The 57,344-nt window shown below is 71.4% G+C and carries 56 protein-coding genes (1 of these 56 running past the window's edge); 31 read left to right on the top strand and 25 right to left on the bottom strand.

Annotation, left to right across the window (positions count from 1 at the left end; genetic code table 11):
- Nucleotides 1–104: 104 nt before the first annotated feature.
- The gene (locus CUC05_RS04550) at nt 105–2,345 is read right to left on the bottom strand and encodes a WD40/YVTN/BNR-like repeat-containing protein (protein ID WP_205712125.1); all 2,241 of its coding nucleotides are present in this window, start codon (nt 2,343–2,345) and stop codon (nt 105–107) included.
- A gap of 119 nt (nt 2,346–2,464) precedes the next feature.
- A complete protein-coding gene (locus CUC05_RS04545; protein WP_108664879.1) occupies nt 2,465–2,947 on the bottom strand; it encodes a hypothetical protein in 483 nt (160 codons plus the stop codon).
- A 299-nt stretch (nt 2,948–3,246) separates the two neighbouring features.
- Here CUC05_RS04545 and CUC05_RS04540 point away from each other — a divergent pair, with 299 nt between their 5' ends.
- Both CUC05_RS04540 and CUC05_RS04535 read left to right on the top strand, forming a co-directional pair.
- The gene (locus CUC05_RS04540) at nt 3,247–5,067 is read left to right on the top strand and encodes a cation:proton antiporter (protein WP_108664878.1); all 1,821 of its coding nucleotides are present in this window, start codon (nt 3,247–3,249) and stop codon (nt 5,065–5,067) included.
- Nucleotides 5,068–5,171: 104 nt separating this feature from the next.
- Nucleotides 5,172–7,307, top strand: coding sequence for a molybdopterin oxidoreductase family protein (locus CUC05_RS04535; protein WP_170127915.1), 2,136 nt, complete (start codon nt 5,172–5,174; stop codon nt 7,305–7,307).
- Here CUC05_RS04535 and CUC05_RS04530 read toward each other — a convergent pair.
- Complete coding sequence (locus CUC05_RS04530) at nt 7,283–8,383, bottom strand: uroporphyrinogen-III synthase (RefSeq protein ID WP_170127914.1); 1,101 nt, start codon at nt 8,381–8,383, stop codon at nt 7,283–7,285. The genes CUC05_RS04535 and CUC05_RS04530 overlap by 25 nt on opposite strands.
- A gap of 241 nt (nt 8,384–8,624) precedes the next feature.
- Between CUC05_RS04530 and nirB the strand changes: the two genes are divergently transcribed.
- From nirB to CUC05_RS04515, 3 genes are all read left to right on the top strand, one after another.
- Nucleotides 8,625–11,261: a nitrite reductase large subunit NirB gene (gene nirB, locus CUC05_RS04525; RefSeq protein ID WP_108664875.1), complete on the top strand. Its 2,637-nt coding sequence runs from the start codon at nt 8,625–8,627 to the stop codon at nt 11,259–11,261.
- On the top strand, nt 11,258–11,644 hold the full coding sequence (nirD, locus tag CUC05_RS04520) for a nitrite reductase small subunit NirD (RefSeq protein WP_108664874.1): 387 nt from the start codon (nt 11,258–11,260) through the stop codon (nt 11,642–11,644). Before nirB ends, nirD begins: the two co-directional genes overlap by 4 nt.
- A gap of 62 nt (nt 11,645–11,706) precedes the next feature.
- Nucleotides 11,707–13,227 carry a NarK family nitrate/nitrite MFS transporter gene (locus CUC05_RS04515; RefSeq protein ID WP_108664873.1) on the top strand — a complete coding sequence of 507 codons (1,521 nt, stop codon included), beginning with the start codon at nt 11,707–11,709 and terminating at the stop codon, nt 13,225–13,227.
- A gap of 36 nt (nt 13,228–13,263) precedes the next feature.
- Here CUC05_RS04515 and CUC05_RS04510 read toward each other — a convergent pair whose 3' ends face one another.
- Nucleotides 13,264–14,538, bottom strand: a complete 1,275-nt coding sequence (locus tag CUC05_RS04510) for an NADH:flavin oxidoreductase/NADH oxidase family protein (protein WP_108664872.1) — start codon at nt 14,536–14,538, stop codon at nt 13,264–13,266.
- 131 nt (nt 14,539–14,669) lie between these two features.
- Between CUC05_RS04510 and CUC05_RS04505 the strand changes: the two genes are divergently transcribed.
- From CUC05_RS04505 to CUC05_RS04440, 14 genes are all read left to right on the top strand, one after another.
- Nucleotides 14,670–16,526, top strand: a complete 1,857-nt coding sequence (locus CUC05_RS04505; RefSeq protein ID WP_170127913.1) for an ATP-binding protein — start codon at nt 14,670–14,672, stop codon at nt 16,524–16,526.
- Complete coding sequence (locus tag CUC05_RS04500) at nt 16,523–17,074, top strand: heme NO-binding domain-containing protein (RefSeq protein ID WP_108664870.1); 552 nt, start codon at nt 16,523–16,525, stop codon at nt 17,072–17,074. Before CUC05_RS04505 ends, CUC05_RS04500 begins: the two co-directional genes overlap by 4 nt.
- Nucleotides 17,071–18,258 carry a sensor histidine kinase gene (locus CUC05_RS04495; RefSeq protein WP_108664869.1) on the top strand — a complete coding sequence of 396 codons (1,188 nt, stop codon included), beginning with the start codon at nt 17,071–17,073 and terminating at the stop codon, nt 18,256–18,258. Before CUC05_RS04500 ends, CUC05_RS04495 begins: the two co-directional genes overlap by 4 nt.
- A 126-nt stretch (nt 18,259–18,384) precedes the next feature.
- Nucleotides 18,385–21,564 carry a hypothetical protein gene (locus CUC05_RS04490; RefSeq protein WP_157965203.1) on the top strand — a complete coding sequence of 1,060 codons (3,180 nt, stop codon included), beginning with the start codon at nt 18,385–18,387 and terminating at the stop codon, nt 21,562–21,564.
- Nucleotides 21,561–22,766, top strand: a complete 1,206-nt coding sequence (locus CUC05_RS04485) for a hypothetical protein (RefSeq protein WP_108664867.1) — start codon at nt 21,561–21,563, stop codon at nt 22,764–22,766. The genes CUC05_RS04490 and CUC05_RS04485 overlap by 4 nt, the downstream gene beginning before the upstream one ends.
- Nucleotides 22,763–23,356 carry a hypothetical protein gene (locus tag CUC05_RS04480; RefSeq protein WP_108664866.1) on the top strand — a complete coding sequence of 198 codons (594 nt, stop codon included), beginning with the start codon at nt 22,763–22,765 and terminating at the stop codon, nt 23,354–23,356. Before CUC05_RS04485 ends, CUC05_RS04480 begins: the two co-directional genes overlap by 4 nt.
- A gap of 10 nt (nt 23,357–23,366) precedes the next feature.
- Entirely contained in the window at nt 23,367–24,083 is a 717-nt protein-coding gene (locus CUC05_RS04475; protein ID WP_205712124.1) for a response regulator transcription factor, read from the top strand.
- A 117-nt stretch (nt 24,084–24,200) separates the two neighbouring features.
- Entirely contained in the window at nt 24,201–24,500 is a 300-nt protein-coding gene (locus tag CUC05_RS04470; RefSeq protein ID WP_108664865.1) for an STAS domain-containing protein, read from the top strand.
- Complete coding sequence (locus tag CUC05_RS04465) at nt 24,497–24,802, top strand: STAS domain-containing protein (protein ID WP_108664864.1); 306 nt, start codon at nt 24,497–24,499, stop codon at nt 24,800–24,802. Before CUC05_RS04470 ends, CUC05_RS04465 begins: the two co-directional genes overlap by 4 nt.
- Complete coding sequence (locus CUC05_RS04460; protein WP_108664863.1) at nt 24,799–26,055, top strand: MATE family efflux transporter; 1,257 nt, start codon at nt 24,799–24,801, stop codon at nt 26,053–26,055. Before CUC05_RS04465 ends, CUC05_RS04460 begins: the two co-directional genes overlap by 4 nt.
- A complete protein-coding gene (locus CUC05_RS04455; protein ID WP_108664862.1) occupies nt 26,052–26,825 on the top strand; it encodes a dolichyl-phosphate beta-glucosyltransferase in 774 nt (257 codons plus the stop codon). Before CUC05_RS04460 ends, CUC05_RS04455 begins: the two co-directional genes overlap by 4 nt.
- The gene (locus tag CUC05_RS04450) at nt 26,818–28,002 is read left to right on the top strand and encodes a glycosyltransferase (protein ID WP_108664861.1); all 1,185 of its coding nucleotides are present in this window, start codon (nt 26,818–26,820) and stop codon (nt 28,000–28,002) included. Before CUC05_RS04455 ends, CUC05_RS04450 begins: the two co-directional genes overlap by 8 nt.
- A 21-nt stretch (nt 28,003–28,023) precedes the next feature.
- On the top strand, nt 28,024–28,320 hold the full coding sequence (locus CUC05_RS26015) for a GNAT family N-acetyltransferase (protein ID WP_338066367.1): 297 nt from the start codon (nt 28,024–28,026) through the stop codon (nt 28,318–28,320).
- Nucleotides 28,317–28,523: a dodecin gene (locus CUC05_RS04440; RefSeq protein WP_108664859.1), complete on the top strand. Its 207-nt coding sequence runs from the start codon at nt 28,317–28,319 to the stop codon at nt 28,521–28,523. Before CUC05_RS26015 ends, CUC05_RS04440 begins: the two co-directional genes overlap by 4 nt.
- Before the next feature lie 21 nt (nt 28,524–28,544).
- On the opposite strand, the gene CUC05_RS04435 is transcribed toward CUC05_RS04440, so the two are convergent.
- From CUC05_RS04435 to CUC05_RS04400, 8 genes are all read right to left on the bottom strand, one after another.
- Nucleotides 28,545–28,973, bottom strand: coding sequence for a metal-sulfur cluster assembly factor (locus CUC05_RS04435; RefSeq protein ID WP_108664858.1), 429 nt, complete (start codon nt 28,971–28,973; stop codon nt 28,545–28,547).
- Between the two features lie 26 nt (nt 28,974–28,999).
- Complete coding sequence (gene sufU, locus CUC05_RS04430) at nt 29,000–29,476, bottom strand: Fe-S cluster assembly sulfur transfer protein SufU (RefSeq protein WP_108664857.1); 477 nt, start codon at nt 29,474–29,476, stop codon at nt 29,000–29,002.
- Nucleotides 29,477–29,488: 12 nt separating this feature from the next.
- A complete protein-coding gene (locus tag CUC05_RS04425) occupies nt 29,489–30,721 on the bottom strand; it encodes an aminotransferase class V-fold PLP-dependent enzyme (RefSeq protein WP_108664856.1) in 1,233 nt (410 codons plus the stop codon).
- A 101-nt stretch (nt 30,722–30,822) separates the two neighbouring features.
- Nucleotides 30,823–31,560 (bottom strand): Fe-S cluster assembly ATPase SufC, encoded by a 738-nt coding sequence (sufC, locus tag CUC05_RS04420; protein ID WP_108664855.1) that lies wholly within the window; start codon nt 31,558–31,560, stop codon nt 30,823–30,825.
- Between the two features lie 19 nt (nt 31,561–31,579).
- A complete protein-coding gene (locus CUC05_RS04415) occupies nt 31,580–31,924 on the bottom strand; it encodes a Rieske (2Fe-2S) protein (protein WP_108664854.1) in 345 nt (114 codons plus the stop codon).
- Nucleotides 31,924–33,297, bottom strand: a complete 1,374-nt coding sequence (gene sufD / locus CUC05_RS04410) for a Fe-S cluster assembly protein SufD (protein ID WP_108664853.1) — start codon at nt 33,295–33,297, stop codon at nt 31,924–31,926. The genes CUC05_RS04415 and sufD overlap by 1 nt, the downstream gene beginning before the upstream one ends.
- A gap of 56 nt (nt 33,298–33,353) precedes the next feature.
- On the bottom strand, nt 33,354–34,787 hold the full coding sequence (gene sufB / locus CUC05_RS04405; RefSeq protein WP_108664852.1) for a Fe-S cluster assembly protein SufB: 1,434 nt from the start codon (nt 34,785–34,787) through the stop codon (nt 33,354–33,356).
- Between the two features lie 4 nt (nt 34,788–34,791).
- Nucleotides 34,792–35,514: a helix-turn-helix transcriptional regulator gene (locus CUC05_RS04400; protein ID WP_108664851.1), complete on the bottom strand. Its 723-nt coding sequence runs from the start codon at nt 35,512–35,514 to the stop codon at nt 34,792–34,794.
- A 132-nt stretch (nt 35,515–35,646) separates the two neighbouring features.
- On the opposite strand from CUC05_RS04400, the gene CUC05_RS04395 reads away from it, so the two are divergent.
- From CUC05_RS04395 to CUC05_RS04380, 4 genes are read left to right on the top strand one after another with little or no spacing between them, the layout of a single operon-like run.
- Nucleotides 35,647–36,732, top strand: coding sequence for an ABC transporter ATP-binding protein (locus tag CUC05_RS04395; RefSeq protein ID WP_108664850.1), 1,086 nt, complete (start codon nt 35,647–35,649; stop codon nt 36,730–36,732).
- An 11-nt stretch (nt 36,733–36,743) separates the two neighbouring features.
- Entirely contained in the window at nt 36,744–37,415 is a 672-nt protein-coding gene (locus CUC05_RS04390; protein ID WP_108664849.1) for an ABC transporter permease, read from the top strand.
- Entirely contained in the window at nt 37,412–38,194 is a 783-nt protein-coding gene (locus CUC05_RS04385) for an ABC transporter permease (protein ID WP_108664848.1), read from the top strand. Before CUC05_RS04390 ends, CUC05_RS04385 begins: the two co-directional genes overlap by 4 nt.
- Nucleotides 38,195–38,220: 26 nt before the next feature.
- A complete protein-coding gene (locus CUC05_RS04380) occupies nt 38,221–39,207 on the top strand; it encodes an ABC transporter substrate-binding protein (protein ID WP_108664847.1) in 987 nt (328 codons plus the stop codon).
- A gap of 37 nt (nt 39,208–39,244) precedes the next feature.
- Here CUC05_RS04380 and CUC05_RS04375 read toward each other — a convergent pair whose 3' ends face one another.
- Nucleotides 39,245–39,730 carry a response regulator transcription factor gene (locus CUC05_RS04375; protein WP_108664846.1) on the bottom strand — a complete coding sequence of 162 codons (486 nt, stop codon included), beginning with the start codon at nt 39,728–39,730 and terminating at the stop codon, nt 39,245–39,247.
- 26 nt (nt 39,731–39,756) lie between these two features.
- Nucleotides 39,757–40,122: a S1 RNA-binding domain-containing protein gene (locus CUC05_RS04370; RefSeq protein WP_157965202.1), complete on the bottom strand. Its 366-nt coding sequence runs from the start codon at nt 40,120–40,122 to the stop codon at nt 39,757–39,759.
- A 131-nt stretch (nt 40,123–40,253) separates the two neighbouring features.
- Between CUC05_RS04370 and CUC05_RS04365 the strand changes: the two genes are divergently transcribed.
- Nucleotides 40,254–41,237, top strand: coding sequence for an NAD(P)H-quinone oxidoreductase (locus CUC05_RS04365; RefSeq protein WP_108664844.1), 984 nt, complete (start codon nt 40,254–40,256; stop codon nt 41,235–41,237).
- Nucleotides 41,238–41,331: 94 nt separating this feature from the next.
- On the opposite strand, the gene infA is transcribed toward CUC05_RS04365, so the two are convergent.
- Both infA and CUC05_RS04355 read right to left on the bottom strand, forming a co-directional pair.
- On the bottom strand, nt 41,332–41,592 hold the full coding sequence (gene infA / locus CUC05_RS25495) for a translation initiation factor IF-1 (RefSeq protein ID WP_276308882.1): 261 nt from the start codon (nt 41,590–41,592) through the stop codon (nt 41,332–41,334).
- Between the two features lie 169 nt (nt 41,593–41,761).
- On the bottom strand, nt 41,762–42,493 hold the full coding sequence (locus tag CUC05_RS04355; protein ID WP_108664842.1) for an adenosylcobinamide-GDP ribazoletransferase: 732 nt from the start codon (nt 42,491–42,493) through the stop codon (nt 41,762–41,764).
- A 44-nt stretch (nt 42,494–42,537) separates the two neighbouring features.
- Between CUC05_RS04355 and cobS the strand changes: the two genes are divergently transcribed.
- Complete coding sequence (cobS, locus tag CUC05_RS04350; protein ID WP_205712123.1) at nt 42,538–43,290, top strand: adenosylcobinamide-GDP ribazoletransferase; 753 nt, start codon at nt 42,538–42,540, stop codon at nt 43,288–43,290.
- A 65-nt stretch (nt 43,291–43,355) separates the two neighbouring features.
- Here the strand turns inward: cobS and CUC05_RS04345 are convergent, their stop codons facing one another.
- On the bottom strand, nt 43,356–44,243 hold the full coding sequence (locus CUC05_RS04345; protein ID WP_205712122.1) for an SDR family oxidoreductase: 888 nt from the start codon (nt 44,241–44,243) through the stop codon (nt 43,356–43,358).
- Between the two features lie 155 nt (nt 44,244–44,398).
- On the opposite strand from CUC05_RS04345, the gene CUC05_RS04340 reads away from it, so the two are divergent.
- The 4 genes from CUC05_RS04340 (at nt 44,399) to CUC05_RS04325 (ending at nt 49,454) form a co-directional block, all read left to right on the top strand.
- The gene (locus tag CUC05_RS04340) at nt 44,399–45,238 is read left to right on the top strand and encodes a sugar transferase (protein WP_108664841.1); all 840 of its coding nucleotides are present in this window, start codon (nt 44,399–44,401) and stop codon (nt 45,236–45,238) included.
- A 606-nt stretch (nt 45,239–45,844) separates the two neighbouring features.
- A complete protein-coding gene (locus tag CUC05_RS04335; protein WP_108664840.1) occupies nt 45,845–47,668 on the top strand; it encodes an acyl-CoA dehydrogenase in 1,824 nt (607 codons plus the stop codon).
- 104 nt (nt 47,669–47,772) lie between these two features.
- The gene (locus CUC05_RS04330; RefSeq protein WP_108664839.1) at nt 47,773–48,411 is read left to right on the top strand and encodes a hypothetical protein; all 639 of its coding nucleotides are present in this window, start codon (nt 47,773–47,775) and stop codon (nt 48,409–48,411) included.
- A 53-nt stretch (nt 48,412–48,464) separates the two neighbouring features.
- A complete protein-coding gene (locus CUC05_RS04325) occupies nt 48,465–49,454 on the top strand; it encodes an L-threonylcarbamoyladenylate synthase (protein WP_108664999.1) in 990 nt (329 codons plus the stop codon).
- Here CUC05_RS04325 and mscL read toward each other — a convergent pair.
- Complete coding sequence (mscL, locus tag CUC05_RS04320) at nt 49,451–49,834, bottom strand: large conductance mechanosensitive channel protein MscL (RefSeq protein ID WP_108664838.1); 384 nt, start codon at nt 49,832–49,834, stop codon at nt 49,451–49,453. The genes CUC05_RS04325 and mscL overlap by 4 nt on opposite strands.
- 117 nt (nt 49,835–49,951) lie before the next feature.
- Between mscL and CUC05_RS04315 the strand changes: the two genes are divergently transcribed.
- Nucleotides 49,952–50,377: a hypothetical protein gene (locus CUC05_RS04315; RefSeq protein ID WP_157965200.1), complete on the top strand. Its 426-nt coding sequence runs from the start codon at nt 49,952–49,954 to the stop codon at nt 50,375–50,377.
- A gap of 39 nt (nt 50,378–50,416) precedes the next feature.
- Here CUC05_RS04315 and CUC05_RS04310 read toward each other — a convergent pair whose 3' ends face one another.
- The 4 genes from CUC05_RS04310 to recD2 all read right to left on the bottom strand — a co-directional run bounded on the left by CUC05_RS04310 (nt 50,417) and on the right by recD2 (nt 54,191).
- Entirely contained in the window at nt 50,417–50,617 is a 201-nt protein-coding gene (locus CUC05_RS04310) for a hypothetical protein (protein WP_108664836.1), read from the bottom strand.
- Nucleotides 50,618–50,685: 68 nt separating this feature from the next.
- Nucleotides 50,686–51,390, bottom strand: a complete 705-nt coding sequence (locus CUC05_RS04305) for a dienelactone hydrolase family protein (protein WP_108664835.1) — start codon at nt 51,388–51,390, stop codon at nt 50,686–50,688.
- A 93-nt stretch (nt 51,391–51,483) separates the two neighbouring features.
- Complete coding sequence (locus CUC05_RS04300; RefSeq protein ID WP_108664834.1) at nt 51,484–51,948, bottom strand: hypothetical protein; 465 nt, start codon at nt 51,946–51,948, stop codon at nt 51,484–51,486.
- 2 nt (nt 51,949–51,950) lie between these two features.
- Nucleotides 51,951–54,191 (bottom strand): SF1B family DNA helicase RecD2, encoded by a 2,241-nt coding sequence (gene recD2, locus CUC05_RS04295; protein WP_108664833.1) that lies wholly within the window; start codon nt 54,189–54,191, stop codon nt 51,951–51,953.
- Nucleotides 54,192–54,270: 79 nt separating this feature from the next.
- On the opposite strand from recD2, the gene CUC05_RS04290 reads away from it, so the two are divergent.
- Nucleotides 54,271–55,068, top strand: a complete 798-nt coding sequence (locus tag CUC05_RS04290; protein ID WP_157965199.1) for a hypothetical protein — start codon at nt 54,271–54,273, stop codon at nt 55,066–55,068.
- 42 nt (nt 55,069–55,110) lie between these two features.
- On the opposite strand, the gene CUC05_RS04285 is transcribed toward CUC05_RS04290, so the two are convergent.
- The 3 genes in view from CUC05_RS04285 to CUC05_RS04275 are tightly spaced (at most 40 nt apart) and all read right to left on the bottom strand, a layout consistent with a single transcriptional unit that may run on beyond the window.
- Nucleotides 55,111–55,317, bottom strand: a complete 207-nt coding sequence (locus CUC05_RS04285; protein WP_108664831.1) for an RNA-binding S4 domain-containing protein — start codon at nt 55,315–55,317, stop codon at nt 55,111–55,113.
- Between the two features lie 40 nt (nt 55,318–55,357).
- Nucleotides 55,358–56,638, bottom strand: a complete 1,281-nt coding sequence (locus tag CUC05_RS04280) for a DUF2254 domain-containing protein (protein ID WP_108664830.1) — start codon at nt 56,636–56,638, stop codon at nt 55,358–55,360.
- A gap of 4 nt (nt 56,639–56,642) precedes the next feature.
- Nucleotides 56,643–57,344 carry the final stretch of a VWA domain-containing protein gene (locus CUC05_RS04275; RefSeq protein ID WP_108664829.1) on the bottom strand. It continues 1,263 nt past the right edge of the window, so the window shows 702 of its 1,965 coding nt (coding positions 1,264–1,965); its start codon lies beyond the right edge, outside the window; its stop codon occupies nt 56,643–56,645.

Genomic DNA, 57,344 nt, shown 5'->3' with positions numbered 1-57,344 from the left:
CCTCGGGGCCAGGCGTGTGGGGAACGCCTGGCCCTCGTGGCGGCCGTCGGTCGATGGCTATTCGCTGGCCGGGCGTCGCCCCGTCCTCAACAGCAGCCTCCCTCCTACCCGCTGGACCGGCAGGAGTGCAGCGCGTTGAAGCCGGTGCCGGGGTCCCCGAGCGGCAGCCTGGTCCGCACACCGGGACAGGTCGGAATCGGCGCGGTGTAGATGCCACGTCCGAACGTCGCGGCGGTCAGACCACGGGTGGGCTCGTGGTAGCGAAGGTAGGTGACGGGGGCGCGGGGAAGGTCGTCGCCGACGGGGGTCCAGCGACCGCCGTTCCAGGTGGACAGGAAGACGCCGACGTCGCTGCCGACGATCAGCAGGCCATCGGATGTGGCGATGACGGAGTTCACCGGCGCGTCGGGCAGGTCGCCCGTGACGTCGTGCCAGGTCAGGCCGCCGTCGGTGGTGCGCATGACGTGCGGACGATCGCTGCCGGACCGGAAGCCGGAGAAGGTCGCGTAGGCGATGTCGGCGGAGTCGGGGTGGACCGCAACGCGCGTCACCCAGGTCCCGGGCAGCTGCTCCCTGCTCACCTCCGACCAGCTGGCGCCGCCGTCGTGGGTCGTCCACAGCAGTCCGTCGTCGGTCCCGACGTAGATGACGTCGCCGTCCGTCGGTGCCGCGGCCACCGTCGTGATCGTGCCCCACGGGTAGGACGGGTCACGTCCCGGCACGCCGGTGGACAGGTCGGGGCTGATCGGCGCCCAGGTGATGCCGTTGTCGAGCGAACGGTTCAGGATGTTGCCGCCGTAGTAGACGACGTCGCTGTCGCTGGGGTCCCACACGACCGGCGCGAACCAGTTGCGACGATCCGATGTCGGGCGGATGCTGCTGCGCGGGGACATCCCGCCGTTCGTCGAGCGGTAGCACGAGCCGTACTGGCTGCAGCCGATCACGATATCGGGGTTCTCGGGGTCGATGGTGACCTGCAGGCCATCACCGCAGCCGATCGACTCCCAGCCGCCTGCCTCGCCGTACCACGATCGGTTGCACCCGTTGTCCTGCGCGCCGCCGGTCAGTCGATCTGGTGCCAGCTCACCGACGTCGACGGAGTAGAACTGGGTGTACGGCTGGTGGGTCGCCTGGACCCACGTGCGGGTGACCCCGTTGAGGTCGGAGCGGTACATCCCTCCGTCGTTGCCCAGGTACACGCGCCCGGGGACGGCGGGATCCCATGCCATCTTGTGCTGGTCGGCGTGCACGCCCGAGGAGGTGCTCCACGTCAGGCCGCCGTCCACGGAGTTCACCAGGCTGACACCGGCGACGAACACGTTGTCGGCGTCGGCCGGGTCGACGAAGATCTTGCCGAACCACCAGCTGAACGAGGACTGGGAGTTGCGCAGGGTGTTCGATGTGGGCATCTGCACCCAGGTGTCCCCCCCGTCGTCCGAGCGGTAGAAGGCCCGGAATGGACCGATGGCCGTGCCGACGTAGGCGTACAGGCGATCCCCGTCGGTGGGTGCCACCGCGAGGCCCCACCGCCCCTGGTCGGCATCGCTGGGCAGGCCGTTGGTCATGCGCTCCCAGGTGGTGCCGCCGTCCACGGAGCGCCACAGGCTGGACCCGGCGCCCCCGTAGGTGCGCAGGTCCGGTTCCCGTCGGTGCTCCCACATCGCGGCGTAGACGCGCTGGGGGTCCGTGGGGTCGATGACGACCTCTGTGGCACCGGTCAGGTCGTTGGGTGGGGGCAGCAATTGGTCCCAGGTGTCACCGCCGTCGGTCGTGCGGTACACGCCGCGTTCGCCGCCGGGCAGGAAGAGGTTGCCGGACACCGCCGCGAAGATCCGGGAGTCGTCGCTGGGATCCACCGCCAGGCGGCCGATCGAGCCGCTGTCGCTGAGGCCCACGTGCTCCCAGGTCGCCCCTCGGTCGGGGGATCGGTAGATGCCATCGCCCTGGAAGGTGATGGAGCCGCCCCCGGGGTTGGTCTCGCCGGTTCCTGCCAAGAGCACACCGTCACCGGTCATCGCGATGGCGCCCATCGACTGGCCCCAGTCGTCGGGCCACACGGACTCATACGTCATGCCGGCGTCGCTGCTGCGCCACACGCCACCGGTGGCGGCCGCCACGAACAGCTGGTCCGGGACCCCGGTGTCGACCGCGATGTCGGTGATGCGACCACCGATGTTGGTCGGGCCACGGGTCTCCCATGACGTGCCCACGATCGCCGGCGCCCGGCGCCGACCCTCGTCCCGCGACCGATCAGCGGCCGCCCGTGCCCGGCCGTAGTCGGCCGGGGAGAAGGTGGAGTCACCGCTGAGGCGCTGGGCGGTCAGCCACTCGTCAGGCACCTCCATGGGCCCGGTCGGTGAGGCGATCGCTGCGGGCGATCCCTGGTCGATTGTCAGCAGTGAAATGATCAGGGCCGCTACGGCCACGATCACGGCGGCCATGCGCAGGCGGCCAGGAGCTGTATTCATCGGCGTGTATCTCCCATTTCTTCGGCGGGGCTTGCGGGGGATCGGGTCTGGTCAGCCGCCACGTGCAGCTCGGGCAGGGTCGTGTGGTCGGAGTCGGGACCGATCACGGCGGTGAGCCCTGATCCCTGCGCGCACAGCGCCACCGCCCGCAGGTACATCCGGTGGTCCCCGACGCGCACCAGGACCTCGGACTCGAAGGTCTCGTCCTCCGCGCTGAGCACCTCGACGTCGTCGCGGCCGTGGTACTCGTTGCGAACGTCGACGGGTGTCCTGGAGACCTCTGCGGACACCGTCACCACTGGACCGCCTCGGGTGACCTCGGTGACGCGACTGCCTTCGGGCAGGACGAGGCCAACGACGCCAGAGGGTGCGGGGAGGGGCTCGGCGACCTCGTCGCAGGCCGGCAGTGCGGCCAGGGCTGCAGCAGCCGGGTCAGTGACGCCGCCACCGCATCCCGCAGCGAGGATGACGAAGAGCAACCCCGCACCCAGCCGACGGAGCGTCCGGCGAGACGGTCCAACGGGCAGAGGCTGCACCCTGCTGAGCGCGACAGGAGCAGTCCTGAAGGCGTCTGGCGAACGTGGCACTGTTCCCTGCTTATTGACCCCGAAGGACTAGTCCCGGGACACTAGAACGTCGGTACAGCTGAGCACAAGGGGTACCGGTTGCCGGGCAGGGTTGGCGAGGAGCACGCCGGCTCGTGGGCGTTCCCACCCCTCATCCGGATCTACCGGATTTCGGGTACGGGATCGCGTCGGAGTACCCGCAGGCTCGACATGTGCACCTCGACCTCGTGAACCTGCTGGCCGTGATCGCTGCGGCGTGGACGGCCGGGCGGTTGTGCACGCGGATCGGATACCCAGCCATCCTGGGCGAGCTCCTCGTCGGCATCCTGCTCGGCCCCGCCGCCCTCGGCCTGCTCGCCGGGGACGACGCGCTGATGGTCCTGGCCGAGCTCGGCGTCCTGCTGATGATGACCCTGATCGGCATGGAGATCGACCTCGGCGACCTTCGTCGTGCGTCCTGGCCGGGCCTGCTGGCCGCCATCGGCGGGTTCGTCACCCCGTTCGTCCTCGGCTACCTGGCGGTCATCGCGTTCGGTGGGGACCCGGTCGCCGGCATCTTCGTCGGCCTCGCCGTCGGCGTGACCTCGTTGGCCACCAAGTCACGGATCCTGTCCGACCTCGGGTTGCTGGACACCCGGATGGCGCACGTGATGATGGCCGGGGCCCTGCTCAGCGACACCGCGACCCTGCTGGTCTTCGCCGGGGTGATCGGGTTCGTCGAGGTCGGATCGGTCGACGCCGCGGGCATCGGACGGGTGGGCCTGGAGGCCATCGTCTTCTTCGCCGTCGCCGGCCTGCTCGGTTGGAAGGTCTTCCCGATCATCGGGCGGCTGGTCGGACGGTCCGCCGAGCGCGGTCGCACCGCGACGTTCCTGGTGATCGTCGTCCTCGCCCTGGGGTTCGCCGAGCTCGCCGAGCTGGCCGGGCTGCACGCGATCCTCGGCTCGTTCGTCGCCGGGCTCTTCATCCGCAAGGACACGTTCCACCCGAGGGTCGTGCGCCAGACAGAAGGGGTCCTGCACGACGTCTCGATCGGGTTCCTCGCGCCCATCTTCTTCGTGACCGCCGGCTTCGAGGTGTCCTTCGACGTCTTCCGCACCGACCTGGCGCTCCTGCTGACCATCGTCGGGGTGGCGTTCGCCGGCAAGATCCTCGGCACCGCGCTGTTCTACCTCCCGAGCGGCCGCGGCTGGCGCGAGGGGTTGACGGTCGGCATGGCCATGAACGGCCGGGGCGCGGTGGAGATCGTCGTCGCGGGCATCGGGCTGGAGGCCGGCATCATCACCACCGAGATCTTCTCGATCCTGGTCTTCATGGCGATCTTCACGACCGCCACCGTGCCGCTGCTGCTCAAGTGGGGCGTCGACTGGCTGGCCCGTCGTGGCGAGCTCGAGCGCAGCGGCCAGTCGCGGAAGGGCACGATCCTCGTCGGGGCGGGACCGGTGGCGCGGGCGCTCGCCGCAGAGATGCCGGGGCCGGTGTGCCTCATCGACGTCAACCGCGACCACTGCGACGCGGCCGAGGCCGAGGGGCTCCGGGCGGTCTGCGGGGATGCCCTGGACGAGGACGTCCTGCGACAGGCGGGTGCCGGTGGCGCCCGGACGCTGATCGCGATGACCGCCAACGCCGAGGTCAACGTGCTCGCCGTCCAGCTGGGCCACGAGCTGTTCGCCGTCCCGGAGCTGTCGGTCCTCCTCGGCCGCAGCGCCAGCGACGCCGTCGGGCAGATCCTGTCGATGGTCGGTGCCCGCCCCATGGATCGGACGGCCGCCGAGATCGCGGCGTGGGACCAGCACCTGCGGGAGGGCGTGACGGTTGCCGATGACCTCGAGGTGGCTGCCGGCGACTCGGGCCTGCCGGCGCTGCAGTCCTCCGAGGACGTGCTCCCGCTCGTCGTGACGAGCGAGGACGAGACCCGCCTGTTCCAGGCGGTGGACGACCTGCATCCCGGGGACCGCGTGGCGGTGCTCCGGCGTACCGTCGTCGACGGTGGGGCGTCCACGTCCCCACGGTCCTCGCGCGCCACCACCTGAGCGGGCCGGACGACCCCCTGACCGCGTCGGGCGCGACGACCATGCAACACGTCCGTCACGAGGGCGCCGCGGTGCGGTGATCCCCGAGGCGTGTGATGGCAGGCATGACCATCACCGTGGAGACGCACTGCCCGTACTGCGCCCTCGACTGCGGGCTGAAGCTGCAGGTCGACCGGGGCCGCGTGACGGGGTCGACGAAGTGGAAGGGCTCGCCGCTGTCGAAGGGTGGCCTGTGCACCAAGGGCATCACGGCGTGGCAACAGGTCCACCACGAGGACCGTATCCGCACCCCGCTGGTGCGCTGGGACGGGCGGCTGCGGCCGGCCACGTGGGACGAGGCCCTCGACGCCGCAGCCAACGGGTTCCTGAAGCTGCGCGACCGGTACGGACCCGAGGTGAACGCGGTCCTCGGCGGCGGGTCGCTGACCAACGAGAAGGCCTACCTGCTGGGCAAGCTCGCCCGGTTGGGCCTGCGAACCCCCCACATCGACCCCAACGGTCGGCTGTGCATGACGTCGGCCGGCGCCGCGGCGATGCAGGCCTTCGGCGTCGACCGGGCCATGACCCCGCTGGAGCACCTGCCGAACGCCGACGTGGTCGTGGTCGTCGGCGCCAACCTCCCCGACGCCTTCCCGCTGATCATGCCGCTGGTCACCAGGGCCCGGCGCCGGGGCACCCGGTTCGTCGTCGTCGACCCGCGCGGCTCGAAGCTGGTCAAGGACGACGACATCCACCTTGCGGTTCGTCCCGGCACCGACACGGCCCTGGCCGCCGGGCTGCTTCGCGAGATCGCCGTCCGCGGGGGCGTCGACTGGCGGTTCGTCGCCGAACGCACCACCGGCGCCGACGCCGCGATCGCGGCCACCGAGGGATGGGACCTCGAGCGCACCTCCCTCACCGCCGGGGTCGGCATCACCGACATCGCCCGTGCGGCCAGCTGGATCGCCGGGGCACGCAACGGGATGATCCTGCACGCCCGGGGGGTCGAGCAGCAGGTCAACGGCGTCGAGGGCGTCCTGTCGTGGATCAACATCGCGCTGGCGCGCGGCTGGGCCGGTCGCAAGGGATGCGGTGTCATGCCCATGACCGGCCAGCGCAACGGCCAGGGCGGCCGGGAGCACGGCCAGCGCTGCGACCAGCTGCCCGGCTATCGCTCGATCGACGACCCCGCGCACCGTGCGGTCGTCGCCCAGCGCTGGGGGGTCGCGCCGGAGGACCTGCCGGGACGTGGCCGCACCTACGTCGAGCTGCTCCACGACGCCGAACGGGGCGCCATCAAGGGCATGCTGGTGATGTCGGCCAACCCCGCGGTGTCGGGGCCGAAGGGCGCACGCATCCGCCGCTGCCTGGAGGCGGTCGAGCACATGGTCGTCGTCGACCCGTTCATGTCCGAGACCGCCCGCTACGCCTCGGTCGTCCTGCCCGGCAGCACCTTCGCGGAGGAGGACGGCACCATCACGACCACCGAGGGACGGGTCGTTCGGGTCGACCAGGCCGTCCCGCCGATCGCCGTGCGTGGCGACCTCGATGTCATCCGTGGCCTGGCCCATCGCCTGGGCGTGCGCGACAAGTTCGACTTCCACACCGGCCGAGAGGTGTTCGAGGAGCTCAAGGCCCTGTCGGCGGGTGGGATCGCCGACTACTCCGGCATGGACTGGGACCGGCTTCGCGACACCGGCGGCACCTTCTGGCCAGCGACCCCCGACAACCCCGACGGCACCGAGGTCCTCCACACCGAACGCTTCGGCCACCCCGACGGGCGGGCACGGATGGTTCCCGTCGTGCCGTCGGGGCCGTCCACCCCTCCCGACGACGAGCACCCGCTCGTGCTGACGACCGGCCGCCACCGCGACCACTACCTGTCGGGCAACCAGACCCGTCGCATCCCCGCCCAGGCCGACCGGGCCCCTGCTCCACTTCTGGAGGTCCACCCACGGACCGCCGCGGTCATGCGCTTGGTCGAGGGACAGCCCGTCGAGGTCACCTCACACCAGGCCACCGTCACGTTCGACTGGACGCCCAACGACCGGCTGCGCCGCGACACGGTGTTCGTCGCCTGGCACTGGGAGGGTGTCAACGACCTCACCGACGACGCCCTGGACCCGATCTCGCGCATCGCCGCGGTCAAGCACACGCCCGTCGCCATCCGGCCCGCACCCACCACGGTGACCCCGACCTCGCCGACGACCACCGCCTGGACGTCGGCGCAGGGTGCTCAGCCGGCGCTGACCAGGCGATAGCCGACGCCACGCACGGTCTGGATCCCCACCGACGTGCCGTCGAGCTTGCGGCGCAGCCGTGCGACCTGGTGCTTGACGGTGGCCGGGTCGTCGGGGGCCTCGTGGCCCCATCCCGACACGAGCAGCTCCTCGGTGCGGCACACCCCGCCCGATCGGCGTGACAGCGTGGCCAGCACCAGGTACTCCCGCTTGCCGAGGGAGATCACGATGTCGTCGACCCGAGCTGCCGACGCCGACGGGTCCAGGGTGACGTGTGCCGACCGTTCGTGGGGCTGTCGGGCGATCCAGGACTCCACCTCCCGGACGAGGTCCATCGACCGGTACCGCGTCGGCTGCATCCGCACGAGCAACCCGAGGTCCTCGCACGTGCCGGCCGTCACCGGGCCGACCGCCGCGATGGCGGTCCGCGTGGTCACGACCGACCGCAGTCGGGCCGCGCAGTCGCCCCCGAAGGACTCCGCGACGTCGACGAGGTTGCGAACCGCGCCGGGCGAGGTGAAGGCGATCACGTCGACTTCGCCTGCCAGCAACCGCTCGACCAGGTCGCGGGCACGGTCCATGTCGGTCGGTGGGCCGGTGCGGTACGGCAGCACCGACACGACGTCCATCCCCTTGCCGGCCAGGACGTCGTAGGCCCGGGGGTGCCCGCCGTGCAGCTGCACGGCCACCCCGTCACCGGCGAGGGCGTGCTGGGCCAGCCACCCGGCGACCGTCGCGTCGGTCTCGCGCGGCGCGGTCCAGACCGGCTTGACGCCGGCCCCGGCAAGGCCTCCGGCGGCCTTCGCCCCTCGTGCAAGGCATCGGGTGCGCTGCAGCAGCGCCACGAGCTCGTCGTGGTGGCCGGCGCGTGCGGCGGACTCCAACCAGAACCGCATGCCGACACCCGTGGTCGCCACGATCCACTGGGGCTGCAGGTCGAGGATCAGCTGGGTGTCGACGGCGATCTCGTCGTCGGCGGCCGGATGGTCGCCCGACAGCATCGGCGCGTGCACGACGGTGGCGCCGCGACGGGTGAAGGCGTCTGCCAGCTCCTGGCCTCGACGGGTTCCCGTCACGGCAACAACGATGGATTCCACGAGATGGCCTCCTCGGCGGATGGGCGCCCGGTGTGTCGACGACCTCGATCGGGTCGACCGCTTCATCCTGATCTGCCGCTGTTGGCTCGTGGTCACGCCGGTGTTTCGTCGGCGTGTCGCTCCGGTCGCGAGCCAGCCGTCCCGCCACAACGATCTCGTCGGTGGTGCGCGACGCCCGCGAAACCTGCGGGACACACGGGGCCGGGGACGCCCGAAACACCGCTCCCCCACCGTGCACCCCATGCAGCACACCGACACCGTGACACCTCCCGCACCGGCTCGAGCCGGGCGGCGTTCCGTCGTGGTCGCCGGCAACGGCATGGTCGGCGAGCGGTTCCTCGCCGAGCTCGCCCGCACCGGTCTGCTCGACCACATCGACCTCGCCGTCATCGGCGAGGAGCACCTGCCCGCCTACGACCGCGTGCACCTGTCGGCGTACGTCGAGGGAGCGACCGCCGACGAGCTCTCGATGGCTGACCCGGCGATCCGCGCACGTCCCAACGTCACCGAGCTCCTGGGACGCAGGGTCGACGCCATCGACCGCGACGCCCGCACCGTCACCCTCGACGACGGCCGCTCGCTCGGCTACGACGACCTCGTCCTCGCCACCGGGTCCCGCCCGTTCGTGCCGCCCATCCCCGGCCACGACCTGCCCGGCTGCCACGTCTACCGGACCATCGCCGACCTCGACGGCATCACCGCCGACGCGACGCACGCCTCCAGGGGGGTCGTCATCGGCGGCGGCCTGCTCGGCCTGGAAGCCGCCAACGCCCTGCGCCTGCTCGGCCTGGAGGTCACGGTGATCGAGTTCGCGCCCCGGCTGATGCCCCGACAGCTGGACCAGCCGGCCTCCGACGCCCTGCGGGCCCGGGTCGAGGCGCTGGGGCTGACCGTGCGCACCGACACGGCGACCGCGGCGTTCCGCCCCGGCGACGACGGGCGTGTCGCGCGGCTGGAGTTCACCGACGGCAGCGTGCTCGACACCGACATGGTCGTCTTCTCCGCCGGCATCCGGGCCCGCGACGAGCTGGCCCGCGCCGCCGGGCTGGACGTCGGCGAACGCGGCGGCGTCGCCGTCGGTCCGACCCTGACCTCCTCCGACCCCCACGTGCACGCCATCGGCGAGTGCGCGTCGGTCGACGGGGTCGTCCACGGCCTGGTCGGCCCGGGCTACACCATGGCCAGGGTCCTCGCGGAACGACTGGGAGGTGGTGACGTCACGTTCCGTGGCGCCGACCCGTCCACGCAGCTCAAGCTGCTCGGGGTCGACGTCGCCAGCTTCGGCGACGCGATGGCCGACACCGACGGCGCGCGCGTCGTGGTGTGGGACGACCCCGTCGGTCACGTCCACCGCAAGCTGGTGGTCTCCGCCGACGGGACGACCCTGCTGGGCGGCATCCTCGTCGGCGACGCGTCGGGCTACGACCGCCTGCTGCGGCTGACCCTGTCGGGGCGCCCCGTCGATGTCCCCCTCGCAGTCCTGGCTGCCCCGACGATGGAGGACGCCGGCACCACCGCCGGTGAGCTCCACGACGACGACCTGGTGTGCACCTGCAACACCGTCACCAAGGGGCAGCTCTGCACGGCCATCCGGGGCGACGGTGACCGGCCGGGCCTGCACACGATGCCCGAGCTCGCGGCCGCCACCAACGCCGGCACCGGCTGCGGCAGCTGCACCGCCCTGTGCAAGCGCATCCTCGACACCGAGATGGCGGCGGCGGGCCTGGAGGTCGACACCGCCCTGTGTGCGCACTTCCCCCAGACACGCCAGGAGCTCTACGAGATCGTCCGGGTCGCTGGCTTCCGCACCTTCGCGGAGGTGCTGGCCCACTCCGGGACCGGCACCGGGTGTGCGACCTGCAAGCCGACGATCGCCTCGATCCTTGCCACGATCACCAACGAGTACGTCCTCGACCCCTCGCACGCCCCGCTGCAGGACACCAACGACCGGTTCCTCGCCAACATCCAGAAGGACGGCACCTACTCAGTCATCCCCCGGGTACCCGGCGGCGAGATCACCCCCGACAAGCTGATGGTCATCGCCGGGGTCGCCAAGGAGTTCGACCTGTACACCAAGATCACCGGTGGCCAGCGGATCGACCTGCTCGGCGCACGCCTGGAGCAGCTTCCCTCCATCTGGCGACGGCTCGTCGACGCCGGCTTCGAGTCCGGCCATGCCTACGGCAAGGCCCTGCGAACGGTGAAGTCCTGCGTCGGCCGGACGTGGTGCCGCTACGGGGTGCAGGACTCCACGACCCTCGCCATCGAGCTGGAGGAGCGGTACCGGGGACTGCGGTCGCCCCACAAGATCAAGATGGCGGTCTCCGGCTGCTCACGAGAGTGCGCCGAGGCCCGGGGCAAGGACGTCGGGGTCATCGCCACCGAGAACGGCTGGAACCTCTACGTCTGCGGCAACGGCGGCATGACGCCGCAGCACGCCGTGCTGCTGGCCACCGACCTGTCGACGGCGGACCTGGTCCGCACCATCGACCGCTTCCTCGCCTACTACGTCCGCACCGCCGACCGGCTGGAACGGACCGCCACGTGGCTCAACCGCATCGACGGCGGCATCGCGCACGTTCGGGCGGTCGTGGTCGACGACTCCCTCGGGCTGGCCGAGGAGCTGGAGTCGCACATGGCCCATCACGTCGCCACCTACGCCTGCGAGTGGAAGGCCACGCTCGAGGATCCGGCGCGGCTGGCGATGTTCGCCAGCTACGTCGACGGCGACGGCCCCGACACCGACCTGGCCTGGGTCCGCGAACGCGACCAACGACGACCGGCCACCGCCGAGGAGCGACGGCTGCTGCCCGTCGTGGACCTCGTCGGCGCGCAGGCCGTCGCCCACCGCACCCTCGACGAAGGAGCGATCCGATGAGTCCAGACCTGCTCGTCCCGGACCGACCGGCCCTCGACACGGTGGCCCGGGGGTGGGCCGAGGTGTGCCCCCTCGACCGGATCATCCCCGACACTGGCGTGGCCGTGCGCATCGACGGCCACCCCGTGGCGGTGTTCCGGCTCCGCGATCGCGACGGCGTGGACCGGGTGCTGGCCGTCGACCACGTCGATCCCTTCACCGACGTCGCCGTCCTGGCCCGCGGCATCGTCGGCGACGTCGAGGGTGAGCCGATCGTCGCCTCGCCCCTGCACAAGCAGCGGTTCTCCCTGCTCGACGGACGGTGCCTGGACGACCCCGACGTCGCGCTGACCACGTACGTGACCCGGATCGTCGACGGCGTCGTGCTGGTCGCTCGTCCCTGACTCCTTCGTCCGCCCCTCCCCTCACCCCGTATCCCCTTCATCCACACGAGGAGTAGCTCGCCATGCCCCAACATCCCGCTTCATCGGTACCGACCCGTGCTCGTCTGGCGGCCCTGCTGTCGTTCAGCGGTCGCTACCGGGTCCTCCACCTCACCTGGTTCGCGTTCTTCCTGTCCTTCGTCGTCTGGTTCAACTTCGCGCCGTTCTCCGCCACGATCGGCGAGGAGCTGGGCCTGTCCCGTGAACAGCTGATCACCATCGGCCTGTGCAACGTGGCGCTCACCGTCCCCGCTCGCGTGCTGATCGGCATGGCGCTGGACCGGTGGGGGCCCCGCCGGGTGTACGCCTCGATCCTCGTGTACGCCGCGTTCCCCTGCACCCTGTTCGCGATGGCGACGTCGTTCCCGATGCTCGTCGCCAGCCGGCTGGCCCTGTCGATCGTCGGCGCCGGGTTCGTCGTCGGGATCCGCATGGTCAGCGAGTGGTTCCCCCCACGGGAGATGGGGACCGCCGAGGGGGTGTACGGCGGATGGGGGAACTTCGGGTCGGCCGCCGCAGCGCTGGTGCTGCCGACCGTCGCTGTCGCCGCGGCTGGCCTTGGCGGTTGGCGACTCGCCGTCGGCACCACCGGCGTGCTCGCAGGCCTCTACGGCCTGTACTACCTGGCCGCGGTGACCGACACGCCCGACGGGGTGGCGTTCGCCCGGCCACGCCGACAGGGCGCGCTGGAGGTCACGAGCCGCGCCGCCGTGTTCGGCCTGCTTGCCCTCAACGTCCCGCTGGTGGGCATCCTCGGCCTCGTCGCCTGGCGGCTGATGCGCGTCGGGTTCCTGTCGACACCGGCCTTCGCCGTCGTCCTCGTCGTGCTGGCCGTGGCGCTGGCTGCCCAGTCCCGCAGCATCGTCGAGGTCAACGCGCCAGCGCTCGCCGGGGAGTACGACCCCGCCGACCGCTACCCCTTCCGGTCGGTGGCGGTGCTGTCGCTGGCGTACGCCGTGACGTTCGGGTCGGAGCTGGCCGTCGTGTCGATGCTGCCGACCTTCTTCGGCGACACCTTCGGGCTGTCGGCGGTGGCGGCGGGAGCGACCGCATCGGCGTTCGCGTTCATGAATTTGGCGGCCCGGCCCATCGGGGGGCTGCTCAGCGACGTGATGGGCAGCCGGACGCGGACCCTCCGGGTGATCCTCCTGGGCCTGTCGGCCGGCTACACCCTGATGGCGCTGGTCGGTGCCGCCTGGCCCGTCGCCGCCGCGGTCGCCGCCGCGATGTTCTGCAGCTTCTTCGTCCAGGCAGGTGAGGGGGCCACGTACGCGATCGTGCCGCTCGTCAAGAAGCGGGTCTCGGGGCAGATCTCCGGCATCGTCGGGGCCTACGGCAACGTCGGGGCGTTGGTGTTCCTCACCCTGCTGCTGTTCGCCGGCCCGACGGTGTTCTTCCTCACCATCGGGGCGTCGGCCGTCGTCGCGGCGGCAGCCGGCCGCTTCCTGGTCGAGCCGACCGGCAGCTTCGACGACGTGCACGCCGACGTCGTGACCGCACGGGTGGACGTGACGGACGGCACGCCGGCCCCTGCCGTGGCCTGACGCCCGGGCGTGCGACCGAATCGGCTGGCCCGTTGGTCAGGCGGTCCGGGCCAGCCGTCGACGGCGGGGACCCTCGGTCAGGCCACGCACGATCTCGCCGACCACGTAGCGGCCGGCGGCGAGCACGTGGTTGAGGGAGGGGTCGACGTCCTCGCCGTCCCCCATGCGGCCGATCTGCGCCTCGTACCACTCCGACTCGCCAGCGGCGGTGATCAGGGGCGGCGGGCTGTAGGACGGCAGCTCGATCCCGTCGGCCGCGCCGTCCAGCAGCTTCGTCGGCAGCTCCGGGTCGACGGCCAGCGGACGACCCAGCCCGACGGCGTCCACCGCACCGGACTCGACGAGTGACTCCATGGCCTCCCGTGTCCGCAGGCCGCCGGTCAGCAACAGCGGCATGTCCCCGGCGACAGTCCTGGCACGGCGGGCGAACCCGGCGAAGTAGGCCTCCTTGAACGCGCGGGTGCCCTCCTCCGCCTGCTCGACACGGGACTCCTGCACCCCCGACATGTCCGCCAGCCCGAACATCTCCGGTGACTCGTAGGTCCCGCCGGAGATCTCCAGCAGGTCGACGTCCTCCGCGGCGAGCAGGCTGACCACCTCGGCGGCGTCGTCCTCGCTGAACCCGCCGTGGCGGAAGTCGGAGCTGTTGAGCTTCACCCCGACGGAGAACCCGTCACCGGCCGCCTCGTGGCACGCCCGGACCACCTCGAGCAGCAGCTTCGCCCGGCCCGCCAGGTCGCCTCCCCACTCGTCGGTGCGGCGGTTGGTGTGGGGCGACAGGAACTGCGCCAGAAGGTAGCCGTGCGCCGCGTGGACCTGCACGCCATCCATCCCGGCCTCGCGACACCGCCGCGCGGACGCCGCGAACGCCGCAACGACCTCGCCGATCTCGGCCGCGGTCAGCGCCCGTGGCCTGGCGAAGGAGCCGAGCAGCGCCACTGCCTCGACCTCGCTGGGCGCGACCGGCCGGGTGGTGATGTACCGCGTGCACTGACGGCCGGGGTGCCCGAGCTGGGCAACGAGCGGCACGTCGCCGGTGGCCGCGACGACCCGTCGCAGGGCGTCGACGTCGAGGTGGGCGTCGGCGACGATGTTGCGGCTGCGTTCCAGATAGCGCCGGTCGACCATGAGGTTGCCGGTGACCAGCATGCCGGCGCCGCCCTCGGCCCAGCGCCGGTAGACCCGCTCGTGGCGCACCGTCGGCTGGTTCCGCCGGTCGGCGAGGTTCTCCGTCATCGGGGCCTTGACGATGCGGTTCGGCAGGGTCAGGCCGCTGGGCAGCACGAGCGGCTTGGCGAGGACGGAGGACACGGTGGACAACCTTCCGGGGAGTGACGACTGAGCAAGTTAACAGTGTTCACCTAACCTGTCGACCGCCGGTCGGCCGATCGTTCGCCCAACGTCCCCCCGTCCAACCGAGTCCACGAGGTAGACCAGCACTCGTGGATCTCGACCCGCTCGTCATCGTTGGTGCCGCTCCGGTGCCCTGGTGCCTCGTCGACGCCGACGGCCGGATCCTGCGCGCCAACGGCGCCATGGAGCACCTGTGCGACTGTCCTGCCGAGCAGCTCGAGGGACGACCCGTCGGCGAGCTGGTCCCCGAGGTCGACCAGCGGCGGCTGGACGAGCCGGGTCCCGGACCCGAACCATGGGTGGTCACCGGACGGCTGCTGGTCGGAGGTCGACGGCCCCACGTGACGGTCACCGGTGCGCCGGTCCCCACCGACGACGACCAGCGGGTGACGATCCTCGTCCTCGCGGACGTCAGCGATCTGGTCCGGGCGACCACCGAGGTCGACCAGCTGCGACGGGCTGCGCTCGACCTTGCCGACCAGCGGATCGCGATGGTGGCCACCATCGCCCACGAGCTGCGTTCCCCGCTGCACGCCATCACGGGCTGGACCGAGATGCTGGCCGGCACCAGCCTGGACCCCGACCAGCGCGACCTGCTCGACAGCCTCGACACCGCCGTGCATCGCCTGCGTCAGACCGTCGACGAGTTCCTCGAGATCTCCCGGCTGGATGCCGGTGAAGTGCCGCTCCGGCCGACCGTCCTCGCCATCAGGGAGCTCGTGGACGGGATCGTGGCGCGTCACCGACAGCGTGCGGCCGAGCGCGGGACCGACCTGCTGGTCCACGTCGATGAGTCCGTCCCGGCGACGGTCCACGTGGACGGCTACCGGCTGGACCAGATCCTGACCAACCTGGTGGCCAACGCCGTCACCCATGGGGCCGGTGGCCCTGTGGAGATCAGCGTCGACGCGGTGGAGGCCACCGTGCGCGTGGTCGTCCGCGATCATGGCAAGGGCGTGCCGGAGGCGTACCGCGACCGGGTCTTCGAGCCCTTCGTCAGGGCACCCGGGGCAGCTGCGGGGGGCACCGGGTTGGGGCTGCCCCTGGTGCGATCGTTGGCGGCGCGGCTGGGCGGCGACATCCGCCTGGAGTCCCCGACGAACGGCGGGGCACGCTTCGTGCTGACCCTCCCGCTGCTGTCGACGACATCGGCGACCGAGGTGGTGGACCAACCGTCCCGGCCCGGCACGGAGCCGACCACGTCCGCCACCGTCCTCGTGGTGGAGGACAACGAGATGATCCAGCTGCTGTCGGCGCAGCAGCTGCGCAGCCTCGGCCACTCCCCCGTCGTGGTCGGCACCGGAGCCGAGGCGCTGCACGCGCTGGTGGACCGGCGCCTCGAGGTCGACCTCGTGCTGATGGACTGGCAGCTGCCGGACCTCCCGGGCACGGAGGTGTGCCGCCGGTTCCGGGAGGCCGAACGACAGCAGGGGCGAGCGCGGACCCCGGTCGTCGCGTTGACGGCCAACGTCATGCCGGACACGCGTGCCGCCTGCCTGGCCGCCGGCATGGACGACTTCCTCCCCAAGCCGGTATCGGCGGCGGCCCTCGGCACGACGGTCGGCCGCTGGACCGCCGACGGTGCGGGCCCGGCGGACGTGCTGCCCGACGTCGACGTGTCCCGACTGTTCGCCCTCGGGGCCGGCAGCGCGGCCGTCGACGAGGTCATCCGCACCGCACGGGGCCAGCTCGCGCTCCTGGGCGACGACCTCCACTTGCTGGGCGCCGCCGGGACCGACCCCGCGCGCCTGCTGCACGGACACCGCATCGCCTGCGAGATGCTCGGCCTGGCCCGCCTGGCCGACACCCTGCGCGCCATCATCGACGGGGGGGCTCGCGACGAGGGTCTGCATCGGCGGGCGACGGCCGACATCGACCGGGCCACGCAACGCATCGACAGCCTCGTGCAGACCACCACCCGTTCGACATCCGGGAGCATCCCATGAAGGGCATCATCTTCAACATCGCCGAGCGGGTCGTCACCGACCGCTGGGGCGCCGAGACATGGGACCTCCTGCTGGATCGCGCCGGCCTGGTCGGCGCCTACTCCGCCCTGGGCACCTACCCCGACGAGCAGCTCGTGGCGATCGTGGAGGCCGCCGCCGACGCCCTCGAGGTCTCGGTCGCCGACGTGCTGCGGGTCGTCGGCAGGGACGGGTTCGTCCACCTGGCGGGGCGGTACCCCGACATCACCGCCCGGTTCACCTCGGCACGCGAGGTCCTGCTCGACCTCGACGGCGTCATCCACCCACAGGTCAAGGCGCTGAACCCCGAGGCGATCGTGCCCGAGTTCGAGGCGGCGCGGGACGGTGACACCGTCGTCCTGCGGTACACCTCGCGCCGCGGGCTGTGCCATCTCGCCGAGGGGCTGGCCGCCGGTGCCGCCGACACCCACGGGGAGACCGTCACCATCACCCAGCCGTCGTGCCGGCTGGTCGGGGACGATGCGTGCATCCTGCACATCACGTTCATCACCCCGGACGGCGACGGATGACCGACGCCGAGACCTACCGGCGGCGCTGGGAACGCGAACGCCTCGCTCGCGAGGAAGCCGAGACCATCGCCGAACGGGCGCTGGCCGACCTCTACGACGCGAACCAAGCGCTCGACGCACGTGTTCGGGAGCAGACCCGCGACCTGACCCGGGCACTCGAGGAGGCACGCCGCGCCGGTGCGGCGCGCGACGAGTTCCTGCACCAGCTCGCCCACCGCACCGGCAGCCCGATGCACATCGTGCAGGGCTTCGTCGAGCTGGTCGCCGCCGAGGTCGGGCCGGGCCGGCTGGCCTCGGCAGCGGCCGCGGCCGTGTCGGCCACCCGGCGCCTCGGCCGTGGGTTCGAGGGGATGCTGGAGCTGTCGCAGGTCGTCGCCGGCGGGTTCGACCCGCAGCCGTCCACGTTCCGCGCGACGGACTGGACCGGCAATGTCCTGCGGCGCTGGCTGCCCGAGGTGGCCGCGGCCGGACGCACCATGGCCGTGGACCCGGGCGCGGACCCGACGGGGACGATCGAGGTGGACGTCCACCGGCTCGACCAGATCATCGACCCCCTGGTCGACAACGCCATCCACCACGGTCGCGGGAGGATCACCGTCGGCGTGCGCGTGGACGACGACCGGTTGCACATCAGCGTCGCCGACGAGGGCGAGGGTCCCACCGCGGACGTCGCGGACCGGATGTTCGTGCCGTTCTGGTCCTCCACCGACGACGGCTTCGGCGTCGGGCTCAGCCTCGCGCTGGTGATCGCCGAGGGCCTCGGCGGCCACCTGCACCTCGATCCAGCCACCACCCACACCTGCCTGCACGCGGTCCTCCCCATCCATCGCCCGGCGCCGTCCGATCCGGGGCGGCTCGCCTCGGTGGACATGGACGTGCTGCACACCCTGGTGCGCGAGCTGCCGGTGGAGGGACTGGCCCGACGCCTGGTCGAGGCATGGGTCGGGGGGATCGAGGAACGTCGCGCGTCCCTGACGTCGGGTGAGCCAACGGCGATCACCAGCGCCGCCCACGCGCTGATCTCCGGCGCACGACAGCTCGGCCTCCGGGACCTCGCCGACGTGGCGGCCGAGGTCGAGCACGGCGCCGTCGATCGCATCCCCCTCCTGCTGGCCGCGCTCGACCATGCGCCCACGTCGCTCGAGGCCGCGCTGGCGGAGCTGGAGACGGCACCGCCGGGCTGAGGCACGGGGGCCGAGGCGTTACCACGACCGGGCCCGCAGGCGCCGCGAGGAAACCTTGAGGTTCGCGCCAGCGAACGGTGAGCTGCGGGCCGGCCGCACCTGAGGGTGGACGGACACGCTGCGGTCGTGCCCTCCCCCCTGCTGCGTCCCCTCGTGTCCCGACCCCTGCTCCTCGTCGCGCTCGTGCTGACGATCCTGGTGCACGGGGCGCTGCTGATCAGCGGGTCGTGGGACGGCACCTACGACGCCCACGTCCACCTGTTCTTCGCCGACCACTACGGGCGGGACTGGTTCTCCACGTGGGACACCCGCTGGTACACGGGATTCCCCGTGACGAGCTACCCCCCCGGCGCCCACATGCTGCTGGCGGTCGCGAGCCGGGCCCTTCCGGTCGCCCTGGCCTATCCGCTGGTGCAGGTCGCCGTGCTGGTGCTGCTCGTGCTCGGGGTGTACCGCTTCGCCCGGCTGTGGGTCGACGACCGCACGGCCCAGGTGGCAGCGTTGCTCGCCGCGCTGTCGACGTCGCTCGGTGAGGTCGTCCACGTCTTCGGCCAGCTGCCCACGACCGTCGGGTTGGCGTTCACGCTGCACGCCCTCCCGTTCGCCCATCGCTGGGTGCGGCACGGGGACCGTCGGGCGATGCTGCTGGCCCTGTCGTGTGCGGCAGCTGCCACCGCCGGCCACCACGTCACCACCCTGTTCGGCGCGGTGTTCTTCGTCGGGCCGGTCCTGCTGGTCGGGGTCGTCGAGGCGATGCGCACACCGCTCCCCGACGAGGCCGCGGGCCACCACGGTCGCATCACCCGCCGTACCGTCTGGCCGGCCGTCGCGCGCCGACTGCGTCGCACGCTGCCTGCCCTGTCTCGAGCGGTCGGCTACGGCGTGGCCCTCGGTACGGTGCTGGTCGTCGTCGTCCTGCCCTACTGGCTGTGGAGCTCCAGCGACCCGATCGTGCAGGTCCCGATCCCCCACGCGTCGCGCGAGAACTTCCTGCTCGACCGCGAGGCAGGCACGGTGTTCTGGCTGGTCCCGTGGATGCCGCTGGTGCTGACCCTGCCTGCCGCGCTGTGGCGGGGCGCGAGGTCCGGGGCCTGGCCGCTGGCTGCGTCCGTGGCGCTGCTGACCGTCCTCGGCCTCGGCGGGACCACCCCTGTCGCACGGGCCCTCCTGGGCGGGGCGTTCGACATCCTCACCTTCGACCGCTTCACGATCTGGGCGACCGTCGCCGTGCTGCCCCTGTCGGCAGGCGTCGTGGTCCGCCTGATCGCCCGCCGTCGCACGATGCTCGTGGCGGGGCTGACGGTGACCGCCATCGCCGCGCTGCTGTTCACGGTCACCCTGACCACGTTCCGGCCGTTCCAGCCCGACCCGATCGACCCCGACCCGATCGTTGAGTTCCTGGCCAAGGACGACCACGACGACTGGCGCTACCTCGCGCTGGGGTTCGGTGACCGGATGGCGCAGCTGAGCGCCCGCACCACCGCCACCACCGTCGACGGCAACTACCACTCCGCCCGACGGCTGCCGGCGCTGACCACCCGTGCGGTCGAGCGGCTCGAGGGCGCGAAGTTCCGGGGGGTTCCCGGGCTCGGCAGCCTGCAGCAGTTCCTCGTCACCCCCGAGCCGACCCACCTCAAGTACGTGCTGTCCGCCGACCGCTTCTACGACCCCCTCCTGCACTTCACCGGCTGGCAGCCCATCGGCGTGCTCGAGAACGGCGTCGAGGTGTGGGAACGCCCCGACGTGCCACCCCTGCCGGAGGTCCTGCCCGTGCGAGAGCTGCCTGCCTGGCAGCGCCTGCACTGGGGCGTCGTGCCACCCGCGGCCATCGTGCTGGCGCTGCTGGTCCTGCCCTGGGGTGCCATCGCACGACCGTGCCCGTCCCGCCGACCCGGCCGCACCATGGCGGTGGTGGACCGGGTGCTGCGGCGAGCGGCCGCGCGTGCGACCCCGGACGGGGCGGGCAACGACTGGCACCTGCGCCTGCCCACGTGGCGTCGTCCCGGCTGGACCACCACCCGTGGAGCGGTTCGGACAACGCGCATCGTCGCGGTGGTGTCGGTGGCGGCCGGGCTGCTCGTCGGGACGGTCCATGTCACCGCGCCCACGACGGTCACGCCGGCCACCCGCGCGACGGACTACGTCCTGGCCCTGGACGAACGTCGAGCGGAGGAGGCCCGCGCCATGATCCATCCCTCGGTCCGCCCGGACGTCGACACCTACCGGCTGATCCGCTCCGTCGACGGGGGCGGCCTGCTGGCTTCCTACAGCCGGATCGACGCCGTGCACCACGACGGGACCGTGGTCAGCGGGGACCGCGCGACGGTCACCCTCGAGCTGCGCTTGGTCACCGCCCTCGTCGTCCGCGTCGAACACGTCGACGTCGAGCTGCGCCACGACGACGACTCGTGGTGGGTCCTGCCCGCGGATCGGGACGCCTCGACCGCGGCCGAGCAGCTGACCGTGGCCCCGTCCGCCAGCTGGCTGCAGGTCGGGCGCGCGGCGATCACCACCCGGCGAACCTCCAACGCCGACGTGCTGGACCGTCCCGAGCTGACGGTCCCGTCGGTTCGGCTGCTGCACGTCGAGGACCGGTGGGTGCTGGTCGGTGAGGTCGCCAACGTCGACGTCGACCCGGCATCGGTCGTGCTGACCGCGCAGCTGACGGCAGAGGACGGCGCGCTGCTCGTGGAGTGGAACGGCGGCCAGGCGTCGCCCCGGACCCTGCTGCCGGGCGAGTCCGCCCCGTTCCGCATCGACGTGGAGGGTGTGGCCGGTCGGGCCGCCGCCGAGGCGCTCACCGCGCCCGACTTCGACCCCGAGGGATGGACCCCACCGAGCCTGGACGCGTCGGAGGTGGTCGTCGGTGCCGACCTGTACGCCCGCGCGGTCGTGACCACCCGGGGCCTGGATCGGGTCCTGTCCCCGGTCGGCATCACCGCCGAGGTCGGCCCCGATGGCAGGGTCGTGGTCGCAGGGCTGGTCCACAACATCGGCCAGCAGGAGGCCGCGGTGCCCCAGGTCCTCGTGGCCGCCCTCGACGATGACGGTGGCGTGCTGTGGACGGAGATGGCCTACCTCGAGCAGGCCGTGCGCCCCCAGCTCGACCAGCCGTTCGAGATCGTGCTGCCCGACCTGTCCGGGGCCGAGGTGCTCCCGACGCCCCGTCGCTTCGGCAACGGGTTGCCCGCCGACGTCGACGCGTCGATGCCCGCCGGGCTGCTCCGGGACGCAGCCGTACCCGTTGCCGGTGCCGGCCCGGTGGCAGCCGTCGCCGTGGTCGCCCGGGCGATGGTGCGGTCGTGAGCCGCCTGCGGACCACGCGACGCCGGACCGTCGCGATCGCCCTCGCGTTGGCCATCGGCGTCCCCGTCCTCCTGGGTGCCGCGGACCGCCTGCGTGGGCCCGGGGATGCGCCGGTCGACGCCGTCGTCCGCACGGCCACGGTGCAGCTGGTGCTGCCCGCGACGCTGGTCGCAGGGGACACCCACGACGTGGCCGTGACCGCCGACGTGGAGGGTGAGGTACCCATGGTGGTCGCCACCTCCGCCGGGTCCTCGCTGGTCCTCGTCGACGTGGACGCCGGACACGGGACCCTGCGGCTGGGCCCACCGCTGACCGAGGCGGCCGGCACCCTGACCGTCGACGTCCTCGGCGACCGTCCCCTCCGTCGACGCACCGAGGTCGTTCCCGGTCCCCCCGTCGGCCTCGTCGAACCGTTGGTCGGCCCTCGCTCCATCGTCGTCGAGCAGCAGCGCACGATGGTCGTCGCGGTGCCGCTGGACCGGTACGGCAACGCCGTCCCGGCCGACACACCGGTCGCCATCGCCGTCGAACGACCGGATGGTCGCGTCCAGCGCTGGACCGAGCCGACCGACGGCATGCTCGCCTGGTCGTGGGTGCCGGCGGGGACCGTGGCCGGCAGCGCACGGATCTCCGTCGCCGCCGAGGAGGCCACCGGTCCCGACGTGCGGTACCGGGAGGTCCCCGACGTCCCCGTCGAGGTCGTGGTGTCCGCGGACCGGTCGACCGCACAGGTCGACGGCACCAGGACGGTGGTCGTCGAGACGGGGCTGCTGGAGGACCGGCACGGCAACGTGCTGACCGACGGCGTGTCCGCACGGGTCACCGTCGACAGCGCGACAGGGAGGTCGGTCCTGGACGCCGCGGTCGTCGGGGGGCGTGTCCGCCTGCCCATCCCCGTCGAGGGGGTCGGTGCGCTGTCCGTCGTGGTCAGCGTGCAGGGCGTGGACTCCGCACCGCTGGCGCTGGACGCCACGGACGCCGCGGTCCGGTTGCCGGTGGTCCGCACCGACGACACCGTCGTCGTGGGCCCGGTCCTGGATGCCCTTGGAGCCCGCCTGCCCGACGGGACCGACGTCGTCGTCGAGCTGGACACCGGTGCATCGATCGATGCGCAGCTGATCGGCGGGGTCGCCATCGTTGCCCTGCCTGCCGGTGCCGACGGCGTGGCCGTGACCGTCTCGGGGACGACGGTGACACCGTGACGTCCGCCCGGACCGCCAAGCGCCTGATCGGGGTGGTCGTCATCGCCGTCCTGCTGGCGGGGACCGTCGCCGGGGTGCGACGGCTCGGCGAGGTGTGGCGGACGACCCTGACCGGGTCGACCCCCGCCGACGTGTTCACGCCCACCGACCTGGTCCCCGTCAACGGGTCCGAGGACCCCTCCTGGCGTGCCGACGGCATGCTCGGACGACCCCTCGACCCCGCGACCCGCGCGGCGATCGGCACCGCATGGGTCGAGTCGTGGATCCGCCTCGACGCCGCCATGCGCACCACCGACACCGCCGACCTGCGTACCTCCTGGTCGGGATCCGCGCTGGACCAGGTCACCGGGATGGTCGACGACGTCCCCAGCGGGATGTCGGTCACCGGCCACGACCTCGAGGTCGTGGTCCTCTCCGCCGACGGCAGCGTCGCCGAGGTCGTCGCCCACGACCTCCGGGTGCGCAGGTGGCACACCGTCGACGGCCAGCACCACGAGGTCGCCTCGGTGGAGGGCTGGCGAGCCGTCATGCGCCTGCTCGACGGACGCTGGCGGGTGGACGTCATCCGCAGGGACGCCGTCACCCCCTAGGATCATCGACGTGGCAGGCAGCACCATCGTCGTCATCGAGGACGCGCCCGAGATGCGCATCCTCGTCACCGAGACCCTGAAGGCCGACGGGTTCGACGTCGTGGCGTGTCCAGACGCGACCAGCGGCCTGGAGGCGGTCGCCATCCACGATCCCGCCGTGGTCGTGCTCGACCTGGTCCTGCCCGACATGGACGGCCTCGAGGTCTGCCGACGGATCCGTGACACCCGCGACAACGTGTTCGTGCTGATGCTGACGGGCAAGTCCGACGACGTCGATGCGGTGATCGGCCTGTCGGTGGGCGCCGACGACTACATGGCCAAGCCGTTCTCCCCCCGCCTGCTGGTGGCCCGGATCAGGGCCCTCCTGCGCCGGGGAGACCGGGGCGCCACCCCCGAACCGGCCGGCGACGACGTGCGAACCCTCGGGCGGCTCGTCATCGACGACGCCGCCCGCGAGGTCCGGCTCGACGGGACCCTCGTCGACCTGACCCGCATCGAGTACGACCTGCTCAAGGTCCTGTCGTCCCGTCCCCGCCAGGTGTTCACCCGCGCCACGCTGCTGGAGCGGGTGTGGGGGTCGGAGTGGGCGGCCGACCAGCACCTGCTCGACGTCCACGTCTCCAAGCTGCGACGCAAGCTCGGCGACAGCCCACAGGTGCGGGGCATGATCCACACCGTCCGAGGCGTGGGCTATCGCTTCGACGTCCCGGCCGACGACAGGTCCTGAACGGGGCGGTTGAGGGGGTCCGCGGGACCTCTTGAGGAAGCCGTGAGGTAGCCCCCAGCCAGGGGTGACGAAGCCCCTCCACAGTCATGTCAACACCATGACTACGGAGGTCACCCGATGAACACCACCACCCACACCCGGCTGCGCCTGAGCGGTCGCCTCGACATCCACCGCCTCGGCGACGTGCGCCGGCAGCTTCGCGATGCGACGGGTGACGTCGCGCTGGACCTGACCGACACCGTCTTCATCGACACGGCTGTCCTGTCCGCCATCGACGGCGATGCGGCCACCCGTCGGCGGCAGGGCCACGCGTCCACCATCGTCGACGGTCGCGGCACCGCATCGGTCATCCTCGACCTGGCCCGCCGCGCCGGTGTCATCACCGGTTCCTTCGCCACCGTCGGGGTGGCCGCATGAGCGCCTCGGTCCTGGTCGCGGCCACCGTGGACCTGCACGGTCGACCCGACGCCGTGGACACCCTCTGGCTGCGCAACGTCCTCGGGATCCGCATCGCCCGTGGCGACGCGGTCACCGTGGACGTGTCCGATGTCGTCGAGATGGACCTCGCGCTGCTGTCGGCCCTCGTCGTCAGCGCCGCCCGCGCCCGTCGCAGCGGGGTCGAGTTCCGCGTCCGTGGACCGTTCTCCCCCGCCGTCCAGCAGCTGCTCGACGACACCCGCATGGGCCCGGTCCTCGGCATCGACGGGAACGTCCGGTGACCACCCTGGCCGTCCGGCAGCGGCCGGATGCGCGTGCCGCGCGGGTCCGGCCCGAGATCGTGCTGCTCGCAAGCGGCGCCCTCGTGCACCTCGGCAACCTCGGCGGCGCCATCGTCAACGGGCGGCTGCTCGGTCCCGCCGCCTTCGCCGACCTGGGCGTCGTCACGGCGCTGCTGCTGCTGGTCGTGATGGCCATCGACGGCCTGCAGCTGACCGCGGCGTCGGTCGTGGCCGACGCCCCCCACCGGGCCGAGCAGGTGGGTGCGGAGCTGCGGCGCGTCGTCCTGCCCGTCGGCGGCGCGGCGGGGCTCCTGCTCGTCCTGACGGCTCCCCTCCTCGCCCGCACGTTCCGGATGGCCTCGCCCGCCCCGCTGGTCGCCTTCGCCGTGGTGCTGCCGCTGGGACTGCTGCTGGGCGTCCGTCGTGGCGTGGCGCAGGGCCGCCTCGGCTTCGTCGAGCTGGCGTCGTCCAACCTGCTGGAGATGGCGGTCAGGCTGGGCGCCGCCGTCGTGCTCGTCGTCGTCGGCACGGGGGTGGTGGGTGCCACGATCGCCATCCCGCTCGGCATGGCCGCCGCGCTCCTCCCCCTGTCCGGCCGTCGGGGGCCGCGACCCACGCCCGCGGAAGCCGGTGCACCCGCGCGTCCCCTGGGTCCGACCGCGACCGCAGCGGGGATGGCCCTGCTGGCGCAGGTCGTCGTGACCCAGGCCGACACCCTCGCCGTTCGGACCGTCCTGGAGCCCACGGAGGCCGGCCTGTACGTCGCGGTCGCCATGATCGGCCGGGCGGCGTTCTTCGCCTGCACGACGGTGATGGAGGTGGCGCTGCCCCACCTCGCCGGCGCGGGACGCCTCGGCTGGCGACGCACCGCTGGCCTGACCGTCGCCGCCACCGCGGGCCTCGGGATGCTCGCCGTCGCCGTCAGCGCCGCCGCCCCACGGCTGCTGCTGGGCCTGCCGTTCGGATCGGCCTATGCGTCCGCCGAACCGCTGCTGTGGCGCTACGCCGCCGCCAGCAGCCTCTGCGCCATCGGCTGGGTCGCCGTCACCACCCGCGTCGCCCGCGGCATGGCCCACCCGGCCACCGTCATGGCCATCGCCGCGGTCGTGCAGACCGTTGCCGTCCTCGTGGCTGCCCGCTCGGGGCTGGCCGCGGCCGTCGACGTCCAGGTCGTGGTGATGGCCGCATTCGCCTCCGTCGAGCTGTTCCGCCTCTTCCGTCCGTCAGCAACACCCCAGGAGATCACCGCATGACCCCTGTCCTGTCCACGTTCGAGCGCTGGGCCGTCGAGGCCGTCACGCGCCCGTCCCTCACCGTCGTCATCCCGGCCTACAACGAGTTCGGCAGGATCGTGCCCACGATCGCCACGGTCGCCGCCCACATCTCCTCCTCCTACGGCACCGACTGGGAGCTGATCGTCGCCGACGACGGCTCGACCGACGGCACCGCAGAGGTCGTGCACCGCCTCGGCCTGGTCAACGTGCGGGTGCTGTCCAGCGACGTCAACGTCGGGAAGGGCGACGCGGTCCGGCGAGGCCTCCGCGCGGCCCGCGGGCTGCACGTGCTGTTCGCCGACGCCGACCAGTCCACCCCGGTCGAGCAGTTCGGCACGCTGCTGTGCCGCACGCTGGAGGGTGCCGACATCGTCATCGCCCCGCGGGCGGTCGACGGCGCGACCGCCGAGGGACGCACGCTGGTCCGTCGGCTCGTCAGCGGCATCGGCCGTGCCGTCGTCCGGCGGGGCCTGGGGCTCCGCTTCGCCGATACCCAGTGCGGGTTCAAGCTGTACACCGCCCGCGCGGCCCGGTTGGTCGCCGAGCAGCAGGTCGAGACGGGCTTCGCCTTCGACCTCGAGCAGCTGTTCCTGGCCGAACGGCTGGGGCTCGTCGTCGAGGAGGTGGGGGTCGAGTGGATCGACGCGCCAGGATCGAAGGTCCGGGCCGGCCGCGAGACGTTGCGGTTCCTGGCCGCCATCCTTCGCATCCGCGTGCGTGCCCTCGTGGGGGTGTACCGCCGTGGCTGAGACCCGACGCATCGGGGTGGTCACCACCCACCCGCCGGGGACGGGGACCCTCAACGAGTACGGCCTGCACCTGGTCGCGGCGCTGGCCGCCGCCGACGACGTCGAGGAGGTCGTGGTGTTCGTCGACGACCTGCCGGAAGGTGCCGTCGCCCCGACGATCGACGGCGTGCGGTTCGTGGCGTCGTGGCGGTTCAACGACGTCCGGTCGCTGCCGAGGCTGGTGAGGGCGATCCGGCGCGAGCGACTCGACAGCGTCCTGTGGAGCCTGCAGTTCGCGAGCTTCGGCGACCGACGCATCCCGGCGGCCCTGGGCCTGCTGGCCCCATTCGCCAGCCGGCTCGTCGGCGCACGCAACATCGTGCTGATGCACCACCTGATGGAGACCGTCGACCTTGGCGGGGCCGGGTTCGACACCCATCCCGTGGTCGAGCGGATCACCCGTGCCGTCGGCTGGGTCGTGACCCGGCTACTGCTGGCGGGCGGACGGGTCGTGGTCACCATGCCCCAGTACCTGCGGATCCTTCGTCGCCGCTACCGCGCCCGCAACATCGCCGTGGTGCCCCACGGCACGTTCGACGTCCCGGCGTGTGACGCATCGAGCCCCGCCGGGCCGCTGCAGCTGCTGGCGTTCGGGAAGTTCGGCACCTACAAGCGGGTCGAGCCCCTCCTCGACGCCGCACGACGGCTGCGAGCCGAGGACGGGCTGGACGTCCGGGTCGTCGTCGCCGGTACCGACAGTCCGAACGCCGCCGGCTACCTGGCACGGATGGCCGAGCGGTACCCGGAGGCGACCTTCACCGGCTACGTCGCCGAGGAGGACGTCGCCGACGTCTTCCGCTCCGCCGCCGTCGCGGTCTTCCCCTACACCCACACCACCGGCAGCTCCGGTGTCGTCCACCAGGCCGGCAGCTACGCCCGTCCGCTGGTGATGCCCGACATCGGCGACTTCCGCCGGCTGGTGGAGGCCGAGGGCTACCGCGGCGAGTGGTTCGACCCGACCGATCCGACCACCCTCGACGACGCCCTTCGCCGCCTGCTGGTCGACCCCGAGCGGCGGCGAGCGCAGGGCGAGCACAACCACGCGGTGGCGGCGGGACTGCCGATGGCCGACATCGCCGAGTGGTACCTGGCACACGACACCACGGGTGCCGTTCCACGGGCTGGATTGCGCCGGTGATCCAACGTCCCCTGCGTCCCAGTGACGTCGCGGCGGCCCTCGTGGTTCGCAACGCCGTCGAGGAGGCCGACGCCCTCCCCCTCCGTACCCCCATCGACGAGCTCGAGGAGGAGGGGCCGGGGGATCGCCAAGGCCATGATCGACCGGACGCTCACCGCGTCGGCGGCGCGGGGCCTGTCACACACCACCCTCGGGGTCGACACGGCCGACCCGACCGGAGCCCACGCGCTGTACACCGGGCTCGGCTTCGTACGGACCGCACGCAACGTCGGCTGGGCCAAGCCCGTGGATGCCGATCGTGGTAGGACGGATCCATGACCGACAACACCTACAAGATCACCGAGCTGGTCGGCACCTCCACGGAGAGCGTGTCGACCGCGATCAGCAACGGCGTGGCCAAGGCCAAGGAGTCCGTCCGGAACCTCGACTGGTTCGAGGTCACCGAGATCCGGGGCCACATCGACGAGGGCGACGTCGCCCACTACCAGGTGACCATGAAGATCGGCTTCCGGCTCGAGTAGCCAGGAGCCGACAGCAACTGGCTAGACGTTGAACCCCATGGCGCGAAGCTCTTCCTTCGCGTCGGGGTCGATCATGTCCGTGGTCCACGGCGGGGAGAACACGAACTCCACCTCGGCGTCGTCGATGCCCGGCAGCCGGGTCAGGACGAGCGTGGCCTGCTGGTGGATCAGCTCCGTCAGCGGGCACCCCATCGAGGTCAGGGTCATCCGCATGTGGGCGGTGTTGTCGTTGACGACGATCTCGTAGACCAGGCCGAGGTCGACGACGTTCAGGCCGATCTCGGGGTCGAGCACGGCCTTCATGGCCTCGCGGCAGGCGGCCGGGGTGGCGACGCCGTTCTCGTCGACCTCGGCGTCGGAGAACGGGTTCTCGCTGCCGTCCTGGCGCGCCTCGAAGGCCTCGTCGGTGTCCTCGGTGGGCCAGCCGGTGATGGGGTCAGTCGTTGACATGTGATCAGTCCTACTGCGCTCGCGCGCTACTCGTGTTCGACGCGGTGTTCGCTCTGGCCACGCTGGTGGGTCTCGATGGCGTCCTTGAGGGCCATCCACCCCAGCAGGGCGCACTTGACGCGGACGGGGAACTTGGCGACACCCTGGAAGGCGACACCGTCCAACAGGTCGTCCTCCCGCTTCATTCCCTCGCCGTGCATCATCAACCGGAAGACCTCGGCGAGGTCCAGGGCGTCACCGAGCTCGCGACCGGTGACGGCCTCGGTCATGGCCGAGGCGCTGGACATCGAGATGGAGCAGCCGTCCCCGTCGTAGGCGACGGCCTCGACGGTGTCCGCGCCGTTCTCGCCCGGGCCGACCCGCAGGCGCAGGTCCATCTCGTCGCCGCAGAGCGGGTTGGAGTGGTGGACGAGCACGTCGTGCGGCTCGAGCTCGGGAGCCCGGTTCCTCGGCTTCTTGTAGTGCTCGAGGATGATTTCCTTGTAGAGGTCTTCGAGTGACATGTGGGGGCCTGCCTAGCTGAAGAAGTCCTGCGCCGCGCGGATGGCGTCGCAGAGCACGGCGATCTCGTCGGTCGTGTTGTACAGGTAGAACGACGCCCGGGTGGTGGAGTTGGACCCCAGCGCACGGATGAGCGGCTTGGCGCAGTGGTGGCCGGTGCGCACGGCCACGCCCTCGCGGTCCAGGATCGTGCCGATGTCGTGGGGGTGCAGCCCGTCGACGGTGAAGCTGAGCGCCGCACCGCGGACCTTGGGGTCCGACGGACCGTGCACGGTGACACCCTCGACGTCGGCGAGGGCGGGAAGCGCCTGCTCGAGGATCGCGATCTCGTGCGCCCGGACGGCGTCCATGCCCAGCGCGGTCAGGTAGTCCACGCCGGCGCCGAGGCCAACGGCCTGCTCGATCATCGGCGTACCGGCCTCGAACCGGAACGGGATCTCGTTGAACGTCGCCTCGTAGAGCTGGACGTCGAGGATCATGTCACCACCACCGAGGAAGGGCGGCATGGTCTCCATGACCTCCGGCTTGCCCGCGAGGACACCGATGCCCGAGGGGCCGAGCATCTTGTGCCCGGAGAACGCCAGGAAGTCGGCGTTCAGCTCGGCCAGCGACGTCGGCAGGTGCGGCACCGACTGGGCACCATCGACCACGACGACGACGTCGGGGTTGGCCCGACGGGCGGCCTCGGCCATGTCGGCGACCGGGTTGATCGTCCCCACGACGTTGGACATCGCCGAGACGGCCAGCAGCTTGACGCGGCCGGTCCGGATGATCTCGTTGAACGCGTCGAGGTCGAGCTCGCCGTCGGGGCGGATCGGCACGGCGGCCAGCTCGCACCCGATGTCGGGCTGCACGAGCTGCCACGGCACCATGTTCGCGTGGTGCTCCATCTCGGTGTACAGCAGGATGTCACCGGGACCGAGGTGGGTTCGTGCATAGCTGTGCGCGACGAGGTTGAGCGCCTCGGTGCCGTTCTTGGTGAACACCGTGCCGCGTTCCTCGGCGCCGACGAACCGGGCGACCTTGCGGCGCGCCTCGTCGTAGAGGTCCGACGCCTCGACCGACAGGGTGTGCACGCCACGGTGCACGTTGGCGGTGTGGGTGGTGTACATCGACACCACCGCGTCGATCATCTGCTGCGGCTTCAGCGACGTGGCCGCCGAGTCGAGGTACACCAGCGGCTTGTCGTGGACGGTGCGGCGCAGCACCGGGAAGTCCTTGCGGACCTCCATGACATCGAACGTCACTCGTGCACCTCCTCCTCTGCGGTCAATGGTATGGATTCCGTCCACCGGGTCGACGGTGGAAACGGTCCCCGGTCGGGTCGCATGGACCCGCCCGGCGTCGGCTAGCCCTCGAACTGCTCGTAGCCCTCGGCCTCGAGCATCTCGGCGAGGTCCGCACCGCCGGTCTTGACGATGCGACCGCCGGCCATCACGTGGACGTGGTCCGGCGTGATGTAGTTCAGGATGCGGGTGTAGTGCGTGATCAGCAGGACACCGAGGTCCGGACCGCGCAGCTTGTTGACGCCCTCGGACACGATGCGCAGGGCGTCGACGTCCAGGCCGGAGTCGGTCTCGTCGAGGACGGCGATGCGCGGCTTGAGCATGGCCATCTGCAGGATCTCGAAGCGCTTCTTCTCACCACCGGAGAAGCCCTCGTTGACGTTGCGCTCGAGGAACTTGCCGTCCATCTTCAGGTCCGCCATGTGCTCGCGGAGCTGGGTCATGAACTGGCGGACCGGCAGGTCCTCCTCGCTGACGGCGTTGACGGCCGTGCGCATGAAGTTGGTGAGGCTGACCCCGGGGATCTCCGTGGGGTACTGCATGGCCAGGAACAGGCCGGCAGCGGCCCGCTCGTTGGGGGCCATCTCGGTGACGTCCTCGCCGTCGAAGCGGATGGCGCCAGCGGTGACCTCGTAGGCGGGGTGGCCGGCGATGGCGTAGGCGAGGGTGGACTTGCCCGAGCCGTTGGGGCCCATGAGGGCGTGGGTCTCGCCCTGGGCGACGGTCAGGTCAAGGCCGGTGAGGATCTCCTTGCCCTCGACCTCGACCTTGAGGCCCTCGATCTCGATACGTGCACTCATGTGGGGTGTCTCCTGGGAACTAGAAGCTGGAAGGGGTGGCGTCATTGGTGGGGGTGCTGGCGTCGACGAGGACCTCGCCGTCCCGCACCTGCACCGCGTAGGTCGGGACGGGCTTGACGGCCGGCAGCGCGTCCGGCTTGCCCGAGTCGAGGTCGAAGCTGGAGCCGTGCAGGCCGCATTCGATGTGGTTGTCGTCGACCCAGCCCTCGTGCAGCTCGTAGAACGCGTGGCTGCAGATGTTGTGGACGGCCTTGACGGTGTCGGTGTCGGTGCGGACCAGGCAGATGGGCTCGCCGCCGAGCTCGACCTGCATGGCCGAGCCGACCTTCAGCTCGTCGAGGTCGATCGCCTTCTCGAAGGCCATCAGGCGTTCGCCTCCGCAGCGGTCGACTCGGCTGCCCAGTGGCGGGCCGCAGCGTCGCGGCGGGGGTCCATCAGCGTGGCCGGGGCCTGCCGGACGGCCGTCTCGATGTCGGCGAGCACCGTGTCGGCGACGCCCGGGGCGTCGATGCGCTCCAGGACCTCGGCGAAGAAGGCGAAGACCAGCATGCGGGCGGCCTCGTCGCGGGAGATGCCGCGCGACTGCAGGTACCACAGCTGCACCTCGTCGACCTGGCCGACCGAGGAGTGGTGCCCGCAGGCGGCCACGTCGGCGGTCTCGATCTCGAGGAACGGCAGCGTGTCGGCCTTTGCGCCGGGCGACAGGATCAGGTTGCGGTTGGTCTCGTCGCTGACGGTCTGCTTGGCGTCCGGGGCGATCCGGATGTTGCCGTACCAGGTGGCGTGGCCGTCGTCGGACAGCGCGCCCTTGTGCACGTAGTCCGACGTGGAGTGGTCGGCGTCGTGGAAGATCAGCGAGCGGTGCTCGAACTTCTCCTTGCCGGTCGGGAAGTACACGCCCAGCATCTCGGCGTTGGAGCCCTTGCCGTCCAGCCAGACGTCGGGACGCACGTAGACGGTGTTGCCGCCCAGCGTGATCTCCGACTGCTGGTAGGTGGCGTCGCGGCCGACGCGCCCACGGTGGGTGGTGACGTGGCTGACGTGGTCGCCCCAGTCCTGGGCGGTGACCACGTTGAGGGTGGCCCCGTCACCGATCACGGACTCCACGACGTTGATCACGGTCGCCTCGGCGTCACCGGACTGGTCCAGCAGGACCGTGGCCTTGCTGTGGCGTTCGGCGACGAGCAGGACCCACTGGACGTGGGTGCCGTCGGCGGCCGCCTGCACGGTGATGGCCAGCGGCGCCTCGATCTCGACCTCGGCGGGCACGTAGACGAACGCACCGGTCGTCCAGGCGCTCGCGGCGAAGGCCGCGTACACCTCGTCGTTGCCCACGGCCGTCCCCAGGTGGCGCTGGACCAGCTCGGGGTGCTCGGCGGCGGCGGTGGCCAGGTCGGCCACGATGACGCCCTCGGGCAGGGCGGTCGCCTCGACGCCGGCGAAGCCGCCGTCGACGATGCGAACACGGGCGGCGGTCTCGTCGGAGGACACGGTGATGCCGGCGTCGCGCGGGGCAACACCTGCGGTGGCCTCGGTCAGGACGGGACGGTCCAGCGGGATGCGACGCGGGTTGGTGAAGCGCCAGTCCTCGTCGCGCACCTGCGGCCACTGCAGGTCACTGAACGCCTTGAACGCCGCCTGGCGGTGGTCACGAAGCCAGGTGGGGTCGTCGGCGCCGGCGCTGATGGCCAGGACGTCGGTTTCGGTGAGGGCCTTGGGGGTGGGGGCTGTGGACACGGTGAGGTAGACCTACTTGCTCGTGGGGGAACGCGGGGAGGGCGGGTGGCCGGGGGTTACCCGACCGACCCCTCCATGTTCAGCTGGATCAGGCGGTTCAGCTCGACGGAGTACTCCATCGGCAGCTCCTTGGAGATGGGCTCGATGAAGCCACGGACGATCATCGCCATGGCCTCGCTCTCCTCGATCCCGCGGGACTGCAGGTAGAACAGCTGGTCCTCACCGATCTTGGAGACGCTGGCCTCGTGGCCGATCTGGGCGTCGTCCTCGGCGATGTTCATGTACGGGTAGGTGTCGGAGCGGGCGTGCTCGTCGAGCAGCAGCGCGTCGCAGACGACGCTGGACTTCACGCGCTCGGCACCCTCGTGGATCTCGACGAGCCCACGGTAGGAGGTGCGCCCCTCCCCCTGCGCCACCGACTTGGAGACGATGGAGGACGAGGTGTCGGGGGCGTGGTGGACCATCTTGGCGCCGGCGTCCTGGTGCTGGCCGTCGCCGGCCCATGCCACCGAGAGCACCTCACCGCGGGCACCGCGGCCCATCAGCCACACGGCCGGGTACTTCATGGTGACCTTGGAACCGATGTTGCCGTCGATCCACTCCATGGTGGCGTCCTCGTAGGCCGCCGCACGCTTGGTCACCAGGTTGTAGACGTTGTTGGACCAGTTCTGGATCGTCGTGTAGCGGACGCGGGCGCCCGGCTTGACGATGATCTCCACGACCGCGGAGTGCAGGGAGTCCGAGGAGTAGATCGGCGCGGTGCAGCCCTCGACGTAGTGCACGTAGGAGCCGGGCTCGGCGATGATCAGCGTCCGCTCGAACTGGCCCATGTTCTGCTGGTTGATGCGGAAGTAGGCCTGCAGCGGGATGTCGACCTTGACGCCCTCGGGGATCCAGATGAAGGACCCGCCGGACCACACGGCCGTGTTCAGCGCGGAGAACTTGTTGTCGTTGATCGGGATCACCTTGGTGAAGTGCTCCCGGACCAGGTCCTCGTGCTCGCGCAGCGCCGAGTCGGTGTCGAGGAACAGCACGCCCTGCTCCTCGAGGTCCTCGCGGACCTTGTGGTAGACGACCTCGGACTCGTACTGGGCAGCCACACCGGCGATCAGCCGCTGCTTCTCGGCCTCCGGGATGCCCAGGCGGTCGTAGGTGTTCTTGATGTCGTCGGGAAGGTCGTCCCACGAGTTCGCCTGCTTCTCCGTGGAGCGCACGAAGTAGTAGATGTCCTCGAAGTCGATCCCCGACAGGTCCGAACCCCAGCTGGGCATCGGGCGCTCGCGGAAGTGCTTCAGGCCCTTGAGGCGCATGTCGAGCATCCACTGCGGCTCGTCCTTGAGCGCGGAGATCTCGCGAACGACCTCTTCGGAGAGGCCCTTCTTGATCGTGTTGACGGGCTTGGACTCGTCGGACCAGCCGTACTTGTAGCTCTTCGAGCCGTCCTCTTCGACGAGGTCCTCGGCGCGGACGTCCTGGGTGGGTGCTGCCATGTGCTCAGGCACTCCTGTCGGCATTGTCGGGGTCTTGGTGGGCTGTTCGGGTCTGGGCGGCGGGCGTGGACCCGTCGAGGTCGATGCGGCAGACGCAGGCGGTCGCGCCCTTGGCGATGGTCTCCCGGCGGGACACCTTCGTCCCGAGGACCCGGGTGAAGAGCGCAGCCTCGTGGGCGCAGATCTCGGGGTGCTCGGTGGCGATGCCCTCGATGGCGCAGTGGGACTGCAGCAGGACGAGGGTGCGCCCATTGTCGCCGTCCTCGACGCGAGCCGCGAATCCGTCGTCGGACAACGCCTCGGCCAGCAGCTTCGCGCGCTCGACGGGGTCGTCGACGTCGGTCAGCGCCTCGGCGTACCGGTCGGCCTGTGCGGCGTTGCGGGTCTTGAGGAACTCCGCCACCGCAGGTCGTCCGTAGGTGGCCTCGATGTGGTCCAGCAGCTGGTCGGCGAACTCCGCGGACCGGTCGGCGAACAGGCGCTTGCCCCTGGCGGTCAGTCGCCAGCGGTCGGCCGGACGCCCCATGCCACCGTCGTGGACGGGGGCGGAGTCGACGAGGTCGTCGGCCTCCATGGCCGTCAGGTGGCGCCGGACGGCAGCCGGCGAGATCTCGAGCCGTTCCGCGAGCTCGGGGGCCGTGGCCCCTCCCCGCTGCACGATCTCGAGAATGCGCGCACGGGTGTCGCCGAGCAGGTCGGCGAGGGACTGTGCGGGCCGCGTCGTCATGGACACTTAAGTCTATGAGAAGTTGCGAAAGTCGCAACGCGACCGAGCGGACGAGCGCCGCACTGCCCGTGGATCCCGGCCCTCACCGAGGGGGTGTGCGGGAGGACCGCGTCTGGGTAGGCTCACCCGACCGTGATCACCTTCGAGCACGTCGTCAAGCGCTATCCCGACGGGACGGTGGCCGTTGACGACCTTTCATTCGAGGTCCCGGAGGGCGAGATCCTCGTCCTCGTCGGACCATCCGGCTGCGGCAAGACGACGTCCATGCGGATGATCAACCGGATGATCGAGCCCACCTCGGGGGTGATCCGCGTCGACGGCCACGACGTGATGGCGACCGACCCGGCAGAGCTCCGTCGGGGCATCGGCTACGTCATCCAGCAGATCGGGCTGTTCCCCCACCGGAGCGTCGCCGACAACATCGGCACGGTCCCGCGGCTGCTCGGCTGGCAGCAGGACCGGACCGACGAGCGGGTGGAGGAGCTGGTCGAGGTCGTCGGCCTCCGGGCCGAGCTCGCACAGCGGTACCCCCATCAGCTGTCCGGCGGCCAACGCCAGCGCGTCGGCGTGGCCAGGGCGCTCGCCGCCGACCCGCCGGTGCTGCTGATGGACGAACCCTTCGGGGCGGTCGACCCGATCGTGCGCGGGAAGCTGCAGGAGGAGTTCCTGCGCCTGCAGGCAGAGGTCCGCAAGACCATCGTCTTCGTCACCCACGACATCGACGAGGCCATCGTCATGGGCGACCGCATCGCCATCCTGGCCGAGGGCGGTGTCCTCCAGCAGCTCGACACCCCGGTGGAGATCCTGGCCCGTCCCGCCAACGCCTTCGTGGAGGAGTTCCTCGGCGCCGAACGCGAGCTGCGGCGACTGGCCCTGATCCCCGTCAGCGAGGTCACCGCCGACCGCGGCCCCGTCGTCAGCCCCGGGACGGACACCGACGAGGCGGCACGGATCGCCACCGACGCCGGGACCGACTGGATCGCCATCGTCAACGACGATCGGTCGGTGGCCGGCTGGAGCTACGTCACCGACCTCAACGGCGTCGTCGCCGTCGCCGACGCACGACCCTTCGCGGCGACGGTCATGGCGGGCGACTCGCTTCGCACGGCCCTGGACGTCCTGGTCGCCTCCCCCAACGGGGTCGCGGTCCGCGTCGGCCCCTCCGGCAGCTACGAGGGCCTGGTCACCCGCGAGCTCGTCACCGAAGCGCTCCGCTAGCGTTCGACGCGATGACGCCCCTCCTCCTCGCCCAGAGCAGGCCATTCCCCGACTGGGAATGGATCCGCCGCAACGGCGACACGATCCTCGAGCAGGGCATCGAGCACGTCCAGCTGACCCTCATGGCGGTCACCATCGGCTTCCTCGTCGCGTTCCCGCTCGCCGTGCTGGCCTCGCGCCGACGCCGGCTGCAGACCCCGGTGCTGCAGGTGACCGGGATCCTGTTCACCATCCCGTCCCTGGCGTTGTTCGTCGGCCTGGTCCCCCTGACGGGCCTGTCCACGACCACGGCCCTCATCCCGCTGACGCTCTACACGCTGCTGATCCTCGTGCGGAACACCATCGCTGGCCTCGACAGCGTGCCGACGGAGGTCGTCGAGGCCGCCCGGGCGATGGGGTACCGCGAGTGGACGTTGCTGCGGTCCGTCGAGCTGCCGCTTGCGCTCCCCGTGATCATCGCGGGCGTGCGCATCGCCACGGTGACCACCATCGGCCTGGTCGTCGTCACGGCCGTCATCGGCCAGGGCGGGTGGGGCCAGATGATGTACAGCGACGGCTTCCAGCGGCAGAACCTGACCCCGACCCTCCTGGGGTTCCTGCTGAGCGTGACCCTGGCGATCGTGCTGGACCTCGCGCTGGTCGGCCTCGAACGCCGCCTCTCCCCCTGGGCGAAGTCGCGATGAGCCCGGCGATCGTCCTGGCCCAGGCGGCCGAGCAGTCCCTGACCGACGAGGTCCTCGCATGGCTTCGTGGAGAGGACTTCCGGTCCGTCGACGGGGTCCCGCAGCTGATCGGCGACCACCTGGCCCTCAGCGCCGCGGCCCTGGGCCTCGCCTGCGCCATCGCCATCCCGCTGGCGTTGTACCTGGCCCATGGCCATCGTGCGCCGGTCCTGTCGATCAACGCCGCCAACGCCTTCCGGGCCATCCCGGCCTTCGGGCTGCTGCTGGTCGCCTTCCAGCTCGGCGGGTTCTCGCTGCCGCTCCTGGTCGTCGTCTTCGCGCTCGTCGGTATCGCACCGATCTTCGCCAACGCCTACATCGGCGTGCGGCAGGTCGACCCCGAGATCGTCGACGCGGCGGTCGGCATGGGCCTGACCGGCCGGCAGGTGCTGATGGACGTCGAGCTGCCCCTGGCCTCGCCCGTCCTCATGGCCGGCGTGCGGACCGCCGCGGTCAACATCGTGGCCACCGTGACGCTGGCGGCGGTGGTCGGCTTCGGCGGCCTGGGCTTCCCGATCATCGCGGGGCTGAGCCGCGGTCTGCAGTTCTCCGCCTCGGCCCGGACGCTCGCCATCGGCGGCGCCCTGCTGGTCGCACTGCTCTCCATCGGGACCGAGGCTGTGCTCGGGCTCCTGCAGGCCCGCATCGTGCCCGAGGGGCTTCGCCTGCGCGACGCCGCCCGTGAGGCGCGTGCCGACGCCCTCAGCGAACCGACCCTCCAGCCCGAACCCTCCCCCTAGCCGTACTGACCCGAAGGAAGACCCTGATGACCACCTCGTTCACCCGCAGCCGCATGGCGGTGTTCCTGCTGATGCTGGTGCTGGCCCTCGTGGCCAGCGCCTGCTCCTCCGACGACGACGGCGCCGAGGACGCCGCCGACGACGCCGAGGAGGCGACCGACGGCACGACCGACGAAGGTGCCGACACCCCCGAGGAGCTCGGTGACATCACCGTGGGCTCCACCAACTTCGACGAGCAGGAGCTCGTGGCCGAGATGTACGCCCTGGCCCTGGAGGACGCCGGGTACACCGTCGAGCGCCGCTACCAGCTGGGGTCACGCGAGGTCGTGCTGCCCGCGCTGACCTCCGGCGAGATCGACGTGTACCCCGAGTACGTGGGGACGGCGCTGGAGTTCCTCAACGAGGGTGCTGGCGAGGCCACCGGCGACACCGAGGCCACCACCGAGCTGCTGCGCGAGCGCTTCGCCGAGCAGGGCGTCGACGTGCTGGAGCCCTCCGACGCCCAGGACAAGAACGGCCTGGTCGTCCGGCAGGAGACCGCCGACGAGTACGGCCTGTCCACCGTCAGCGACCTGGCCGACGTCGCCGGCGACCTGACCCTCGGGGGCCCGCCGGAGTGCCCGGAGCGTCCGCTGTGCATCCCGGGCTACGAGTCGACCTACGGCGTGACCTTCGGGGACTTCCGCTCGCTCGACGCCGGCGGTCCGGTCACCATCGAGGCCCTGTCCGCGGGCGAGATCGACGTGGCGCTGCTGTTCACCACCGACGGGGTCATCGCGGCCAACGACTGGGTGCTGCTCGACGACGACCAGGACCTGCAGCCGGCCGAGAACATCGTCCCGGTCATCCGCACCGACGCCAACACCGACGCCGCGACCGAGGCGCTGAACGCCGTGTCGGCGGTCCTGACCACCGAGAACGTGACGGAGATGATCCGGCAGCTTCGCGTCGACCTGGCCGACCCGGCCGAGGTCGCCGAGACCTTCCTCACCGACCAGGGCGTGCTGGGCTAGCGCCCTCGCCCCCACACCTGACGAACCCCGCCTGTCCTCAGGCGGGGTTCGACGTTTCCGGCGGCCCGGCGCCGAAGCCGTGCTCGAGCTGCAGCAGCAGCTCGGCACGTTCGAGCTCCTTGACCCGCAGCGCCCGACGTTCGCTGACCTCCAGGCCCGTCAGGTCGGCGACCAGGTTCGCGAGCTCGTCGACGTCGAAGGGTTTGGTGACGTACCCGTCTGCCCCCGCCCTGAAGGCGTTGACGATGTCGACCTCGCGCCCCCGGGCGGTCAGCATGACCACCGGCGGGTCGTCGCCGTGCTGTCGCAGGGCGTGCAGCACCGCGAACCCGTCCAGGCCCGGCATCATGATGTCGAGCAGGACGAGGTCGAAGGTGTCGTGCTGCGTTGCCTGCAACGCCTCGACACCGTTGGCGGCCTCGATGACCGCCATGGGTTGTCCGCTCGGTGGCGATCCCTCGAGCGCCACGCGGACGGTGAACCGCACGTTCGCGTCGTCGTCGACGACGAGCACCCTGACCACGGTTCAGTCCCCTCGTCGCAGAAGGCTCAGGTGGAGCGCTTCCGCTTGCGCACCTCGCCCTGGATCATGTCGGACTGGTGCATGAACTTCCGGAGGCGCTGGTTGAACTCCTTGTCGACCTTCGCCGTGGGGCGTGGCTTCGGTTCGTCGCTCCAGTCGGGTTCAGCACGCTTGATCGACAGGTCGATGCGGCCGTCCTCCTTGATGCCGACGACCTTCACCTCGACCTCCTGGCCCTCCGTGAGGTAGGCGTGGATGTTGTCGACGAAGTCACGGTGGACCTCGGAGATGTGGACCAAGCCAGTCGTTTCGGCGTCGATCTCGACGAACGCTCCGAAGTCCTGAAGCTTCACTACCTTGCCGGTGACGACGTCACCTACCTGTGCTGACACCATGCTCCTTCCGCTGACCTGCCCCCGGTCGGAGGCACGCTGCAGCTCGTTCGAGTACGTAGAGTTGGGCCGTATCCTAGCAGCCGCTTGCCGGGCCGAGTCATGGCCCACCCGGAGGTCCGTCACCACACATGCGCGCCGTCATCGCCCCGTCACCCGGAGGCGTCGAAGCCCTGGAGCTGGTCGAGCTCCCCGATCCCGAACCCGGTCCCGAGGACCTGCTGGTGGAGGTGGCCGCCACGGCGGTCAACCGCGCCGACATCCTGCAGCGTCGCGGCATGTACCCACCACCGCCCGGCGCCCCCGACACGCTGGGGCTCGAGCTCTCCGGCCGCGTCGTCGGGATGGGGGTGGCCGTCACCGGCTGGCGCGAGGGCGACGAGGTCTGCGCCGTCGTCGGGGGCGGCGGCTACGCCTCCATGGCCGTGGTGCCGGCCCGCACCGCCATGCCCCTCCCCCCGGGCCTTGACGTGGTGTCGGCCGCCGCGGTGCCCGAGGTGTACGCCACCGCCTACGACAACGTCTTCCTGCGGGCGGGCCTGACGGCCGGCGAGACGGTGCTGCTGCACGGCGGCTCGAGCGGCGTGGGCACGGCGGGGATCCTGCTGTCGACGCGTGCCGGCGCCGAGGTGGTCGTCACGGTGGGCACCGAGGACAAGTTGGAGGCCTGTCGGGAGCTCGGCGCGGACCTGGCGATCAACTACAGGGACGTGGACTCCTTCGCCGACGCCATCCGAGACGCACGCGACGGCCGGGGCGTCGACGTCGTGCTCGACATCATCGGCGGGCCCTACCTGGCCCAGAACCTGTCGGTTCTCGAGCCCGACGGCCGGATGGTGACCATCGGGCTGATGGGCGGCGCGAAGGCCGAGATCAACCTGGGCCTCGTGCTGTCCAAGCGGCTCAGCGTCATGGGGTCGACCCTTCGTGCCCGACCGGTGGACGCCAAGGCGGCGCTGGCCGATCGGCTCGTCACCGACGTGTGGCCGGGGTTCGCCGACGGCACCCTGCGCCCGATCATCCACTCACGCCACACCCTGTCCGACGTCGCCGCCGCCCACGAGGAGCTGGAGTCCAGCACCCACGTCGGCAAGATCCTCCTCGTCGTCGACTGACCCGGCAGGACCGGTCGCACCTGAACCAGAACGGCTCCCCGAGTGATCGGGGAGCCGTGCGTCGTTCAGGGCCGCAGGACGGGCCCGAAGGGGTCTACTTGTACCGGTAGGTGATCCGGCCGCGAGTCAGGTCGTAGGGGGACACCTCGACGGTGACCCGGTCGCCCGGGAGGATCCGGATGTAGTGCTTGCGCATCTTCCCGGAGATGTGTCCGAGGATGGAATGCCCGTTGTCCAGCTTCACGCGGAACATGGTGTTGGGGAGGGCTTCCTCGATGACGCCCTCCATCTCGAGCGCGTCTTCCTTGGTGTTGCCCGAGCGAGCCTCGCGCTTTGCGCGGGTCTCCTCGTCGATGTACCGCCTCGACTGTGAGGGGCGGCGGCCGCTGCGTCGCCTGGCCATGTGGTGAGTCGTGCTCCTTCTGATTTCGAGAACGCCGACCGGAATCGGCCGGCAACGTTGCACCCCAGCCTAGCAGCGGCCAGCCACCCACCCCTCCCCCGGGCGCAGGAACGGGTCGGGATCAGTCGATCCGGACCGCCACGACGACCAGCGCTGCGACCTCGGCGAACAGGCCGATCGTGTGCCATCCGCGCGGGTCGAGGGGACCGAAGCGCGCCATGGTCCACGCGCGGGTGATCCCACCGACCACGAAGGCGCCCGCCAGCGCCGCCACGCCCAGCGTCAGGTACCCGACCGCGTCCAGCGGGCCGTTCAGCCGCTCCGGACGGACGAGCGAGTGCAGGGGGATCGGCAGGGCCAGCAGGGCGAGCAGGACGAGGCCCAGGCCGAGCTTGGCCCGGGGGCTGGGTGGGGTGACGCCGACCATGTCGTCCCCGGCGCGCAGCAGGAGGGCCTGCACTCCCCTCGCCACGAGCGGGACGACCACGATCATCTCCGGGGCCAGGTTCACCCGCTGGATGAGGTTGGCCTCGACCACGACGACCAGCGCCACCGCCAGCGCCCCGACCCCCGCCATCGGCGGCGCACCGGGCACGGCAGGGGCGCCGCCCATCGCGTCGGCCAGGCCCACGAGCCCACGGAACCCGCGGCTGCCCGTCAGCGCGGCGCTGACCGCCACGACGAACGCCCCGGCGACGACCGGGCCGACCAGTCCGACCGTCAGCTGGTGGAACACGAACCACACCAGCCCGATGAGCATCCCGACCACGGGGGCCAGCAGCCACGACCGGTCGAGGTCGTCGCCGTCCCACTCGACGGGCAGGGCGGTGAACAGGGCGAGGACAGCGCGCATCGATCTGCATGATCGCCCACCGACCGGCGATGATGGCCATACCCGTGCATCCCCGTCTGTTCCTCGTGGCCCTGCAGCTGCTCACCCGGCTGCCCGTCGGCGACCCCCTGGAGGACGATCGCGACGTCGCCGACAGCGTGGCCTGGTACGCGGTCGTGGGCGCCCTGGTGGGCGGGCTGTCCGGCTTCGTGTGGTGGATGGCCGCGCTCGCCCTGCCGACCCGGGCTGCCGCGGTCCTGGCCGTCGTGGCCACCGTGATGCTGACCGGTGCGCTGCACGAGGACGGCCTCGCCGACACCGCCGACGGGTTGTTCGGCGGGCGCACGCCCGCTGACCGGCTGCGGATCATGAAGGACTCCGCGACCGGGGCCTACGGGGTGCTGGCGCTCGTCCTGGTCGTCCTGCTGCGCGTCAACCTGCTGGCCGCGCTCAGCCCGGTGGCGGGAGCGGCGGCGCTGGTGGTCGCCGGCAGCCTCAGCCGCGGCGCCACGGCCGTCGCGATGCTCAACGCCGTGCCCGCCCGCGGCGAGGGGTCGGGCGCGGTCCTGCTGGACCACCTCCGTGTCGCCCCCGCCCTCGCTGCCGGGGTGACCGCGGTGGCCGCGACCACGGCGTTCGCCGGCCTCGAGGCCATCCCGGTGGTGCTGGCAGCAGGGGCTGCGGCGTTCGCGGTCAGGGTCAGCGCCGTTCGGCGACTGGGCGGGCTGACCGGCGACATCATCGGGGCGATGATCCTGCTGGCCGACGCAGCGGTGCTGGCGCTGCTGGTCGCCCTGGAGGTTGGCGCCGGCCTCTGACGCGTGTCGGGGTCCTGCGATGGGCGGCACCGAATCCGACACGCTCAGTGCCGACCGCCCTCGAGTCAGGCCTGCGGGGGCAGCCACTCCTCGGGGATCTCCCGAGCGAGGTGGAACCCGTCGTAGGTCGGCATGTTGCGGTGGGCCTCCACCGGGACCATGGGCGCCTTGAGGAGCGATCCGCCGCCGTCGACGCGCAGGGTCTCGCCGGTGATGAAGGATGCGGCCGGGGAGAGGAGGAACACCACCGCGGCCGAGGTCTCGGACTCCGTGCCCACGCGGCCGGCCGGTATGCGGGAGGACTGCTGGGCCGCCGTCCGCTGGAACTCCTCGTCGTAGGTGGACATGCCGCTGGAGTAGATCGTGCCGGGCGCGACCGCGTTGATCCGCACGCCCCTGGCCCCCCACTCCACCGCGAGGCTCATGGTCATGTTCACCACGCCCGCTCGCGCCGCCGCCGTGTGGGACATGTAGGGAAAGCCGTTCCACATGTCGGCCACGACCGACACGATGGCCCCTCCGTGCTTCCCCATCCAGGCGTTGAAGGCCGCACGGGTCACGAGGAACGTGCCGTTGAGGTTGAGGTCGACGACGGTGCGCCACCCGTTGGGCGAGATCTGCTCCGCAGGTGAGGGGAACTGGCCCCCCGCGTTGTTGACCAGCAGGTCCAGCCGGCCGTGCCGTTCGACCACGGTGGCCACCATGGCCTCGACCTCGTCGGCATCGCGGATGTTGGCGATCACGTGGTCGGCCGAGCCGCCCGCCGCCTCGATCTCGGCCACGGTCTCCCGCAGCGGCTCCTCCCGGCGTGCGGCGATGACCACCGTGGCGCCGAGGGCTGCCAGCTCGTGGGCGATGGCCCTGCCGATGCCCGTCCCACCACCGGTGACCAGGGCCACCCGATCGGCGAACAACTTCTTGCGGAACACGGAGTCGTAATCGGTGAACGTCACGTCCCCGATCCTTGCATGTCCGGTCGGGTCGTCCCCCATCCGCCCCGCCTGCATCAGCGAACCGCTGCACATGGCACTCAAGAATCCGCTCTGCACTGTCGAAACACGCAACGTAGTGGCACACTGAGTGAGAACCCAAGGACTCCTGCGTACCCATGCTCGTCCATCCCGACAACAGCCCCAGCGGATCGTCCGCCGACGTGATCGATGGCACCGCCGTCGACGTCGATGCACGCCCGACCGCCCACGCCCGCCCGGCCTACGACGCCGTGACGGTCGTCGCCGCGCCACGCACCGTCTCGGAGGACGAGAAGGCCACGATCGCGCGGTTGCAGGCCCAGGTCGACGGCACCGACCGCCCCGACGGTGTGTACGTGAAGGTGGTCAAGCCTGCGCTGGACCGCCTTGCTGGAGGTCTTCTGCTCCTGCTGACCCTGCCCCTCCTCCTGGCCGGCATGCTGGCCGTGCGGATGACGATGGGCAGGGGCGTCATCTTCCGACAGGAGCGCATCGGCCTGAACGGCCGGCGGTTCACGGTGCTGAAGCTGCGCACCATGGGCCACGACCGCAGGTCCACGAGCCAGAAGGACCTCGAGGCGCTGGCGGAGGGCCGCTGGGACGGCATCGAGCGTCGCCAGACCCACAAGACCGACGCCGACCCCCGCCACACCGCGGTCGGCCGCACGCTGCGCAAGCTGTCCATCGACGAGCTGCCGCAGCTGATCAACGTCGTCCGCGGCGACATGAGCCTGGTCGGCCCCCGCCCGGAGCTGCCGGTCGTGATCAACCGCCACTACGAACCGTGGATGCACCGCCGCCACGCCGTGAAGCCCGGCGTGACCGGCCTGTGGCAGATCTCCATGCGCGGCGAGGGCGACATGCACGAACATGTTGACGTCGACCTCGACTACGTCGACCGCGTCAGCCTCCGCGAGGACCTCCGCATCCTCTTCGCGACGCCGTTCGCCGCGCTGGGCGCGCACAAGGGCGTCTGAGGACACGACGGAGGAGGCCCACAGGACGCCCCACCGGGGGTCTGGAGGCGCCTGCACCAGGCACACAGCGCGTCTGAGGACACGACGGAGGAGGACCGCAGGACGCCCTACCGGCGGTCTGGGGACGCGTGCACCACCCGGCGGAACTGTGCAGCTCGGTTCACGGGTGCACTGAGGTGCACGAGTCCAAGCGGCCCTCGTGCAGCTCGGTGCCCATGTCGGCCGAAGTGCACGAGACGTGGCAGCCGAAGGCCAGCCTCGACCCGGGCCGACCCCGCCGCAACGCCAACCCGCCTCCCCCGGTACGTCTGAACCGCCGGCGGAACTGTGCAGCTCGGTTCACGGGTGCACTGAGGTGCACGAGTCCACGCGGCCCTCGTGCAGCTCGACGCCCATGTCGGGCGAAGTGCACGAGACGTTGCAGCCGAAGGCCAGGCTCGACTCGGCCCGCCCCGCCGCGACCCCGATCCGCCTCCGCCGGGATCGGGGTTCCCCAGGTCCCGCCCATGGAGTTGGCGAGCTTGTTACTACGCGGTAACATACCGGTCGGTAACTGACCTCGGTCAGGTCAGCCTCCTCCGCCCTCCGGAACCAAGGAGTCCGTCGATGACGCACTACAAGAGCAACCTCCGCGACATGTTCTTCAACCTGTTCGAGGTCAACCGGGTCCAGGACCACCTGGGCACCGGCCCCTACGAGCAGATGGATGCCGACTCGGCCATGGACGTGCTCCGCGAGGTCGACCGGCTGGCCCGCGAGGACTTCGCCGCCAGCTTCGTCGCCGGCGATCGCACGCCGTTGCAGCTGGACGCCGAGAAGGGCGAGGTCACCCTCCCGCCGGAGATCAACGAGACGCTCGACGCGTTCTTCGACAACGACTGGCACCTGCTGTACGTGCCGCCCCACCTCGGCGGCTACGGCGCGTCGCCGTCCATCACGTGGTCGGCCAGCGAGCTCCTGCTGGGCGCCAACGCCTCGGCGATGCTGTACACCGCCGGGCCGTTCTTCGCGACCATCCTCGACTCGGTCTGCAACGACGAGCAGCGCACCCGCTTCGTCGAGCCGATGATCGAGCACAAGTGGGGCGCCACGATGGTGCTCACCGAGCCCGAGGCCGGTTCCGACGTCGGGGCCGGGCGGGCCAAGGCGGTCGACAACGGCGACGGCACGTGGACCATCACGGGCAACAAGCGGTTCATCACCTCCGGTGACTTCGACTGGCCCGACAACGTCATCCACCTGGTCCTGGCACGTCCCGAGGGCGCCGGCCCCGGCACCAAGGGCCTCAGCCTCTACGTCGTCCCCAAGTACTGGGTCAACGAGGACGGCTCCCTCGGCGAACGCAACGGCGTCTGGGTCCGTGCGATCGAGGACAAGATGGGCATCAAGGCCTCGGCGACGGCGGAGCTGTACTTCTCCGACACCGACGTCCCGGCCCGCGGCATCCTCGTCGGCGAGGTGCACGACGGCATCGCCCAGATGTTCCGCGTCATCGAGTACGCCCGCATGCTGGTCGGCACGAAGGCCATCTCCACCCTCTCCACGGGCTATCTCAACGCGCTGGAGTACGCCAAGGAGCGCGTCCAGGGGCCGGACCTGAAGAAGGCCATGGACAAGACCGCCCCGCGGGTGGAGATCATTCGCCACCCCGACGTGCGCCGGAACCTGATGATGCAGAAGGCCCACGTCGAGGGCATGCGTGCCCTCGTCATGTACACCGGCTGGGTCCAGGACCAGATCGCCATGGCGCGCCACAACGGCGACACCGAGGCCGCCGAGGGCTGGGAGCAGATGAACGACCTGCTGCTCCCGATGGTCAAGGGCTACGGCTCGGAGAAGTCCTACGAGCTGCTCGCCGTCGCGCTGCAGGTCTTCGGTGGGTCCGGCTTCACCCGTGACGTGCCGCTCGAGCAGTACATCCGCGACGCCAAGATCGACACCCTCTACGAGGGCACGACCGGCATCCAGGGCATGGACCTGTTCTTCCGCAAGATCGGCAAGGACCAGGGCGCGACCCTGACCCGCCTGCTGACGGAGGTCCAGAACTTCGCCAAGGACGGCAAGCCCGACGACGGCCTGCAGGCCGAGCGCCAGCGCCTGGCGACGGCACTCGAGGACGTGCAGGGCATGCTCGGCAGCCTCGTGCAGTTCCTCGGCGAGGACCTGTACAAGGTCGGCCTGTCCACCACGCCGTTCCTGATGAGCCTGTCGGAGGTCGTCGTCGGCTGGCTGTCGCTGCGCGGTGCCGACGTGGCCCTGACCCAGCTGAACAGCGAGGACGTCAGCGACGCGGACCGCGAGTTCTACACCGGCAAGGTGGCCGCCGCCCGCTGGTTCGCCCACAACGTGCTGCCCCAGCTCACGTCCCGTCGCGAGATCATGGCCGCGACGTCCATGGAGGTCATGGAGATCGCTGACGCCGCCTTCTGATTCGGCGGCAGTTTCACGTACACTCCGTTCTGGTCGGCGCTCCCCGTTCTCCCCCGTTCCGGGGAGCGTCGGCCTCTTGACGTTGGAGGACGAGCGGGGAAGAGGTGCGTGATCGGCAGGTGACCCACGTGGCGAACTGGCGGAGGACCCGTCCGGCCCCCTCCCGCCTGGAGGAAGGCCGCGAGGTCTACACGCTCGCGCTCGACGTGGCCAAGGCCCTCGATCGCGCTGGGCTGGACCTGTGGGCCGCCGGTATCCGCGCGTGCCTCGACGCCCCGACGTCGCTGGCCCGGCAGCAGCACCTCACCGTCGAGCTCGTCCGACTGCGCGACACCGGCGACCTGCGCCGGGCCGGCTGCGCGGAGGACATCGACAGCGCCCTGTCCCGCCTCGAGCTGGGGCTCGGCTCCATCGACATCCCGCAGCAACCGCTGTACACCGCCACACGGAACCTCGCCGACCACCTCGAGCTCAACGGCGGCCGTCGCTGGCTTGCCCGCCTGCGCGCCGTGGTCACCGACCCCGACCGTGGACCGGAGGCCCGCCTGGAGCGCTTCGACGCCCTGGCCGAACGCATGGTGCCGGGCGCGGAGGGACTGCCGGAGGGATCGAGCTCGCTGGTCCGTGCCGTGCGAGGACGCATCGGTCGCCACCTCGACGTCGAGGCGGTCGTCCGCTACCTGGTCTTCGCGCTGATGCCCCCCGCCCCGTCGCGCATCATCGACGACCAAGCGACGCGGTGACCGCCAGCGTCCTCTCCATCCCCGACGACCTGCCCGACGGCGACCTCCGGGCGCTGCTGACCTCGCCGGCGGCGACCCTCCGCAGCGGGGGGCTGGTGGCCTTTCCCACCGAAACGGTCTACGGGCTGGGCGCCGACGCGCTGTCGACCACGGCCGTCGAGCGGATCTTCCTCGCCAAGGGGCGGCCGTCGGACAACCCGCTGATCGTCCACCTCGCCGACGCCTCGTGGATGCAGCGGGTCGCCGTGGTCACGCCCCTGGCAGCGTCGCTGGCCGAACGGTTCTGGCCGGGCCCGCTCACCCTGGTCCTCGACCGGCTCGACTCCGTGCCGACGGCCACCGCGGCCGGGCTGGACAGCGTGGCCGTGCGGGTGCCCGCCTCCCGGGTCGCCCGGCTGCTGATCGACACCGCCGGCACCCCGGTCGCCGCCCCGAGCGCCAACCGGTCGGGCCGCCCCTCCCCCACCACCGCTGCGCACGTCGCCACGGACCTCGGTGAGGAGCTGGACTGGATCATCGACGGCGGGCCGTGCGCGATCGGGATCGAGTCGACGGTGGTCGACGCCCGCGGCGACGCCCCCGTGGTGCTGCGGGAGGGATCGGTCACCCGCGAGATGCTGGGCGACCGCGGCGCCATAGGTGACCCCTCCCGGTCGCCCGGGACCCGCCATGCCCACTACCAGCCACGGGCAGCGGTGCGGATCGCCCCCGTGGGCCGCGGTCAGGAGGTCGCCGCCGACGTGGCCTCCAGCGGTGTCCGCGTGGGAGTGGTGACCGGCGACGCCCTGGGCCTGCCGGCCGACGTCACGTTGCTGGCCGCCCCCGCCGACGACGACGCGATGGCCCGCGAGCTGTACGCCGCGCTGCGCCGGGCCGACGACCTCGGCCTCGACGTGGTCGTGGTCGAGTCGGTCACCGACACCGGCGTCGGCCGCGCGATCATGGATCGGCTGCGTCGGGCCGGGACGACGAACGACCCCGCCGCAGCGGGGTCGTCTCTCGGACCGCTCGGGCCCGATGTGGGGGGAACGCCCGAGCGCTAGGCCCGGGTGGACAGGGAGTCGCGGATCTGGCGGAGCAGGACGATCTCCTCCGGGTCGGCCACCACCTCGACCTCTTCCGGCTCCTTCTTGCGGGCGTCCATGGCCTTGTTGGCGGCCTTGACGAGCAGGAACAGGACCAGGCCGACCAGGACGAAGTTGATGATCGCGCCGATGACCTGCCCGGTCAGCAGCTCGGCGCTGCCGATGCTGGTCGTGACCTCGGTGATGTCGGGCTGGCCCACGATGGCGGCGATGATCGGGTTGATGATCCCCTCGACCAGGGCGGTGATGATCGCTGCGAAGGCGGCGCCGATGACCACGGCCACGGCCAGGTCGATGACGTTCCCCTTCATGAGGAACTCCTTGAACTCCTTGATCACTGCATTCCCTTTCAGTAATGTGCACGCACCGTGAGTAAACAGCGTACAGGTCCGGTTGTCCACGAGGACGACCTCAGGTCCACCGCTCCACCTGCCGATATGCGTACTGTGGAACACGTGACCACCACCACCGCCGAGTGGCTGCTGGAGATCAGCGGCCTCACCATCGGCACCACGGACGGCGCTGACGCCGTCTCCCGCGGACACCACCTCGCCGCCCAGGTTCGTTCCGCCGCCGCCGCGTTCTGCGCCGCCACCTCGTGCGGGCCGGACGGCTGCGCCGCAGCCTGTCCCCTGGCCAGCTACGACGGCGGGTTCGCCGCCTGCCACCTCGCCAGCGAGCTCGCACCGGACACGCCGCGCAACACCACCATGGACGCCCACCGCGCGGCCATGCTGTACGTACAGGCGCTCCGCGCCGCCTCCACCGCCGTCTTCCACTGCCGGCGGCAGGCCCACCCCACCGGCGAGTGCTGGTTCTCCACCGACGGGACCGCCCGCTGCGGTGACGTCCTGGCGGTCACCCACCGGCTGGGCGGCTGACCACCCTCCCGTCCGCCCGATGACAGGGCAGGCGTGACGTCAGGACGTGCCGGCGCGCTCGAGGGTCAGCCACATCCCGCGGGAGCCCTCGGGGCCCTCGACGTGGGACATCGCGCTGAAGGCAACGTCCCAGCCGAACTGCGTGACCAGGATGGTGACGGCTTCGTCGACCCCGACGGTGGCGATCAGGGCGCGGGCGACGCCCGTGATGCTGCGCAGCTTCGGGGTGACGTTGTCCATCGTGGATGCTCCTGGAATCGGGGGGACATCCACTCCAACGACCGACCCACCGTCGCGTGACGGTCCGTTCAGCCCTCCGCGCCCAGGTGGGTGTTGAGGAACGACAGGGTCCGGGCCCAGGCGACGGCCGCCTCGTCGGGGTCGTGGGTCCCCAGCCGGTTCTCGTCGTTGAAGAACGCGTGGTTGGTCCCGCCGTAGACGTGTATCGCCGCCGACCCGCCGGCATCACGGATGGACTGCCCCATCTCCAGCGCCTTGGTGGGCGGCGCGAAGTCGTCGGTCTCCGCGTAGTGGCCGAGGACCGGGGCGGTGATGGCGGAGAAGTCGGGCTCGGACTGCAGGACGCCGTAGAACGGGACGGCGGCACCGATGCGGTCACCCTGCTGGGCTGCGAGCTGGATGACGAACCCGCCGCCCATGCAGAAGCCGACGACGCCGACCCGGTCGGTCGTCACCGCATCCAGCGACAGCAGGTAGTCGACTGCACCGGCGAGGTCGGTGGCCGCCTTCTCCTCGGGCAGGTCCTGCATCATCTGACCGGCCTCGTCGGCGTCGTGGGTGATCGAACCGCCGTACAGGTCGGGCGCCAGCGCCACGTAGCCCTGACGGGCGAACCGGTCGCAGACGTCGGCGATGTGGTCGGTCAGGCCCCACCACTCCTGGATCACGATCAGGCCGGGGCCGCTGCCGTTGTCGGGCGTGGTCAGGTACCCGTGGGCCTCGTGGCCGTTGGAGGGGAAGGTGACGTTCTGGTGGGGCGTGCGGTCTGCCATCGGGGGCTCCTGGGGTCGGCGATCGGGTGATCGCGCGACAACCTAGTACAGGCGTGCAGCCTCGGCCGGACCCCCGTCACGGAGGTCACCGACTCAGCGACGCCCGGTGGTCCAGACGGGTCCGCCGATGTAGCCCGTGCCCGTCGGGAACGACGCGAGCACTCGGTCCAGCAGGGCCGCCCCGTCCGCCGCGGCCACGAGGTCATCGGTGGAGGCGTCGCCGGCGACCCAGCCCGGGAGGACGGCGAGGAACGACTCGCGATGCAGCGGGAAGGCGGTGTCCAGCACCCACGGTTCGCCGCTGTGGTCGGTGACGGCCAACCACACGTGGTCGACCTCGACCCCGCCGACCAGCAGGGAGCCGCGGATCGTGACGACCTCCAGCCCCACGGACCGGACGAGCTCGGCCGCACGGGTGATCCCCTCGCGGGGCTGGTGCGGCACGAAGGGGTCGTCGGCGTGTGCGTCCTCCAGCAGCGGGACGAGGCTGACCTCCAGCTCGGGCGGAAGCGCCGTCGATCCGAATCGACGTGTGCCCGACACCGGCCAGCTGCTCATGGTCATTCCTCCTGTCCTTCTTCATCGACTGTATCCCCATCGCCTTGAGCACCCGCATCATCGCCGGCTCCCGTTGCATCCGTGTCACCGGCGGCGAGCCGGGCGGCGAGCGTCGTGTGGCGTGCGGCCATGCCGCCGCCCACCCGCCGGGCCGCCGGGACCAGCAGCCCGGCATCGCCGACCAGCAGCAGGCCACGACGGGCACGGGTGATGGCGGTGTAGACCAGCTCACGGGTCAACATCGACATCTGGCTGCGATCCAGGACGAGGACGACGACGGGCCACTCCCCGCCCTGTGACTTGTGCACCGTCAGGCACCACGCGGGCGCCAGGTGGTTCAGGCGATCACCGCTCAGCTCGACGACACCCTGCGGGAAGGCCACGCTGACGACGCCGTCCTTGGCGTCGGTGGCCGCGACCTCGCCGATGTCGCCGTTGGCGATGTCCACCTCCGGGTCGTTGCGGGTGGCGACGACCCGGTCGCCCTCGTGCCAGCCCGAGACCGCCCGTCGGCTGCCTGCCGGGTTCAGCCGGTCCTTCAGCGCGGTGTTCAGCGCGTCGACCCCCGCCGCACCGCGGTACATGGGGGCCAGCACCTGCACGTCAGCGGGGGTGCAGTCGAAGTAGGCCGGCGCGCGCTCGGCCACGATCTCGGCGATGCGGGCCGGGATCGCCGGAGTGCGCTCGGGCACGGCGAAGACGTCACCGTCCCGGCCGACCACGATCGGCTCGCCGCCGGCGTTCAGCTCGTGGGCGAGCGTGACGATGCGGCTCTGCGCGGCCTGCCGGTGCACCTTCGTCAGCCGGGTGACCGGGACGTTCCGGGCGGCCAGGAGGTCCCGGAGCGTCGCCCCGGGACCGACGGGGGGCAGCTGGTCGGGGTCACCGACGAGCAGCAGGTGGCTCGGTGGGGCCAGCGCGTCGAGCAGCGCGGCCGCCAGGTGCACGTCGGCCATCGACCACTCGTCGGCGACGACGAGGTCGTGGGGCAGCGGGTTGTCGGCGGTACGGCCGAACACGAACCCCTCCCCCGGTTCGGGGCGGGCCTCGAGCAGCCGGTGGACCGTGGTGGCGGCGTGGCCGGTGACCTCCTCCAGCCGCTTGGCCGCCCGGCCGGTGGGGGCGCAGAGCGCGACGTTGGCCCCCGCTGCCGTCGCCCGACGGACCAGCTCGGTGACCGCGTAGGTCTTGCCCGTGCCCGGGCCGCCGGTGAGGATCGTGACGGCGTGCGTCGTGGCGGCCTCCACGGCGTGGGCCTGCTCGTCGGTCAGGCGGTCGTCGTTGCCGTCGGCGTTGCGCAGCGGGTTGCCCGAGCCGTCGGCCGCGGTCAGCACGGTGATGCGGTCGGCCACGGCGAGCTCGGCGTCGTGCAGCGGCGGCGGGGAGACCCGCGGGACCGGCAGGTCGGCCAGCGGATGGTCCTCGCGCCGTATCTCGCCGTTCTCCACGGCCTCGTCGATGGCCCGGCGGGCCCGCTCGAGCCCGCCACCGAGGGCGCTGGGCAGCCGGGCGAGCAGCTCTTCCTCCGCCATCACCGTGTGTCCGCCCCGCCAGCAGGCCCCCCGCAGGAACCCGGCGGCACCGGCAGCGAGGCGTCGCGGGTCGTCGTCGTCGATGCCGGCGGCGCGTCCCAGCGCGTCGGCGTGCTTCCAGCGGACACCCGGCAGGCTGAGGTAGGCGTAGGGGTCGGTGGTGAGCAGCTCGGCGGCTTCGTCGCCGAACCGCTTGACGGCCGCGCGGGCGACCGCCGGGCCGAGGTCGACGGCAGCGAGCAGCTGCACCACCTGTGGCAGCAGGCCAGCCGACACCCAGGACCCGTGGATCCGGCCGGCCAGGGCCGTGGAGACGCCGGTGACGCCCGCCAGCCGCTCGGGCTGGGTGGCGATGACCTCGGCCAAACCCGTCCCGAAGGTCTTGACCAGCCGTTCGGCGATGGCGTCCCCCACCCCGGGGAAGCGGTCGCTGGCCAGGAAGGTCTTCAGGCCCTTCTTCGTCCGGGGGGTCGCCAGCTCGTAGAAGTCCGCCTCGAAGGTGCGGCCGTGCTTGGGATGGTCGGTCCAGCGCCCGACGAGCGTGACCGCCTGTCCCGGCGTCAGGCTGGCCAGCGGCCCGGATGCCTTGATCGCGCCGTCGCGGTCCTCGTCCATGGACACCACGCCGAAGCCGGAGGCGTCGTCGGCGTACACGACGTAGACGACCTCTCCGGCCACACGTTCGGGGGCGGGCAGCAGCGTGTTCTCCACGATCCCCTGAAGGCTAGCCGCCGGGTCCCCGACCTCCGTGACGTCGCCCGGCCTCCTGTGGATGGCTACCGTGGCGGACGTGGAGACGGTTCGGCTGCTCGTGATCGCTGGGGTGGTGGCCCTGCTTGCCGTCCGCGCCCGCACCGCATGGCAGCGCCGGGACCTGGCGCTGGCCGTCTGGCGGGCGATCCGGCTCCGTCACGTGGTCGGGGCGCTCGGCTTGATGGTGCTGGTCCTGACCGTCGCGCTGTCGCTGTGGACCTTCGTGCCGGTCACCCGGCTGGGGGTCGGGTCCCTGGTGGGCCTGGACGGCAACGTGATCTTCGCCCCGATCGAGTCCGCGCTGGAGGCGCCGATCCAGCAGGCCGAGCCAGCCGCGGACGGCGCCCCCTCCCCGCCCCCCGGGGTGCCATGGGTCGACGTCCTCGGCGTCACGGCGTTCCTGGGCGTGCTCGTGGCGATGTTCCCCCTCCTGGCCCATGCCGAGGAGCTGGCGTTCCGGCTGGGCTGGGAAGACCTGTCGCTCGGCCGTCAGGTCCTGTCGGCGCTGCGGTTCGGCCTCGTGCACCTGATCATGTTCATCCCAGTGGGGGCCGCGCTCGCGGTGGGCGTCGCCGGGTTCGCCTACGGTCGGATCTACCTGGCCACCTACCGCCGGGAGGCCACCCCACGGGTCGTGTTCCCCACGGGCAGGTTGCCGCTGGCCGTCGACGAAGAGGGGTTCAGCCGCCTGGTGCTGGGGCCACCCGCGCCGATCGTCACCGTCGACCGGGGGCACGCCCGACGCGAGGCGGTCATGGCCGCGACGGTGTGGCACGCGACCTTCAACACGCTGCTCGCCGTCATCGTGCTGATCGGGTACCTGACGGCCGTCTGACCCGACGCCGGCCGCGGACCCGCGGCGCGGCCGGCGCGATGTTCAGCCGACCTCGAAGGCCATGTCGTCGACGCTGACGGTGTCGCCCTTCACCAGCTGTCGTCCACGGCGGACGTCGACCTCGCCGTTGACCAGGACTCGTTCCTCCGCCAGCAGCAGCTTGGCGTCGGCCCCCTGCTCGACCAGGTTGGCGAGCTTCAGGAACTGGCCGAGCTTGATGCGGTCGCCGGTGATGGGGATGGAGTCCATGCCCGCGAGTCTGCCTGCCGGTCCGATCGACAGCAGGTGGTCACCCGAACCGACGGCGGTGGGCCTCGCGGATCCGGTCCTGGTCCTCCTCGGCGGCGTCGGTCCGGTCGGCGTCGTCGCGGATGCGGTCGGCCTGCGCGGTCAGGGCCCCGACGACCTCGGGGTCCTCGACCACGTCGCGCAGCAGGCGCAGCACCTCCAGCAGGTAGACCTGCACGCTGGGAAGGTCCTGCGCCGCGAGGCGGATCTCGTCGAAGGCGAGGTCGACGACGTCGGTGTGGGTGACGCCCTCGTGGAGGTACACCACCCGGCCGTCCTCCCCGTCGCGCCGACGATCCGGCGGACGCCGGCGCAGCAGCTCGCCCACGACCGCGCCCAGGTGGAAGATCGCGTCCTGGGCGGTGGTCGGGTCGTTGATGCCGGGCGACAGGGCCTTGAGCGCCACGTCGGCCAGCTGCCGGACGCCGTAGGTCACGTCGTCCTGCATCGTGCGGGTCGGCCCGATGGTCACCGCGCCGGTGAGGGCCTCCCGGACGCCGTCGGGGTCCGAGGGGGTGGGCACGACGCGGCAGATGGGCGTCCCGGCGATGGCGTAGCGACCGGCGACGGTCTCCACGTGCACGATCGCGCCCGGCTCGACCGCGCCGAGCAGCCGGTCGACGTCGACCTGCTGGACCCAGCCGTGGGTGTCGAAGCGGACGGTGAAGGCCTCGTCCCCGGCGACGTCGAGCACCCCCTGCTCGGGGGTCGCGCCGGTCTCGGGCCACTGCGCGTGCACCTCACCGAGCGCTTCCTCGGTCACCCGCTCGAGGATGCGCGAGACGTCCATGGAGTGGGCGCTGTGGCTGATGAACGCCACGATCGACAGGATCGCCACCACGCCGAGGACGACGGCCACGACGATGGACATGCTCGGCACGACCGGCGCGGAGCCGCTGTCCTCCAGCGGACCGCGGACCGCGCGCAGCACGATGAGGCAGTAGGTGAACGTGCCGACGACCACGCCCATGATCCGCTTGTTGAACGGGTCGCGGAACAGCCCGTGCACGACACGTGGCGAGTACTGGCTGGACGCCAGGGAGATCAGCAGCAGGCTGACGGAGAACGCCACACCGGCGAAGCTCAGGGTCGCTCCGGCCACGACCTGCAGGACGGCTCGGGCGCTGTCGACCGTGGCGGTCAGCCCGTCGGCGATCCCGTCGATGCGCGAGTCGACTTCCAGGGCGACCTGTCCCAGGAGGGCGCCGCCGAGCACGAACAGCATCGGCACCCAGAACAGGCTGCTGCGGATGCGGTCGCGCAGCGCGCTGAGCTGGAGCACTGGGTCACGCCGATCGTTGTTTCAGGAAGTCACGGACCACCACTGATCCGAGGTCGGTCAGGTCCGGGTAGAAGACCCGCCCGCCGGCGCGACGGACCATACCCTCGACGAAGTCCCCTGACTCGGGGTCGTGATCGAGCATGAAGACGTTGAGGTCGCAGCCCGTGCGGGTCAGCCGCATGGCCTCGGCCATGGTCTTGCGGAACGTCATCGGATGCGGGGGCCAGGAGAAGAACGCCTGGCCGTCGTCGGTCAGGTGCGCGGTCGGCTCGCCGTCGGTGACCATGATCACCTGGCGTTCGGTGCCGGGTTCGGCTGCCAGGAGTCGGCGGGCGATCCGGAAGGCGTGCTCCATGTTGGTGCCCCAGACGCGTTCCCAGCCGGAGACCAGCAGGTCACCCGGCTGCAGCCGGCGGGCGTAGTCGCTGAACCCGACGATGTGGAAGCGGTCCTGCGGGAACCGGCTGGCGATCAGCGACTGCAGGGCGAGGGCCAGCCGCTTGGCGTGGTCCCAGTTGCCGCGCAGCGGCATGGAGTAGGACATGTCCAGCAGGAGCACGGTGACGGCCCTGACCCGCCGTTCGGCCTCGGCGAGCTCGAAGTCCTCCGCCGACAGGCGCACGCGCCCGCTGTCGGACGGGCCCTCGCGCAGGACGGCGTTCCTGATGCTCCTGGGGATGTCGACGGAGAAGGGGTCGCCGAAGCG

The organism is Euzebya rosea, assembly GCF_003073135.1.
GTDB lineage: Bacteria > Actinomycetota > Nitriliruptoria > Euzebyales > Euzebyaceae > Euzebya > Euzebya rosea.
This window is presented reverse-complemented; position numbering and strand designations above follow the sequence as displayed.

Bases quoted from the DNA above. Each gene is read 5' to 3' on its own strand.
- CUC05_RS04550 (WP_205712125.1), bottom strand. From the start codon at position 2,345: ATGGAGGTGCCTGACGAGTGGCTGACCGCCCAGCGCCTCAGCGGTGAC.
- CUC05_RS04535 (WP_170127915.1), top strand. From the start codon at position 5,172: ATGACCATCACCGTGGAGACGCACTGCCCGTACTGCGCCCTCGACTGC.
- nirB (WP_108664875.1), top strand. From the start codon at position 8,625: ATGCAGCACACCGACACCGTGACACCTCCCGCACCGGCTCGAGCCGGG.
- nirD (WP_108664874.1), top strand. From the start codon at position 11,258: ATGAGTCCAGACCTGCTCGTCCCGGACCGACCGGCCCTCGACACGGTG.
- CUC05_RS04515 (WP_108664873.1), top strand. From the start codon at position 11,707: ATGCCCCAACATCCCGCTTCATCGGTACCGACCCGTGCTCGTCTGGCG.
- CUC05_RS04500 (WP_108664870.1), top strand. From the start codon at position 16,523: ATGAAGGGCATCATCTTCAACATCGCCGAGCGGGTCGTCACCGACCGC.
- CUC05_RS04495 (WP_108664869.1), top strand. From the start codon at position 17,071: ATGACCGACGCCGAGACCTACCGGCGGCGCTGGGAACGCGAACGCCTC.
- CUC05_RS04470 (WP_108664865.1), top strand. From the start codon at position 24,201: ATGAACACCACCACCCACACCCGGCTGCGCCTGAGCGGTCGCCTCGAC.
- CUC05_RS04465 (WP_108664864.1), top strand. From the start codon at position 24,497: ATGAGCGCCTCGGTCCTGGTCGCGGCCACCGTGGACCTGCACGGTCGA.
- CUC05_RS04455 (WP_108664862.1), top strand. From the start codon at position 26,052: ATGACCCCTGTCCTGTCCACGTTCGAGCGCTGGGCCGTCGAGGCCGTC.
- CUC05_RS04440 (WP_108664859.1), top strand. From the start codon at position 28,317: ATGACCGACAACACCTACAAGATCACCGAGCTGGTCGGCACCTCCACG.
- CUC05_RS04435 (WP_108664858.1), bottom strand. From the start codon at position 28,973: ATGTCAACGACTGACCCCATCACCGGCTGGCCCACCGAGGACACCGAC.
- sufU (WP_108664857.1), bottom strand. From the start codon at position 29,476: ATGTCACTCGAAGACCTCTACAAGGAAATCATCCTCGAGCACTACAAG.
- sufC (WP_108664855.1), bottom strand. From the start codon at position 31,560: ATGAGTGCACGTATCGAGATCGAGGGCCTCAAGGTCGAGGTCGAGGGC.
- CUC05_RS04415 (WP_108664854.1), bottom strand. From the start codon at position 31,924: ATGGCCTTCGAGAAGGCGATCGACCTCGACGAGCTGAAGGTCGGCTCG.
- sufB (WP_108664852.1), bottom strand. From the start codon at position 34,787: ATGGCAGCACCCACCCAGGACGTCCGCGCCGAGGACCTCGTCGAAGAG.
- CUC05_RS04400 (WP_108664851.1), bottom strand. From the start codon at position 35,514: ATGACGACGCGGCCCGCACAGTCCCTCGCCGACCTGCTCGGCGACACC.
- CUC05_RS04390 (WP_108664849.1), top strand. From the start codon at position 36,744: ATGACGCCCCTCCTCCTCGCCCAGAGCAGGCCATTCCCCGACTGGGAA.
- CUC05_RS04385 (WP_108664848.1), top strand. From the start codon at position 37,412: ATGAGCCCGGCGATCGTCCTGGCCCAGGCGGCCGAGCAGTCCCTGACC.
- CUC05_RS04380 (WP_108664847.1), top strand. From the start codon at position 38,221: ATGACCACCTCGTTCACCCGCAGCCGCATGGCGGTGTTCCTGCTGATG.
- CUC05_RS04365 (WP_108664844.1), top strand. From the start codon at position 40,254: ATGCGCGCCGTCATCGCCCCGTCACCCGGAGGCGTCGAAGCCCTGGAG.
- CUC05_RS04355 (WP_108664842.1), bottom strand. From the start codon at position 42,493: ATGCGCGCTGTCCTCGCCCTGTTCACCGCCCTGCCCGTCGAGTGGGAC.
- CUC05_RS04340 (WP_108664841.1), top strand. From the start codon at position 44,399: ATGCTCGTCCATCCCGACAACAGCCCCAGCGGATCGTCCGCCGACGTG.
- CUC05_RS04335 (WP_108664840.1), top strand. From the start codon at position 45,845: ATGACGCACTACAAGAGCAACCTCCGCGACATGTTCTTCAACCTGTTC.
- CUC05_RS04310 (WP_108664836.1), bottom strand. From the start codon at position 50,617: ATGGACAACGTCACCCCGAAGCTGCGCAGCATCACGGGCGTCGCCCGC.
- CUC05_RS04305 (WP_108664835.1), bottom strand. From the start codon at position 51,390: ATGGCAGACCGCACGCCCCACCAGAACGTCACCTTCCCCTCCAACGGC.
- CUC05_RS04300 (WP_108664834.1), bottom strand. From the start codon at position 51,948: ATGAGCAGCTGGCCGGTGTCGGGCACACGTCGATTCGGATCGACGGCG.
- CUC05_RS04285 (WP_108664831.1), bottom strand. From the start codon at position 55,317: ATGGACTCCATCCCCATCACCGGCGACCGCATCAAGCTCGGCCAGTTC.